Below are 57671 nucleotides of genomic sequence, written 5' to 3' on the forward strand. Positions count from 1 at the left end.
TACGAGTTCCCGGCCGCCAATCAGCCGATCGTCGCCGCTGCACGCTTGCCCGGCGAATACCTGATCACCCCGGATGGCCTGGAAACGCCGGCCTTGTTGCGCGGTATCCAGAAAGCCATCGCTGGTGGCATCAAGCTGATTCAGTTGCGTGCGCCCAACGGCTACGACCCGCAATACCGCGATCTGGCGGTGGACGCGGCGGGGCTGTGTGCCGGCAAGGCACAGTTGATGATCAAGGGGCCGTTTGAATGGCTGGGGGACTTCCCGTCCGCCGGTTGGCACATTACTGCGGCGCAGCTGCGCAAATACGCGGCGGCCGGGCGACCGCTACCGGCGTCGCGCTGGTTGGCGGCGTCTTGTCACAACGCTGAAGAACTGGCACTGGCCGAGCAGATGGGCGTGGACTTTGTGACCCTGTCGCCGGTGCAGCCGACCCAGACGCACCCGGATGCTCAGCCATTGGGTTGGGAGCAGGCTTCGACTTTGATCGAGGGCTTCAGCAAACCGGTGTTTTTGCTTGGCGGGGTTGGCCCGGCGGAGCGGCAGAAAGCCTGGGAGGCGGGGGCGCAGGGTGTGGCGGGGATTCGGGCGTTTTGGCCTGAGGTTTGATTCTGCGGTGTAGCCACTAGCCTCATCGCGAGCAGGCTCGCTCCCACATTGGATTTGTGTACACCTCGATCCACTGTGGGAGCGAGCCTGCTCGCGATGGCATCTTCGGACGCGCCGACTAAACCCCAGGTTTCGCCGCCGGCTTCCAAAGAATCTCTGCAATCCCCTGACGCTTGGCAATCAACCTTGCCGCCACAAACAACAAATCCGACAACCGATTGATATACGCCAGGCCAACCCCGGCCAGCGGCTCGATCGCATTCAACTGCTGACAGCGCCGCTCGGCACTGCGCGCCAGACAGCGGCATACGTGGGCCTGGGCAATCAGTGCCGAACCGCCGGGCAGGATGAAATTCTCCAGGGGGCCCAACTCTTCATTCCACACATCGATCGCCGTTTCCAGCCGCTCGATTTCTGCCGTATTCAGTGCCTGATACACCGGCATCGCCAGTTCGCCACCGAGGTCGAACAACCGATGCTGGCAGGGCGCCAAAACCTCAATCACCTCGTTCAATCCAGGATACGTGCCGCTTTCCGCTGCCAACCCGGCCAACAGCACACCCACCTGGCTGTTCAGCGTATCGACTTCGCCAATGGCCTCGATTCGCGGATGGTCCTTGGGCACCCGGCGGCCATCGCCGAGCCCTGTTTCGCCTTTGTCGCCAGTGCGGGTGTAAATCTTCGACAAGCGAAAGCCCATGGTTACCTCGACAGCTGATTGAGTTCTTGAGAGACCACCGGAGCGCCCGACAACGGCAGGCGCAAGGTGAAGCAAGTGCCTTGGCCCAGTGTCGATTGCACTTCCATCTGGCCCTTGTGGTTGTTGGTGATGATGAAATACGAGACCGAGAGCCCTAGGCCGGTGCCCTGACCGATTTCCTTGGTGGTGAAGAACGGCTCAAACGTGCGTTTGCGCACGTTCTCGCTCATGCCGATGCCGTTGTCCTCGACCTGAATTTCCGCCCACGGCGGATTCAGCTTTGTACGCAGAATGATCCGCCCCGGTTCGCGGTCGTCTGCACGCTGGTGAATGGCTTGCGCGGCGTTTTTCAGCAGGTTGAGCAGCACCTGTTCCAGTTCGTTGGCGGTGCCGGGCACCGGGCCCAGCGCCGGATCGAACTGCCGAATGATCGCCTGGCCCTTGAAGTCGAAGCCGATGGCCAGGTCGAAGTCGTTACCGGCGATTTCCACCGCTTGATCGATCAGCGCCGGTAAATCGCACGGGGCCATTTGCCGGGTACTGCGGCGGCTGAAGCTGAGCATGTGCGTCACGATCTTCGCTGCCCGGGCGCCCGCCTGCTGAATGCCGTCAAGCAGCTGCGGCACTTCACGTGCTTGCAGGTACTTATTGACCGTTTCCAGTTCGATGCCGAGGTGCTCGGCCTGTTCGAGGTTTTTCGGCAGCTCGGCTGACAGGCGCCGGCGAATGTTCTGCACGTTATGCAGGATTGCGCCCAGCGGATTGTTGATCTCGTGGGCCATGCCGGCGGCGAGGCCACCGACCGAGAGCATTTTTTCCGACTGCACCATCATTTCTTCCAGGGACAGACGCTGGGTGATGTCGTCGATCCGGATCACCACGCCGCGCCCGGCACCCCCCATCAATGGATAGAACGTCAGGGCGTAATGCTTGGGTTCATCATCCTTGAGCCAGGTGACGCGTTCGATTTTGGCCACTGTGTGCTGCTCGACGGTTTGCTTGAGCTGCGGCAGGAACGGTTTGAGCGGTTCGAAGGCGAGGAAGATCGGCTGGTTCAAGGCTTCGTCCAGGCGCGTGCCGGACAGGGCGCTGGCCTCCTGATTCCATTGGGTCACGTAGAGCTGCTCGTCCAGGGCGATCAGTGCCGAGGGCATGGAGTCGATGATGCTGTTGAGGTAGTTCTGGAAACCGGTGAGTTTTTTCTCGATTTTGCTCCGCACCTGAACTTCCAGCTCCAGTTTGCGGTTGGTGTGACGGGTTTCTTCGGCCAGCCCCTGGGCCTGGTCGTAAGCCGCCTGGGAATCGTCGCGGGCGCGCTTGAGTTGCTGCTCCCGAGCCTCGATGCGCGAGAGCATGGTATTGAACGCTTCGGCGAGGCTGCCGATTTCGTCGTGGTTGCCGCGAGAGGCGCGCAGGGCGTAGTTCTCTTCCCGGGTCACTTGCCGGGACAACTCTTCGAGCTGATGGATGGGGCGGGTAATCAAGCGTTTGATCTGCCGGGCGATCACCAGCCACAACAGCACGCTGAAGATCAGAATCCCCAGGCTGGCGGTCAGGGTCCCGGTGTAGAACGCCATCGGCAGTTCGCTGCTGGCGACCAACAGCAGATGGCCGGGCTCGGTGTTGGGGCGGGGCAGGGTGATCACTTGATTGCTGCGAAACTCGGTGGCTTGCCAGGCTTCAAGGCGCCGGTAATGCTCTGGAAGGCTCAACGTGTCGCCGTGTTGCAGCTGCGCCAGACGCTCACCCTTACCGTCGTAAAGAGCGGCCGCACGCAACGGTGAATAGCTGTTGAGTTCGTTGAGCAGGCGTTCGGCGTTTTGCGGCGACTTCAGGGCGTCAGACACCAGGCTCGGGTTGGACACCAGTCGGCCGATGGTCTGCAAGGCCTGGGGCGCCATGCTTTCCTGGGAGATGTAATAGGCGGCGCTGATAAAGGTCAGGTTGGCGACCAGCAAAACGGTGGTCAACAGCACCAGCAGGGCGGCCAGCAGCTTCTGGCCGACTGGAAGGTTTTCAAGGCGCTGGCGCAATGGCATCAGGTTCATCGCTAAAAAGGAACAAGTGGCCAGCGTAGCCGCTGCTCAGTCGCTGGGCAATCCAAGGCTGTGCAGATGGGCGATCAAGCGCTGTTGCAATTGCTTGAGGTGTGGCAGGTTCAACCGATGCCGCGACGCGACTTTGCAGGCATGGCCCAACAGGTAGCTGATTTCGGTGCGGCGCTGATTCGCGACGTCCTGGTACATCGAGGAGAAATTGGCCGCGGTGGCCTTGATCACCCGTTCGACTTCCTCCTGAAGGTTCTCCGCCGCTGCCGGCTGACCGCAGCGCTCCAGCAGTTCGGTGAGCTCGGCGCACAGGGTGGCGACTTCGCAATGATGTTGCTGCAAACCGCCGTTGCGGCACTCGTGTAGCACGGTCAGTGGGTTGATCGCACAATTGAGCGCCAGTTTTCGCCACAGCCTGGTGAGGATGTCGGTGCTCCACTCATGGGGAATGCCGGCGTCGCTCAAGTCCTCCAGCCAGAAGGGTGCCACCGGATGGCCAGCGTCTCCCAGCCAAGTGTAACCATGACCGGCAAACACCACGCGCCAGTCGCCATCGCGAAACGCGCCTTCGGTACTGGAGGCGAAGATGCAGCGGGCATGCGGGACTTGCGTGGCGACGGCATCCTGACTGCCGAGGCCGTTTTGCAACAGGATCAGTTCGGCGTCGGGTGTCAGACGGTGGGCGAGCCGGGCCACGGCTGTGACGGCGTCGTAGGCTTTGCAGGCCACCAGCAGACGGCTGATCGGCCCGTCGCTGTCGGCTGTTTCGCCGGGCACCGGGTACAGTTGCGCTTCGCCGTGTTCCACCAGCGTCAGCCCGCCCGCCGCCTGATAGGCCTGCAAGCGAGCCGCGTCCCGCACGATCAGCCTGACTGGCACTGAGGCCCGTGCCAGACGGGTGGCCCACAACGTGCCGAGACTGCCGGCGCCCAGAATATGCCAAGGGGTGGACATCAGCTTTTTGCTCGGTTTGATGCTGGCATGTGAGGCTCGCAGTATCGGTTGGAAAAGACCCGTTATAATGAGCCCGATTTTAACCGCAAGCCAAGCGCGCTCCATCGTTATCGAGCGCGCCTTTTTATTGGAGAGATTACATGCCGTCGTTCGACGTGGTATCCGAACTGGACAAACACGAAGTCACCAACGCGGTCGAGAACGCCGTCAAGGAACTCGATCGTCGTTATGACCTGAAAGGCAAGGGCAGCTTCGAGTTCAAGGAAAAGGACCTGACCGTCAACCTGACCGCGGAAGCCGATTTCCAGCTCGAAGCGATGATCGAGATCCTCAAGCTGGCCCTGGTCAAGCGCAAGATCGACGTGCAGTGCCTTGAAGTCAAGGATGCCTTTGCGTCGGGCAAGCTGATGAAGCAGGAAGCGGTCCTCAAGGAAGGCATCGACAAAGAGCTGGCGAAGAAAATCGTCGCTCACGTCAAAGACGCCAAGCTCAAGGTCCAGGCCGCCATCCAGGGCGAGCAGGTTCGCATCACCGGCAAGAAGCGTGACGATTTGCAGGAAGCCATAGCCGCCCTGCGCGCCAAGGAATTCGGCATGCCGCTGCAGTTCAATAACTTCCGCGACTGACCTTTCAAGCGGGAACCTTGTGGGAGCGGGCTTGCTCGCGAAAGCGGTGTGTCATTCAACAGTGATGTCGACTGATACGTCCTTTTCGCGAGCAAGCTCGCTCCCACCTGATGGTGCTCACCCCGGCGGGCCTGTTCTGCCGCTTATTTTTCGCGTGCCGGATGGCCGTAAATCAGGAGAAAGTAGATGGATTTGAATACTGAAGTGGACAACCTGGTCAAGGCGTCTCAAGCCTGGGTTCCGATGATCATGGAATACGGCAGCCGCGTGTTGCTGGCCGTGATCACCCTGGCCATCGGCTGGTGGCTGATCAACAAGGTAACGCAAAAACTCGGCGGCCTGCTGGCATTGCGTAACGCCGACCTGGCGCTGCAAGGTTTCATCAGCAGCCTGGCGAATATCATCCTCAAGATTCTGCTGATCGTTAGCGTGGCGTCGATGATCGGTGTGGAAACCACGTCCTTCGTCGCGGCTATCGGTGCGGCCGGCCTGGCCATTGGTCTGGCCTTGCAGGGCAGCCTGGCGAACTTCGCCGGCGGCGTGCTGATTCTGTTGTTCCGTCCGTTCCGCATCGGTGACTGGATCGAAGCCCAAGGTGTTGCCGGTACTGTCGACAGCATTCAGATCTTCCACACCGTGCTGCGCACCGGCGATAACAAAACCATCATCGTGCCTAACGGTAATCTGTCGAACGGCATCATCACCAACACCAACCGTCAGCCGACCCGCAAAGTAGTATTTGATGTAGGTGTGGATTACGAGGCGGACTTGCAGAAGGCCCGTCAAGTGTTGCTGGACCTGGCCAAGGATCCGCGAGTATTGACTGAGCCGGCACCGGAAGCGGTGATTTCGACATTGGGCGACAGTTCGATCACTGTTTCCCTGCGCGTGTGGGTGAAAACCGCTGACTATTGGAATGTGATGTTCATGTTTAACGAGCAATCCCGTGATCGTCTGAAAACGGCGGGTATCGATATTCCATTTCCACAGCGGGTTATTCGCGTGGTGCAGGAATCGGCAGCGGTATAAGGATCAGTCTTTCAACTAATGTCTGACCTTTTGGTCAGATATGTCACAAGACCCTGATCCTCTAAGCACAATGCTGTAGCCAATAAAAAAGGCCCATCCGAAGATGGGCCTTTTTTTGATTACCGCGAACTGACTTTCGGCAATTACAGAACCGAAATCGGGTAGTCGACGATCAGGCGGAACTCTTTGATATCGCCTTCACCTTCGTCGGCGTTAGCGTAGTGCCATGCTTGACGAATGCGGAAGGAAAGATCTTTTGCCGGGCCAGACTGAACAACGTACTTGGCTTCGAGGTTGGTTTCGTTGTGCTTGCCATCTTCGCCGTACAGGCCAGCGTAAGGGCTACCCGCTGGAGTGTGGGTGCCGTCGATGTCCCAACCTTTCACGTAACGGGTCATGAAGCTCAGACCTGGAACGCCGTACTCGGCCATTTTGATGTCATAACGGACTTGGGCCGACTTCTCGCCAGGGGCGTTGAAGTCAGAGTACTGGATGGAGTTGGCGAGGAAGATCGAGTCGCCGCCACGGTTGTTCTTGCCCACACCGATGTAGTCGAACGGAGTGTCACCGTTGACCTTCTGGAAGGCGACGGTAATGGTATGTGCTTTCAGGAACGAGAAAGCGGCTGCCAGGGAGTACGCGGTGTTGCTGATTTCACCAGCCTTGGCGCTACCGGTGTCGGTGGTGCGGTAGATGTTACCGTCCAGGTTCAGCGACTCGGTGCCACCCAGTGGGATGGTGTAGTTCAGGTTGGCGTAGTACTGGTTCCAGATGTCTTCCAGTTTTGCGCCGTACAGCGATGCAGTCAGGTTGTCGCTGATGCCGTACTTGCCACCGAAATAGTCGATGGAGTTGGCTTTCACGCCAGCGTAAGTTGCCCACAGGTCGCCATCACGGGCATTTCGGTCCTGGCTGGTCGACGAGTAGAAGTGACCGGCTTCGAGGTCAAGGTCTTTGACTTCGCTGCTCTGCAGTTGGAAACCGCTAGCAGTTTGAGGCAGGACGCGGGAACCGCCAACAGCGAACACTGGAGCAGTGCTTGGCTGCATGTCGCCGACTTTCAGCTCGGTTTTGGATACGCGGAATTTAACCGCTGCACCGGCTTTGCCCTGGCTGTCGTTGACGTGGCCATCGGCGTCGCGGCTCATGTTGCCGGTGCCGCCGGTGCCGTCGCCACCGTCCAGTTTGATTGCCAGGTAACCGAACGCATCAACGCCGACGCCTACGGTACCTTGGGTGTAACCGGAGCTGAAGTTGCCCCAGATGCCCTGTGTCCAGTCTTTCTGATCGGTTGCGCCATCTTTCCGATCACGGTTGAAGTAATAGTTGCGAAGCAGCAAGTCGAACTTGGCGTCTTCAACAAAACCTTTGGCTTCAGCCTGGTCACTTACGAAAGGTGCGGCCGTAGCCATTTGAGTACTGGCTGCTGCTGCAACTGCCAGTGCGATCATGCTCCACTTCATCACGCGCATCGTGATTTGCTCCTTTGGTTTTTAGAAGAGTACTGCCGTCCCACCTGTTTTATTATCTGGGCGGCTCTTTCTTTTTGTGTCGGCGCAAACTTATATCACGCCGACCCTATTGGCGATACTTGCGCATCTAACCTTTCAGCTTCTTTACGACCCTGTCGCAAATGGCTTGGTCAATGTCGCAAATTCACAATCCCGATACAATCGGACTGACAACTTCAGCGCTGTTTTCCAGGGCTTGAGCATCGGTAAAAAAAGAGTCCCTTATCCTGCACTTGAATCTCCATTGGGCAATCCTGCCACTGTTTTTATTGGCCTTAAGGCTTCCACTTCCAGCGGACGCCTTATAGACGATATGGGTGTGAATGCAACAAGCGTGCACAAACCGGAATTTTGTTGCTGTTTTTTTCCGAAGGCCTGCCTGTTGCTGTAAAAACCTCATAAAACCGGGGGGTTCAAGCTCGTTTTCTGTGGGCTTGACGCCATGCTTTGCAACGTGTTTACCACATCGAACCCGTGACGCGACAATCAAAAACGTTACCGGTTCACCCCGTCAGTGAGTAGTTAGCGGATGCTGACGCACTGAGCGTAGACGCGTTGTGCGGTTTTGGTGCAAAAAATTTCAATTGCTGTACCGAATTCACACAATGTCGCGTTGCGGTGGATCTGAACGGCGCGTTGTTTATCGGTCATTTCAGGGTTTTTTGTGTGTCTGCCGGTGCTGTGGTGGTGCGGCCTGGATCAAAATGTCTCATGTCGGGGCGTCGCCCAGGAGGGGGATGGCCGCGGTTCGTCGTGAAGCGCGTGACATTCGCAGGTATGCTGCCGTCCTGTCGCTTGGTGCGCAGCCTGTCCGGATGAGCGCTAAGCTGAAAAATGATGACCAGGCGGGAGTACACACAGTGTTCGTTTTAGATTCACGACTTCAACAAGACACGTTACCGATCGGCGATTTCCCACTCTGCCGGTTGCTGTTGTCCAATGATTCGAACTATCCCTGGTTCATCCTCGTGCCACGCCGCGAGGATATCAGTGAGATATTTCAGCTGGATGTCGCAGATCAACAGCAGCTGTGGCAGGAAACGACCGCGCTGGCGGAAATGCTCAAGGACTCGTTCGACGCGGACAAGTTGAACGTTGCGGCCCTGGGTAACGTCGTCAGTCAGTTGCACATGCATGTGATTGTGCGCAAGCGTGAGGACGCCGCCTGGCCAGCTCCGGTCTGGGGCAAGCATCCCGCCAAACCCTACAGTCCAGAGCAGATCGCGACGATTCGTGAACGACTGCGTCTGGTGTTGACCGATGATTTCACGTTTCTGGAGGGTTGAGTCATGAGCCTGGAAGAGCGCGTTACCGATCTGGAAAGCCAGTTGGCGTTTCAGGATGACACCATCCAGGCATTGAGTGATGTGCTGGCGACGCAGCAGCGCGCAGTGGAGCGCCTGCAGCTGCAAATGGCCGCATTGCTCAAGCGGCAAGAGGAAATGGCCGGTCAGTTCGAGTCCTTCGAAGAAGAGGCGCCACCGCCGCATTACTGAGTGTGACCAACAGACGGGCAATAAAAAACCGCGAACAGCCTGGGCTGTTCGCGGTTTTTTTTAGCCTTGAGTCAGCGACGCGGCAGTGCGGCGATCACATCTTCGGCTTGCAGGCCTTTGTCACGATTCATGACAGAGAACTCCACGCGCTGGCCTTCGACCAGAACGCGGTGGCCTTCACCGCGAATCGCCCGGAAGTGCACGAAAATATCATCGCCGGAGTCACGGGAAATAAAGCCGAAGCCTTTGGAGGTGTTAAACCATTTGACGGTGCCAGTATCGCGGTTGCTCATGTCATAGCTTGGCGAGGCGGCGGCCGGTGAAGATTTGTAGAAGCTGATGGCCAGGTGCAGAAGAACGGCGATCAGGGCAGCGACCAGGCTGAACAGAACGGCGGGTTGACCGGCGATGACAGGCATCGGTGCGATCAGCGTCAGGGTTTGCAGCACCACAGCCAGAACCAGCAAGGCGCTGACCAGGTTTTGCAGTTGATGACGCGGGCCTTTGTTCCAGTAAGGGATAACAGGCGCGAGGGTGAGGTTGAGCAGGCCGAAAAAGGCCAGGTACAGCGCATCGGGTTGTTGCAGGTAAGGTACCGCTTCGGATCGCAGGCTAGGGATGAAGGACAGCAGCAGGGCTGCTGCGCCCATTAGCAGGTGGACGATTTTCAACATTTTGATTAACTCACGTTAAGACGGATCACAAGGAAGAGCTGATTGAGCACGGTTCGCTTCAGAACAATAAGAGGCGTTGGACACGTACCTGCTATCAGCCTATGCGCAGCCCCCGAAAAATAGGCGGTAGCGACACACTGCCTATTTAACAGCAAAGCCTGCGGCTACTCAAATCAGGCAGTCCAGTGGTGCTTTCACTGGCCAATGTGCGGATGGCGCCTGCTGAGTGTTGTTCGCGCGCTGTGCTTTTCGGATCTTTGCCTTTTCGTTGAGTGATGTTGCGCCAGTTTTCGTGGGAAATTGTCCGGCCTAGGACGTGCTCAATGATCGCTCCACTGTTGTTGGCTTATCCTACGTTGATGGTCATAAAGTCATCTGGATATGCCTGAGCGCCTGCGCTTTTATAAGGAAACGGAATAGGGCCCTTATCAAGCAGCAAGGATGGCAAAGGAGTGTCAACGGTATGGTTCATGAAGACAGGCGAAACGAGGGGAGGATCGGTCCACTCAAGGAGGTAAGGATTGATTCATTTGTCAGCGAGTTCGATATGGGGCTGGCCCAGCCATTATCCCGATCAGTGCGTTTGAATGGCTTTGCGACCTGTTTGCGGCTTGAACAGGTCTATTGGGATATTTTGGGCGACATGGCCAAGGTCAATTGCTGCTCGGTCAGTGCACTGCTATCCCATGTGGATCGCGAAGTGCATTTGCGCCATGGCGGGGTGAAGAACTTCACCGGGCTGGTGCGGGTTGTCTGCGTCGTGCACAGCCTGAAGGAGGGCGGTTGCCTCGTCATGGCTTAGCGATGGCGATGAAAGGTGTCGAGTGTCGGTCTGTGCAGTCTAACGGCTGCACAGGCTGCATTTAATGGATATAATCCCGCCCTTTGCCGCAAAGCCCAGCATGCGCGGTAGCAATCTGATCGCCGAGACAACCCCCATGCCGATGTACGACTATCAATGTGCTTCCTGTGGTCATCAGTTGGAAGCCATTCAAAAGATCAGCGCAGCACCGCTGGTCGACTGCCCTGCCTGCCAGGCGCCAGAGCTTAAAAAGATGCTGTCCATGCCGGGCTTCCGCCTCAGCGGCACCGGCTGGTACGAAACCGACTTCAAGACCGGTTCCAAGAAAAATCTGGCCGGTGGCGACAAAGCTGACTAGGGTCTAGCGCCCGGGCTGAACGACACGCGCGAGCTCTTGCATCATCTGGCACCTTATTCAAGTGTGGGGGTGCGGCAAGACCTCCAACCGAATTTCGAATTACGAGAAGTGAAACCACTACCATGATGCGCAGCCATTATTGCGGCCAACTGAACGAAAGCCTGGAAGGCCAGGAAATTACCCTTTGCGGATGGGTTCACCGTCGCCGTGACCACGGTGGGGTGATTTTCCTCGATATCCGTGATCGTGACGGTCTGGCCCAGGTGGTGTTCGACCCGGACCGCGCTGAGTCCTTCGCCGCCGCCGACCGCGTGCGCAGCGAATACGTGGTCAAGATCACCGGCAAGGTGCGCCTGCGTCCGGCCGGTGCCACCAACGCCAACATGGCGTCGGGCATGATCGAAGTGCTGGGCTACGAGCTGGAAGTATTGAACGAAGCGGAAACCCCGCCGTTCCCGCTCAACGAGTTCTCCGACGTCGGCGAAGAAACCCGCCTGCGTTATCGCTTCCTCGACCTGCGTCGCCCGGAAATGCTCGAGAAGCTGCGTTTGCGTTCGCGCATGACCACCAGCATCCGTCGCTTCCTGGACGAGAACGGTTTCCTCGATGTCGAGACGCCGATTCTGACCCGCGCCACGCCAGAAGGCGCACGCGACTACCTGGTGCCGAGCCGTACTCACGCAGGTAGCTTCTTCGCCTTGCCGCAATCGCCACAGCTGTTCAAGCAGCTGCTGATGGTCGCCGGCTTCGACCGTTACTACCAGATCGCCAAGTGCTTCCGCGACGAAGATCTGCGCGCCGACCGTCAGCCGGAATTCACCCAGATCGACATCGAGACCAGCTTCCTCGATGAAAAAGAGATCATGGGCATCACCGAACAAATGATCCGCAACCTGTTCAAGGAAGTGCTGGACCTGGAGTTCGGCGACTTCCCGCACATGACCTTCGAAGAGGCCATGCGTCGTTACGGTTCCGACAAGCCGGACCTGCGTAACCCGCTGGAACTGGTTGACGTTGCCGATCAACTGAAAGAAGTCGACTTCAAGGTGTTCAGCGGCCCTGCCAACGACCCGAAATGCCGCGTTGCCGCTCTGCGCGTTCCAGGCGCGGCGAGCATGCCGCGCAAGCAGATCGACGACTACACCAAGTTCGTCGGCATCTACGGTGCCAAGGGCCTGGCGTACATCAAGGTCAACGAGCGCGCCAAAGGCGTCGAAGGTCTGCAGTCGCCAATCGTCAAGAACATCCCTGAGGCTAACCTCAACGTGATCCTCGATCGCGTCGGTGCAGTTGATGGCGACATCGTGTTCTTCGGTGCCGACAAGGCCAAGATCGTCAGCGAAGCCCTGGGCGCGCTGCGGATCAAGGTCGGTCACGATCTGAACCTGCTGACCTGCGAGTGGGCACCGATGTGGGTCGTCGACTTCCCGATGTTCGAAGAGAACGACGACGGCAGCTTCACCGCGTTGCACCACCCGTTCACCGCGCCGAAGTGCACCCCGCAAGAACTGGAAGCCAGCCCGGCGACCGCGCTGTCCCGTGCCTACGACATGGTATTGAACGGTACCGAGCTGGGTGGCGGTTCGATCCGTATCCACCGCAAGGAAATGCAACAGTCGGTGTTCCGTCTGCTGGGTATCAGCGAAGCGGAACAGGAAGAGAAGTTCGGCTTCCTGCTCGACGCCCTGAAATACGGCGCGCCGCCGCACGGTGGTCTGGCCTTCGGTCTGGACCGTCTGGTGATGCTGATGACCGGCGCCCAGTCGATCCGTGAAGTGATCGCCTTCCCGAAAACCCAGAGCGCTGCCTGCGTCATGACTCAGGCACCGGGGCTGGTGGATGCCAAGGCATTGCGCGAACTGCACATTCGTCTGCGCGAAACGCCTAAAGCTGAGTAAGGCTGACCTTGCGGGCGCATCTTCGGATGCGCCCTTTCTTTATAGACAGGTCGAGATTTTTATTTGCCGGCTGGCGCATCATGGCGTGGCGGGCAATGTGTCAAAGATAATTCGGAGCGAGTTATGGCGGGTCATTCCAAGTGGGCGAACATCAAGCACCGCAAAGAACGTCAGGATGCCAAGAAGGGCAAGATTTTCACCAAGTGGATTCGTGAGCTGACGGTTGCTGCCCGTCAGGGCGGCGGCGATCCAGGCTCCAATCCGCGTTTGCGTCTGGCGCTGGATAAAGCGCTGGGCGCGAACATGAGTCGCGACATCATCGACCGCGCGGTGGCCCGTGGTGCCGGCGCTGCCGATACCGATGACATGGTCGAGCTGACCTACGAAGGCTATGGCCCGGGCGGCGTGGCGGTGATGGTCGAATGCATGACCGACAACCGTAACCGCACCGCAGCCGCTGTTCGTCACGCGTTCAGTAAATGCGGCGGCAACCTTGGCACCGACGGTTCGGTGGCTTATCTGTTTGAGCGCAAAGGGCAGATTTCCTTCGCGCCTGGGGTTGATGAGGACGCGCTGATGGAAGCGGCCATGGAAGCCGACGCCGATGACGTGGTGACCAACGAAGACGGCTCAATCGACGTGTTCACCTCGTTCGCCGGCTTCTATTCCGTGCGCAACGCCTTGGAGGCCGCAGGCTTCAAGGGCAGCGATGCGGAAATCGTCATGCTGCCGACCACCAGTGCCGAACTGGACCTGGAAGGCGCCGAGAAGGTCCTGAAGCTGATCGACATGCTTGAAGACCTGGATGACGTGCAAAACGTGTATTCCAACGCCGACATTCCAGAGTCGGTGGCCGCACAGCTCGGATAAGGGCGACTAAGATTCAGTGTGGGAGCTGGCTTGCCTGCGATGGCGGCGTGTCAGGCTACATCATTGTTTGATGTGCCTACGCCATCGCAGGCAAGCCAGCTCCCACATTTGTTATTCGCTGTATTGAATATCGTGCTCTTACCTAACCCGCAGGCGTTATGACTTTAATTCTTGGAATCGACCCCGGTTCGCGTATCACCGGTTATGGCGTGGTTCGTGATACCGGGCGTGGCTGCGTGTACGTGGCGTCGGGCTGTATTCGCACCGGCTCCGGCGAGTTGCACGAGCGCCTGCAAATCGTCTATCGCGGCGTGCGTGAAGTCATTCAGACCTACGGCCCGGTAACCATGGGCATCGAAAAAGTCTTCATGGCCCGCAACGCCGACTCGGCCCTCAAGCTGGGTCAGGCCCGTGGCGCAGCCATCGTGGCCGGTGCCGAGGAAAGCCTGGAAATTGCCGAATACACCGCCACCCAAGTCAAGCAAGCCGTGACCGGTACTGGCTCGGCAAACAAAGAACAGGTGCAGATGATGGTCATGCACATGCTGAAACTGACGAGCAAGCCGCAAATCGATGCCTCGGATGCCCTCGCCATCGCGATTTGCCACGCTCACACCCGCTCCAGTCTGTTGCCTCATGGTCTGGGCACGGCACGCAGTCGTGGCGGGCGCCTGCGTCTCTGATAGCATCAGCAATCATTTTTTCTGGAATGAGGGTTTTGCGCCTGTGTTGTCGGCGCAAAACCCTTGTTCTGTCAGTCGCCAGCACTGATCTGGCCAACGCTCAAGGATCTGAAACGTGATTGGACGCTTGCGCGGCACTTTGGCTGAGAAACAGCCGCCGCACCTGATTCTGGATGTAAACGGTCTGGGATATGAGCTGGAAGTGCCCATGACCACCCTTTATCGCTTGCCGTCGGTCGGTGAGCCGCTGACCTTGCACACCCATTTGGTCGTACGCGAAGACGCGCAGTTACTCTATGGCTTCTTCGGCAAGCGTGAGCGAGACTTTTTTCGCGAACTGATCCGTCTCAATGGTGTGGGGCCGAAACTGGCACTGGCCTTGATGTCGAGCCTGGAAGTCGACGAGCTGGTTCGTTGCGTGCAGTCCCAGGACACTTCGGCGTTGACCAAAGTACCTGGAGTGGGCAAGAAGACCGCCGAGCGTTTGCTGGTGGAACTCAAAGACCGCTTCAAGGCGTGGGAAACCGTGCCGGCGATGTTCGCATTGGTGCCAAACCAGCCGGGTGGGCCAGATGCGCCTCCAGTTGCCACCGCCGAAAATGACGCAGTCAGCGCGCTGATTTCCCTGGGCTACAAGCCGCAGGAGGCCAGCAAGGCGATTTCCGCGATCAAGGAGAAAGGTTTGAGCAGTGAAGACATGATTCGTCGCGCCCTTAAGGGAATGATCTAAGTGATTGAAGCTGATCGTCTGATCGCCGCTACGGGTGGCCCCCGTGAGCGCGAAGAAGTCCAGGACCGGGCGATTCGTCCCGTCAGCCTGGCCGAATACATTGGCCAGCCGACCGTTCGCGAGCAAATGGAGTTGTTCATCCAGGCCGCGCGTGGGCGCAATGAATCGCTGGATCACACCCTGATTTTCGGGCCGCCGGGTCTGGGTAAAACCACCCTGGCCAACATCATTGCCCAGGAAATGGGCGTGTCGATCAAAAGCACCTCGGGGCCGGTCCTCGAGCGTCCTGGTGATCTGGCTGCGTTGCTGACCAATCTTGAGCCCCATGACGTGCTGTTCATCGACGAGATCCATCGGTTGTCGCCGATTGTCGAAGAGGTGCTGTACCCGGCCATGGAAGATTTCCAGCTCGACATCATGATCGGCGAAGGGCCGGCCGCGCGCTCGATCAAGCTCGATCTGCCGCCATTTACGCTGGTCGGCGCTACCACCCGTGCCGGTATGCTGACCAACCCGTTGCGCGACCGTTTCGGGATTGTTCAGCGCCTGGAGTTCTACAGTACCGCCGACCTGGCGACGATTGTCAGCCGTTCGGCGAACATTCTCGGTTTGCCGCTGGACCCGGAAGGCTCCTTTGAAATCGCCCGCCGTGCCCGTGGCACGCCGCGGATTGCCAACCGCTTGCTACGCCGGGTCCGGGATTTCGCCGAGGTCCGTGCCAAAGGCCACATCACCAAACCGATCGCCGACCTGGCCTTGAATTTGCTGGATGTCGACGAGCGTGGCTTCGATCATCAGGACCGACGCCTGCTGTTGACCATGATCGAGAAGTTCGACGGTGGGCCGGTGGGGGTGGACAGTCTGGCCGCTGCGATCAGCGAAGAACGCCACACCATTGAAGACGTGCTGGAGCCGTACCTGATCCAGCAGGGCTACATCATGCGCACACCGCGGGGGCGGGTGGTGACCCGGTATGCGTATCTGCATTTCGGTTTAAACATCCCGTCACGATTAGGCGAGATGCCCGTAGTAGACGAGTTCCTCGATGCCGTGGACGATTAATCACCTTTGCGTGCAGATTTTTTCAGGCAATGTGCGGTCACAGGACCGTTCTTTCGCCAGAAAGCCGCGATTCAATGAAAAACAGTTGCCTGGCCGGATTGGCAACCTGAGGAGTAAGCACTAGAGTATGCGCGCGCAAAACGGGCTTGAGCCGTTCGCACATCGTTGTCGCGTTTATTACGAGGACACCGATGCCGGCGGCATCGTGTATTACGTCAATTACCTCAAGTTTATGGAACGGGCTCGAACCGAGCGGCTCCGGGAGCTGGGCTTTGCCCAGTCGGCGCTGGCAGGGGAGGACCTGTTGTTCGTCGTGCATTCCAGCGAAGCGCGTTACCACGCGCCGGCGCGACTGGACGACGAGCTGCTGGTAAGCGCTGAGGTAATTGAGTTGAACCGGGTCAGCCTGCGCTTTAAACAGCAGGTCAGGCGGGCTACGGATAATGTGCTGCTCTGCGAAGGGCAGTTTCTGGTGGCCTGTGTGCGCACTAACAGTTTGAAACCCCGGGCCATTCCCGAAGCTCTACGTGCGGCCTTTGCCGACGTGAGCGGCGCGGGTACACACTCAAAGCAGGAGATAAAGCGTGGAAGCTAACGTCGTCGACCATTCCTCCATGTGGAGCCTGGTCAGCAATGCCAGTATCGTGGTGCAACTGGTAATGCTGATCCTGGTAGCCGCATCGGTGACCTCATGGATCATGATCTTTCAGCGCAGCAACTTGCTGCGCGCCGGTCGACGTGCCCTGGAGAGCTTTGAAGAGCGCTTCTGGTCGGGTATCGACCTGTCCAAACTCTACCGTCAGGCCGGCAGCAATCCTGATCCGGATTCCGGCGTCGAGCAGATCTTCCGTGCCGGCTTCAAGGAATTCTCCCGTCTGCGTCAGCAGTCAGGCGTTGACCCGGAAGCGGTCATGGAAGGCGTGGCGCGTGCCATGCGCGTGGCGATCTCCCGCGAGGAAGAAAAGCTCGAGCAGAGCCTGCCGTTCCTCGCCACCGTCGGTTCCGTCAGCCCGTACATCGGTCTGTTCGGTACGGTCTGGGGCATCATGAACTCCTTCCGCGGTCTGGCGACCGCCCAGCAAGCGACCCTGGCCACTGTGGCCCCTGGTATTGCCGAAGCACTGATTGCTACCGCGATCGGTCTGTTCGCCGCGATCCCGGCCGTTATCGCGTACAACCGTTTTGCTGCCCGCAGCGAAACCCTGCTGGGCCGTTACTACACCTTCGCCGATGAATTCCAGGCGATCCTGCACCGCAAAGTGCACACCAGCGAAGAATAAGCAGGTAATTTCCAATGGCTTTAATCGCTCGAGCTCGCAAAAAGCGCAAGCCGGTTGCCGAGATGAACGTGGTGCCTTACATCGACGTGATGTTGGTACTGCTGGTCATCTTCATGGTGACCGCGCCGATGCTCAATCAGGGCGTGAAAGTTGATCTGCCCAAGGTTTCCAGCGAAGCCTTGCCGCAGGACAACAACACTCAGGTCCTGACCATTTCGATCAAGGCTGACAAGACCTACTACTGGAACCTTGGCAGCGAAGTCGACACCGATAAGCAGCAGGACAAGGCCATGACCTTGCCGCAAATGACCGAAGCCGTGAAAAAGATCATCGACGCCGGCAATGGTAACGGTAAGCGCACGCAGGTGTTCATTCGCGGTGACAAGACCGTCGACTATGGCTCCGTCATGGGCGCCATGGGCGGGTTGCAGAAAGCCGGGGTCGGTAATGTTGGCTTGATTACCGAGGCACCCTGATGCAGCAAATGCGAGAGCCGTCCGCCTCGGAAAGCTACTTCTGGCCTAGTGTCTGGGCGATTGTCTTGCACGTGCTGGTTTTCGGCATGCTGTTCGTCAGTTTCGCCTTCACACCGGAATTGCCGCCGGCCAAGCCGATTGTCCAGGCAACCCTGTACCAGCTGAAATCGAAAAGTCGGGCGACCACCCAGACCAATCAGAAGATTGCGGGTGAGGCGCAGAAATCTGCTGCGCGCCAGACCGAAGTCGAACAGATGGAACAGAAGAAGGTCGAGCAGGAAGCGGTGAAGGCTGCGGAACAAAAGAAAGAAGAAGCGGCTCAAAAGGCCGAGGAAGCCAAGAAGGCCGACGAGTCGAAGAAAGCGGAAGAGGCGAAAAAGGCTGATGAAGCCAAGAAAGCCGACGAAGCGAAGAAGACCGCCGAAGCCAAAAAGGCCGAAGAGAAACAATTGGCTGATATAGCCAAGAAGAAAGCCGAAGAAGAAGCCAAGAAAGCCGCTGAAGAAGAGGCCAAGAAAGCGGCCGCTGAAGAAGCGAAGAAAAAGATCGTCGAAGACGCGAAGAAGAAAGCCGCGGAAGACGCCAAGAAGAAAGCTGAAGCTGAAGAGGCGAAGAAGAAAATCGCCGACGAAGCGAAGAAGAAAGCTGCTGCCGATGCCGCGAAGAAAAAATCGCAGGAAGCGGCACGTAAATCCGCCGAAGACAAAAAGGCCCAGGCCCTGGCAGATTTGCTTTCCGACACGCCGCAGCGCCAGCAGGCCTTGGCCGATGAGCAGGGTGACGAAGTCGCCGGCAGTTTCGATGATCTGATTCGTGCTCGTGCGGCGGAAGGCTGGGCTCGTCCACCTTCGGCACGCAAAGGCATGACGGTCGTGTTGCAAATCGGCATGTTGCCGGACGGTACGGTGACTTCGGTCGGCGTGGCCAAGTCCAGTGGCGATGGTCCGTTTGACGCTTCCGCTGTAGCGGCGGTCAAGAACATTGGACGTTTGACAGAAATGCAGGGAATGAAGCCGAGTGATTTCGCTCCGTATCGTTCATTCAAGATGACATTCACACCTGAGGATCTAGCCTTGTGAGAAACCTTCTTCGAGGAATGCTTGTCGTTATCTGCTGCCTGGCAGGGATAGCGGCAGCCGATGAAAAAAACATTCTGGTCACCAGCGGCAGTGATCGGGCCACTCCGATCGCAGTAGTGCCGTTCGGCTTCCAGGGCGGCAGCGTGCTGCCGGACGACATGGCTGAAATTATCGGTAACGACCTGCGCAACTCGGGTTACTACTCGCCGATTCCGAAACAGAACATGATCAGCCAGCCAAGCCAGGCCAGCGAAATCATCTTCCGTGACTTCAAGGCGGTGGGTGCCCAGTACGTCATGGTCGGCAGCATTGTTCCGGCGGGCGGACGCCTGCAGGTGCAATACTCGCTGTTCAACGTCGCGACCGAACAGAAAGTAGCGGACGGCAGTGTCTCGGGTAGCGTCGAGCAACTGCGCGACATGGCGCACTACATCTCCGACCAGTCGTTCGAAAAGCTCACCGGTATCAAAGGTGCGTTCTCGACACGTCTGCTGTACGTGACGGCCGAGCGTTTCTCCGAGAAGAACACTCGCTACACACTGCAACGTTCGGACTATGACGGTGCCCGTGCCGTGACGCTGCTGCAATCGCGTGAGCCGATCCTGTCGCCGCGTTTTGCACCGGATGGCAAGCGCATTGCCTACGTGTCGTTCGAGCAGAAGCGTCCGCGCATTTTCATGCAGAACATCGACACCGGTCGCCGTGAGCAGATCACCAACTTCGAAGGCCTGAACGGTGCGCCAGCCTGGTCGCCGGATGGCAATCGTCTGGCATTCGTGTTGTCGAAAGACGGCAACCCGGACATCTACGTGATGAACTTGGGTTCGCGTCAGATCACCCGCGTCACCAATGGTCCTGGCATCAACACCGAACCGTTCTGGGGCAAGGATGGTTCAACCATCTACTTCACCTCCGACCGAGGCGGCAAGCCACAGATCTACAAAACCAGCGCAGGCGGTGGTGGTGCGGAGCGTGTGACCTTCATCGGTAACTACAACGCCAACCCTAAACTGTCGGCCGATGAAAAGACCCTGGTGATGATTCACCGCCAGGATGGTTTCACCAATTTCAAGGTGGCGGCCCAGGATTTGCAGCGAGGTAGTGTAAAGATCCTCACTGATAGCACTCTGGACGAGTCACCTACTGTTGCGCCCAACGGCACCATGGTAATCTACGCCACCCGCCAGCAGGGCCGGGGAGTCTTGATGCTCGTGTCCATTAATGGACGCGTGAGGCTCCCGCTTCCTACCGCACAAGGCGAAGTCAGAGAACCGTCCTGGTCCCCTTACCTGAACTGACGCGGCGCTACACGTTGTACTTAACACACTGGGGTTCATTAGGAGTTTCACGATGGAAATGCTGAAGTTTGGTAAATTTGCTGCGCTGGCTCTGGCCATGGCTGTAGCTGTAGGTTGCTCGTCCAAAGGCGGCGACAACGCCGGTGAAGGCGCTGTTGATCCAAACGCTGGTTACGGCGCTAACACTGGTGCTGTTGACGGCTCCCTGAGCGAAGAAGCTGCTCTGCGCGCAATCACCACCTTCTACTTCGAATACGACAGCTCGGACCTGAAGCCAGAAGCCATGCGCGCTCTGGACGTTCACGCCAAAGACCTGAAAGCAAACGGCGCTCGCGTTGTTCTGGAAGGCAACACCGACGAACGTGGTACTCGTGAGTACAACATGGCACTGGGCGAGCGTCGTGCGAAAGCCGTTCAGCGCTACCTGGTACTGCAAGGTGTATCCCCAGCTCAGCTGGAACTGGTTTCCTACGGCGAAGAGCGTCCAGTTGCTACCGGCAACGACGAGCAGTCCTGGGCTCAAAACCGTCGCGTCGAACTGCGTAAGTAATTCGTCATGCGAACGTGCCGTCGTGCTGTAACTGTTCTGGCTCTCAGCCTCGCACCGCTTGCGGTGTGGGCTGCGGTTCCTGTGGTCGAGGACAACTCCGGTTATAACAATAGCGGGAGCAGTTATCCGCCTGCAGGTTACGGTACGAACGGCGCCTATGCCGGGGGAGGGGTTTCGGCCCCTGTCTCGGCACAGGGCGAGCTGTTCAACCAACTGCAATCGATGCAGGAGCAGATCTCGCGCCAACAAGGCATCATCGAAGTTCTGCAAAATGATGTAGCGCGCATGAAGCAAGAGAACCTGGAGCGATATCAGGATCTTGATCGGCGCATAGGAACCGGCGTTGCACCAGCCGCGACTCCTGATAATTCTTCCGCCGGTGGCAATTTGAATGCCCCCGGTGCGGCAGCCGGCGCAGGTGCGGGAGCGGTAGCCGCTCAAGCCCCAGCTCCGGCCGCAGGTGGTGAGCCGGCTGACCCTGCGAAGGAAAAACTGTATTACGATGCAGCCTTCGACCTGATCAAAGCCAAGGATTTCGACAAGGCCAGCCAGGCTTTCTCCGCATTCCTGCGCAAATACCCCAACAGCCAATACGCGGGCAATGCCCAGTACTGGTTGGGTGAAGTGAACCTGGCCAAAGGCGATCTGCAAGGTGCAGGTCAGGCATTCGCCAAGGTTTCGCAGCTGTACCCCAAGCACCCCAAAGTGCCTGATTCGCTGTACAAGCTCGCTGATGTAGAGCGCCGTCTCGGTCATACCGACCGGGTCAAAGGTATTCTGCAACAGGTCGTGTCCCAATATCCGGGCACTTCCGCCGCTCAGCTGGCGCAACGCGACTTGCAGCGTATGTAAGCCTGTTTGACCGTTTTGAAGAAACCCGCGCTTGTCGCGGGTTTTTTCGTTAGAATTCATGCCCTTTTTATGAAACACGCTTTTTGGGATCTGCGCGTTGGCGGGGTTCCTTGAAGTGCCTGACGGAGGCGGACAGCCTGTTTAGCTGTTACGCCCGTGGCGACTATGCAAGACACATTGAGAATCACCGAAGTTTTCTACTCGTTGCAGGGTGAAACGCGGACTGCCGGGCTGCCCACTGTTTTTGTGCGCCTGACCGGTTGCCCATTGCGTTGCCAATACTGCGACAGCGCCTACGCGTTCACTGGCGGCACTATCCGCACTCTCGACGATATCCTCGAGCAAGTGGCTGGTTTTCGCCCACGTTACGTCTGTGTCACGGGTGGCGAACCTCTGGCGCAACCGAATGCCATCCCCTTGCTCAAGCAGTTGTGTGACGCCGGCTACGAAGTGTCGCTGGAAACCAGTGGCGCCCTGGATATCTCGGCGGTCGATCCACGGGTCAGTCGCGTCGTCGACCTGAAAACCCCTGGCTCGAAAGAAGCACATCGTAACCGTTACGAGAACATTGAACTGCTCACGCCCAACGATCAGGTGAAGTTTGTCATCTGCTCGCGGGAAGACTACGACTGGGCTGTGTCCAAGCTGATCCAGTACGGTCTTGACCGGCGTGCCGGCGAAGTCCTGTTCTCGCCGAGCCACCATGACCTGAATGCGCGTGATCTGGCAGACTGGGTGGTGGCGGACAATCTGCCAGTGCGTCTGCAATTGCAGCTGCATAAATATCTTTGGAATGACGAGCCGGGGCGCTGAAATGACTGAGCAAACGAACACTGCAGAAAAACGCGCGGTCATCTTGCTGTCCGGTGGTCTCGACTCCGCGACAGTCGTGGCCATGGCCCGCGCCGAAGGCTATAGCTGCTACACCATGAGTTTCGATTATGGTCAGCGGTCTCATGCCGAATTGCATGCCGCGGCACGTGTCGCCCAAGACTTGGGCGTGGTCGAGCACAAGGTGATCGGCCTGAACCTGAACGGTATCGGCGGTTCGGCCCTGACCGACACTAGTATCGATGTGCCGGAAACGCCGAGCGAAGGCATTCCGGTGACTTACGTGCCGGCGCGCAATACTGTGTTTCTGTCCCTGGCGCTGGGCTGGGCCGAAGTGCTGGGCGCGCGTGACATCTTTATCGGTGTAAACGCGGTGGATTACTCCGGGTATCCGGATTGCCGTCCCGAGTTCATCGAAGCTTTCGAACGCATGGCCAATTTGGCGACCAAGGCCGGAGTCGAAGGGCAGGGCTTCCGTATTCAGGCGCCACTGCAGAACCTGAGCAAGGCGCAGATCGTTCAGGCGGGCGTGAAACTTGGCGTCGATTACGGGCTGACCGTTTCCTGCTATCAGGCGGACGATAACGGCCGTGCCTGCGGTAAATGCGACAGCTGCCGTCTGCGTGCAGAAGGCTTCGCTGCGGCCGGCGTTACGGACCCAACCCCTTATTTCTGATTTATTTCAAATTAGGTGTTGAATAACCTTTAAAAATCAGTATTATACGCGCCACCACACAGCGGGTCGTTAGCTCAGTTGGTAGAGCAGTTGGCTTTTAACCAATTGGTCGTAGGTTCGAATCCCACACGACCCACCATTTTTTGCTGTTTTAAAAGTCTGGAAGGCCCACGCAAGTGAGGATTTCCGGATTTTTTTTTGCCCGCGATTTGGGGTCGTCTCAGTCCGGGTGACGCAGGTCAGAATCATCTTTTGCATCAACGGGATATTCTGTAGCCTTGCACAGCTTCAACGCTGTCCACGCCTGATGAATACTCACTTTCCCGGCGGTACCCTGAAGGGTCCGGAGCCGGGTGTATACTCGACTTTCGCGCGAAAGCGCCTGCAGGTCTTGCGAACATGACGCAGATTTCCGAACGCCTTCTGGTTCAAGCCCATCTCGATGCCAAGCAGCCCAAGCCGCTGACGGCCGAGGAGGAGGCTTATTACCGCACTGCCATTGCTGCCGAGCTCAAGGCTCAGGACGCGGTGCTGGTTGCCCACTTCTATTGCGATCCGGTCATTCAGGCCCTGGCCGAAGAAACCGGTGGCTGTGTCTCCGACTCGCTGGAGATGGCTCGCTTCGGCAATGCCCACCCGGCCAAGACCGTGGTGGTCGCCGGTGTGAAATTCATGGGCGAGACCGCGAAAATCCTCAACCCTGAAAAACGCGTGCTGATGCCGACCTTGGAAGCGACCTGCTCGCTGGACCTCGGTTGCCCGGTGGACGAGTTTTCGGCGTTCTGCGATCAGCACCCGGAACGCACGGTGGTGGTGTATGCCAACACCTCGGCGGCGGTCAAAGCCCGGGCGGATTGGGTGGTGACTTCCAGCTGCGCGCTGGAAATTGTCGAAAGCCTGATGGATAACGGCGAAACCATCATCTGGGGGCCGGACAAGCACCTGGGCACTTACATCCAGCGCAAGACCGGCGCCGACATGCTGCTGTGGGACGGTGCCTGCATCGTCCACGAAGAGTTCAAGGCCAAGCAACTCGAGGACATGAAGGCGCTGTACCCGGATGCGGCCATTCTGGTGCATCCGGAGTCGCCGACTGCAGTCATCGAGTTGGCCGACGCGGTGGGCTCCACCAGTCAGCTGATCGCTGCTGCGCAAAGCCTGCCGAACAAGACCCTGATCGTCGCGACCGACCGTGGCATCTTCTACAAGATGCAGCAGCTGTGCCCGGACAAGGTCTTTATCGAAGCGCCAACGGCCGGTAACGGGGCGGCTTGTCGCAGTTGCGCGCATTGCCCGTGGATGGCGATGAATACGCTTGAGCGCACGCTGAAGAGCTTGCGTGAAGGCACCAACGAGATCTTCGTTGATCCGGCGTTGGTTCCTCAGGCGATTCGGCCGTTGAAGCGGATGCTTGATTTCACTCAGGCGGCGCGGATGAAGTTGGCCGGCAACGCCTAACACTTACTGTGGCGAGAGCTGTTGTGGCGAGGGAGCTTGCTCCCGTTCGGTTGCGCAGCAGCCGCATTTGGGGGCGCTTCGCACCCCAGCGGGAGCAAGCTCCCTCGCCACAGTTACTTGGTTTTCTTTGGAATGCGTACGAGCTGGGTGTTGGAATAGATGTCATGCCAGCTGCGCTTCTGCTTGTCGAGCAGCGACCAGAAGAACCCCAGCCCGAGGCATAGCCAGGACGCGATCGACACCACAAAGCGCAACAGTGCCTGCCACAGACTGATGGATGAACCGTCGGCGTTTTGCACACGAATGCACCACACCTGCATGCCCAGGGTCTGGCCCGACCAGGTCCAGAACTTGGCGAAGAAGCCGAACAGCACGAACAGCAGCACCGTCGACAGCAGTGGATCACCGTCCAGCGCGCCGGCTTCGGTCAGGGTGCGCATCTGGTCTTCGCCGATAATCGCCATCTGGATCATCTTGTAGATGCCGCTGGTGACGATCAGCAGGGCGGTGCACAACAGGAAGTCGTAGAACATCGCTGCCAGGCGACGGCCCAGGCCGACGGCGGGAAAGTCGCCCTGTGGGTTGAGCAGGTGTTTCGACATGGCGGCCTCTGAGCGGAAAAAGAAGCCATTTTACGGATTTACGCGCACAAAAAAGCCCCTGATGTCAGCCATCAGGGGCTTTTTCGTTACAGAAGGATCAGGCTTCTGCTTGTACTTCGTCAGCCTGCATGCCTTTCTGGCCTTGCACAGCAACGAAAGTCACTTTCTGGCCTTCTTTCAGGCTCTTGAAGCCGTTGCCCTGAATAGCGCGGAAATGTACGAACAGATCCGGACCGCTTTCTGGAGTGATAAAACCAAAACCTTTCTCGTCGTTAAACCACTTGACGGTACCGCTCTGACGTTGGGACATTTCTTATTTCCTTTGACGCAAAATTGAATGACAGTCTCCTTCTCGTGAAAGAGTACTGGGGCTGGTTGCAGGAAAGTAAGAAGACGTCGAACGGGATGTAGCTAACTTGTAGGCTACTGCCCAGGTCACGATTCCAAGCGACCCATGCAAACACAGTGAACAAACTCTACGCCAACTACGGGAGAAAAAACAAGCCCTGCGAAGGCCCGGATTTGCTCAGGTTGATGGCAGTTAGAGAGCACACTAGTGCAGGCTTATTCGATAGCGTTGCCCAATTGTTTTCGATCGTTATAAGTAACGTTCATAAACGAAGCGCACGCACTATTTTATGGCGGTTGCGTTACAGATTAGTGCACTGTTAACGCAACCGCGTTACTTATAGAAACAGTCAATCAACCGCGATAGTAGCGTTGTGGAACAAATGGCATTTTGCTTACAAGCAAAGGCACCTTTTTCCCACGCACAATGGCCCAAACCGGCGTATCCAAAACGATATAAGCACTGTCGAGATAACCCATGGCCAACGGACCGCCTAGGGTGGGGCCGAAGCCGCCGCTGCACACGCTGCCGATGATGTCGCCGGCTTCGTTGACGATCTCTGCGCCTTCGCGCACGGGAGTGCGTTCTTGCGGTAGCAGGCCCACGCGCTTGCGGCTGACACCGGCCTGCTGTTGCGCAAACACGGTTTCGGCGCCTGGGAAGCCGCCGGCCCGCGCGCCATCGGCCCGTCGAGGCTTGGAGATGGCCCACAGCAGGCTTGCTTCGATCGGCGTGGTGTCGGTGTTCATGTCATGGCCGTAGAGGCACAGGCCGGCTTCAAGGCGCAGGGAGTCGCGAGCGCCGAGGCCGATGGCCGCCACTTCCGGTTCGGCCAGCAGGGCGCGAGCGAGCGCTTCGGCATTGGCCGCCGGCACGGAAATTTCGAAGCCGTCTTCACCGGTGTAGCCCGAACGGCTGACAAAGCAGTCCACGCCCAGCAGTTTCACGCGGGTGAACTGCATGAAGGTCATCTTCGCAACTTCCGGCGCCAGGCGGGCGAGCACGGTGACGGCGGCCGGGCCTTGCAGAGCGAGCAGGGCACGCTCTTCGAACAGCGGTTCGATGCTGCACTGGCCGCCGATGTGCTGGCGCAAGTGAGCCAGGTCCTGATCCTTGCAGGCCGCATTGACCACCAGGAACAGCTCGTCGTTACCCAGGTTGGCGACCATCAAGTCGTCGAGGATGCCACCGGCCTCGTTGGTGAACATAGCGTAGCGCTGCATGCCCACCGGCAGGTCGATGATGTCCACCGGCACCAGGGTTTCCAGGGCTTTGGCGGCGTTGGCGCCGGTCAGGCGGATCTGGCCCATGTGCGACACATCGAACAGCCCGGCCTGGTCACGGGTGTGCTGGTGTTCTTTCATCACGCCCAACGGGTATTGCACTGGCATGTCATAGCCGGCGAACGGCACCATGCGGGCGCCGAGTTCGAGGTGCAGTGCGTGCAGCGGGGTTTTCAACAGTTGTTCGGTGGACATATACAGCTCCTGAAAAAGTATGCAGATGCGCGTGAGCATCAGCACTCGATAATGTTGACCGCCAAACCGCCACGGGCGGTTTCCTTGTATTTGCTTTTCATGTCGGCGCCGGTCTGGCGCATGGTGCGGATGACCTTGTCGAGGGAGACGAAGTGTTGACCGTCGCCACGCAGGGCCATGCGCACCGCATTGATGGCCTTGACCGAACCCATGGCGTTGCGCTCGATGCAAGGCACTTGCACCAGCCCGCCAATCGGGTCGCAGGTCAGGCCGAGGTTGTGTTCCATGCCGATTTCGGCCGCGTTTTCCACTTGCTGCACCGTGCCACCCAGCACTTCGCACAAGGCGCCGGCGGCCATGGAGCAGGCGACGCCGACCTCGCCCTGGCAGCCGACTTCGGCGCCGGAGATCGAGGCGTTTTCCTTGTACAGAATGCCGATCGCGGCGGCCGTCAGCAGAAAACGCACCACGCCGTCTTCGTTGGCGCCGGGGATGAAGCGCATGTAGTAATGCAGCACCGCCGGGATGATTCCGGCTGCACCGTTGGTAGGTGCGGTGACCACGCGTCCGCCGTTGGCGTTTTCCTCGTTGACCGCCAGGGCGTACAGGTTGACCCAGTCCAGCACCGACAGCGGATCGCGCAGCGACGATTCCGGGTTGTTGCACAGTTGCCGATGCAGCGCCGCAGCCCGACGTTTGACCTTCAGTCCACCGGGAAGGATGCCTTCGTTGCGGCAACCGGCGGCGACGCAGTCTTGCATCACTTGCCAGATCTTCAGCAAACCGGCACGAGTCTCCGCTTCCGGACGCCAGGCACTTTCGTTGGTCAGCATCACCTGACTGATCGACAGGCCGTAGGTGCCGCAGTGACCGAGCAGGTCCTTGGCGCTTTTGAACGGGAAGGTCAGCGGTGTGGCGTCTTCTACGATGCGGTCGGCGCCGGCGGCATCTTCATCGACCACGAACCCGCCACCGACCGAGTAATACTCACGGCTGCGCACCTGCAGACCCGCCGCGTCGAACGCGCGAAAGATCATGCCATTGGGGTGATAGGCCAACGGTTTGCGGATCATCGCCAGGTGTTCTTTCTCGTTGAACGCAATGCTGTGTTCGCCGAGCAGGTTCAGGCGACCGTTGCCGCGAATCTCTTGCAGGCGGGCGGCGATGGTTTCGGTGTCTACGGTGTCCGGGTGTTCACCTTCCAGGCCCAGCAATACGGCCTTGTCGCTGCCGTGGCCTTTGCCGGTGGCGCCGAGCGAGCCGTAAAGCTCGACTTTGACGCAGGTGGTTGCCGCCAGCAGCCCTTCACGGCGCAGACCTTCGGCGAAACGTGCAGCCGCACGCATCGGGCCGACGGTGTGGGAGCTGGAGGGGCCGATGCCAATCTTGAACAGGTCGAACACGCTTAACGACATGGTTGTTCTCCGGTTTCTTGTTATAGGAATTGGCGGAAATCTTTTGACTAAATACGATCCTGTGGGAGCTGGCTTGCCTGCGATGACGGTAGGACAGTCAGCATCTCAGTCGCCTGATACTCCGCCATCGCAGGCAAGCCAGCTCCCACAAGTGTTGTGGTGTTCTTGAAAACGGGGGCGAGCGAACCCGCCCCCTATAGATCAAGCGTAGCTTTCGATCGACGGGCAGGCGCAGACCAGGTTGCGATCGCCAAACACGTTGTCGACGCGACCGACCGGTGGCCAGTACTTGCCTTCGATCAGCGACGCTACCGGGTAAACCGCTTGCTCACGGCTGTACGGGTGAGTCCACTCGCCGACGATTTCCGCGGCAGTGTGCGGAGCGTTTTTCAGCGGGTTGTCGTCCTTGTCGAGCGTGCCGTTTTCCACCGCGCGGATTTCTTCGCGGATGCGGATCATGGCGTCACAGAAGCGGTCCAGTTCTTCCTTGGATTCGCTTTCGGTCGGTTCGATCATCAACGTGCCGGCCACCGGGAACGACATGGTCGGGGCATGGAAGCCGAAGTCGATCAGGCGCTTGGCCACGTCATCGACGCTGATGCCGCTGCTGTCTTTCAACGGACGCAGGTCGAGGATGCATTCGTGCGCCACCAGACCGTTGCTGCCGGTGTACAGCACGGGGTAGTGCTCTTCGAGGCGACGGGAAATGTAGTTGGCATTGAGGATCGCCAGTTGCGAAGCACGCTTGAGACCCGCGCCACCCATCATTCGAATGTACATCCAGGTGATCGGCAGAATGCTCGCGCTGCCGAACGGTGCTGCGCAGACTGCGCCTTCCTTGCGTTCCATCTGGGCGTGGCCCGGCAGGAACGGCGTCAGGTGGGACTTGACGCCAATCGGGCCGACGCCCGGGCCGCCACCGCCGTGGGGGATGCAGAAGGTTTTGTGCAGGTTCAGGTGGGACACGTCGCCGCCGAACTTGCCCGGTGCGCAGAGGCCGACCATGGCGTTCATGTTCGCGCCGTCGATGTACACCTGGCCGCCGTTGTCGTGAATGATGCCGCAGATTTCGCGGATGCCTTCTTCGAACACACCGTGGGTCGACGGGTAGGTGATCATCAGCGCGGCGAGGTGTTCGCGGTGCTCGATGGCCTTGGCGCGCAGGTCTTCGATGTCGACGTTGCCGCGGGCATCGCAGGCGGTCACGACCACACGCATGCCAGCCATGTTGGCGGTGGCCGGGTTGGTGCCGTGGGCGGACGAGGGGATCAGGCAGATGTCGCGACGGTCTTCGCCACGGCTCTGGTGGTAGGCACGGATCGCCAACAGACCGGCGTACTCGCCTTGCGAGCCGGCGTTCGGTTGCAGGGAGATCGAGTCGTAACCGGTGGCGGCGCAGAGCATCGCTTCCAGCTCATCGGTCAGCTGCTGATAGCCGGCGCTTTGCTCGGCCGGGGCGAACGGGTGCAGGGCGCCGAATTCAGCCCAGGTCACCGGGATCATTTCGCTGGCGGCGTTGAGTTTCATGGTGCAGGAACCCAGCGGGATCATGGTGCGATCCAGGGCCAGGTCCTTGTCGGCGAGTTTGCGCAAGTAGCGCATCAGCTCGGTTTCCGAGTGATAACGGTTGAACACCGGGTGGCTGAGGATCGGCGATTGGCGAACCAGCGCTGCCGGGATGCGGCTTTCGACCGAGGCGGCGAGAGCTGCGAAGTCCGGCAGTGCCTTGCCGTCGGCCAGCACGCTCCACAGGGTTTCGACGTCGGCCTGGCTGGTGGTTTCGTCCAGGGACAGACCCAGACGTTCGCCATCGACCACGCGCAGGTTGATCTTCTGAGCACGAGCCTTGTCGTGCAGAGCAGCAGTTTGCGCGCCGGTTTTAATCGTCAACGTGTCGAAGAAGTTTGCTTGCTCGACGCCGAGGCCCAATGCGCTCAAGCCTTTGGCGAGGATCGCGGTCAGGTGATGAATGCGCTTGGCAATCTGCGTCAGGCCTTTCGGGCCGTGGTACACGGCGTACATGCTGGCGATGTTGGCCAGCAGCACCTGGGCGGTGCAAATGTTGCTGGTGGCTTTCTCGCGGCGGATATGTTGTTCGCGGGTCTGCATGGCCAGGCGCAGGGCCGGCTTGCCGAAACGGTCCACGGAAACGCCGACCAGACGGCCCGGCATGTCGCGCTTGAACGCATCCTTGGTGGAGAAGTAAGCCGCGTGCGGACCACCGAAGCCCAGCGGCACGCCGAAACGTTGGGCGCTGCCGATGGCCACGTCGGCGCCGAATTCGCCCGGCGGGGTCAGCACGGTCAGGGCCAGCAGGTCAGCGGCAACCGCGACCAGCGCATTAGCTGCGTGGAGGCGCTCGGTCAGTTCGCGGTAGTCGAACACGTCCCCGTTGCTGGCCGGGTATTGCAGCAGGGCGCCGAAGAATGCGCTGACGTCGGTCAGTTCGCGCTCATCGCCCACCACCACGTCGATGCCCAACGGCTCGGCACGGGTGCGCAGGACGTCGAGGGTCTGTGGGTGGCAGTGAACCGACGCGAAGAACGCGTGGCTGCCTTTGTTCTTGCTCAGACGTTTGCAGAAAGTCATGGCTTCGGCAGCGGCGGTGGCTTCGTCGAGCAGGGAGGCGTTGGCGATCGGCAGGCCAGTCAGGTCGCTGATCAGGGTCTGGAAGTTCAGCAGCGCTTCGAGACGGCCCTGGGAAATTTCCGGCTGGTACGGGGTGTAAGCGGTGTACCAGGCCGGGTTTTCCAACAGATTGCGCAGGATCGGCGACGGCGTATGGCAGTTGTAGTAGCCCTGGCCGATGTAGGTCTTGAACAGTTGGTTCTTGGCGGCGATGGCTTTGATAGACGCCAGTGCATCGGCTTCGCTCAGGCCGTCTTCCAGACCCAGAACGCTGGTGCCCTTGATGCTGTCGGGAATGACGCTGGCGCTCAGGGCTTCCAGGGAGTCAAAGCCCAGGCTGTTGAGCATGGCTTGCTCGTCGCCTGCACGCGGGCCGATGTGGCGCGCGATGAATTCGTTGGCAGTGTCGAGATTAATTTGAGTCATGTCGCGCTCCTCAGGCTTCGGCGTTGGCTTTGATCAGACGGTCGTAAGCGTCTTGATCCAGCAGTTGGCCGACAGCCGAGGCGTCGGTTGGCTGGAAGCGGAAGAACCAGCCTTCGCCCAGCGGATCTTCGTTGACCAGTTCAGGGCTGCTGTCCAGCGCCGGGTTCACTTCCAGCACTTCACCGTTCAATGGCATGTACACACCGCTGGCGGCTTTTACCGATTCCACGGTGGCGGCTTCAGCGCCTTTGTCGTAGGACTGCAGCTCAGGCAGTTGTACGAAAACCACGTCGCCCAGTGCGTTCTGCGCGAAAGCGGTGATGCCGACCGTGACGCTGCCGTCAGCTTCGGTGCGCAGCCATTCGTGATCTTCAGTAAAACGCAACTCGCTCATGAAAACTCCTAAGGGGGCCAGACTCGTCTGGTGGACGCGATTGAATGCTTGGGCAATGCCCTGATTTATGAGGGGTTACTTAGCAAAATCGCGGCCAATGTTATTTATTCTTTATAAATCAATGAGTTATTTTGTTTTGCGAAAAGCTGAAATGGACTGGCTGTAGCGAAATCGATACAGCCAAGACTGAAGAAAAAAGCTGAGGTGGATCAAAGCCTTGCACAGCGGTGATCAGAAGAGGGTGTAGCGATATCATTCCACTGTAGCGCTTTCAGTACAGATGGAGGTCGTTTTTGAGGAGATTTTCAGGCCGCGCACAAACCTGTGGGAGCGAGCCTGCTCGCGAAGAGGGTATGTCAGTCGACATCCATAGTGAATGTCAGTCCGCCTTCGCGAGCAGGCTCGCTCCCACAGTGGTTTTGTGTCGGTAACGAGATCGTATTTTCAGCCTTACGGCTTATTGGGAATACCGTACTTGCGCAACCGATGGGCAATCGCGGTGTGGGAGGTTTGCAGGCGGCTGGCCAGTTGGCGGGTCGAGGGGTAGCTGACGTAGAGTTTTTCCAGCAAGGTTTTCTCGAAATCTTCCATGGCCTGTTCGAGGCTGTCGACCTCGCTGTCGCTCTGGCGCGCCACGGAGGTGCCGGCAATGTCGAGGTCGCCGATGTCCACCAGGCTGCTTTCGCAAATCGCCGCGGCGCGGAAGATCACGTTCTGCAATTGCCGCACGTTGCCAGGCCAGCGGTTGCCCAGCAGCGCCGGATAAGTGCCGGGAGCCAGGCGACAGACCGGGCGCTGGATCTGCGCGCAAGCCTGCTGCATGAAGTAACGCGCCAGCAGCAGAATGTCCTGACCGCGCTCGCGCAACGGCGGAACTTCGACATTCAGCACGTTGAGGCGATAGAACAAGTCTTCGCGGAAGGTGCCTTCGCTGACCATTTTTTCCAAATCGCGGTGAGTCGCGCTGAGGATCCGCACGTTGACCTTCACTTCGCGATCGCCACCGACCCGACGAAAGCTGCCGTCGTTGAGAAATCGCAGCAATTTCGCCTGCAAATATGGCGACATTTCACCGATCTCGTCGAGAAATACCGTGCCCTGGTTGGCCAGTTCCATCAGCCCCGGTTTGCCGCCCCGTTGCGCGCCGGTGAAGGCGCCGGGGGCGTAGCCGAACAGTTCGCTTTCAGCGAGGTTTTCCGGCAGTGCCGCGCAGTTCAAGGCCAGGAATGGCGAACTGTGGCGGGCACTGATGGCGTGGCAGGCACGGGCCACCAGTTCTTTGCCAGTGCCGGTTTCGCCCTGGATCAGCAACGGTGCATCAAGGGCTGCGACTCGTTGAGCGCGCGCCTTGAGTGTACGAATGGCCGGGGATTCGCCAAGCAATGCATCGAAACCTTCAGCGTGATCGTGGTGTAGCGCCGAGAGGCGCTCACCGATGCGGTTCGGTTGATACAGGGTCAGCAGTGCTCCGGCGTCGGTGATCGGCGTGGCGTCCAGCAGCAGGGTTTGACCGTTGACGGTGATCTCCCGCAGCGGCAGGCGGAAGCCGGTTTCCAGCAATGCGTCGAGCAGCGCCGGGTCGGCAAACAGCTCGCTGATGCTTTCGCCCGCTGGTTCGCGACCGTACAGGGCAATCAGGGCCGGGTTGGCCAGCAGGACTTTGCCGGCGCTGTCGAGGGCCAGCACCGGGTCGGTCATGGCGGCGAGCAACGCATCGAGCTGCAAGTGACGGCGCTGGCCGGGAAGGATGTCGACCACCGTCACCGCTTGCACGCCGCGCACGCTGAACAGCGCGTCGCGCAGCTCTTCGAGCACTGCCGGGCTCAAGGTCGGGGCGTCGATGTAGACGTTCGGCGGCACCATTTCCACCGCATCCAGATTGAGATTGCGCCCACCGAGCAAGGCCAGGACTTCCTGGGTGATACCGACGCGGTCGATGAAACTGACGTGGATGCGCATGGGGCTGCTTGGTTCTGGAATGCGGAGGGTGGCAAGTATGCCTTGGGGCGGGCCAATGGTGAAATCTTGCGCAGGACTTTACGGGCTACACCGAACCAATGCGGGAGCGGGCTTGCTCGCGAAGGCGGAGTGTCAGTCACTGTCGATGTTGGCTGACAGACCGCCTTCGCGAGCAAGCCCGCTCCCACAGGTTCAGCTTTTACTGAAGAATTGGGTCATACCAGATGTTCAGGCTTGACCGGGTCGCCGGATTTTACGTCGAGCTGTACTCGCACGTTTTCAAACATCTCATCGTAGTATTTGTGCAGGGTGCCAATGCTGGCGGTCTTGGGCATGCCGTACTTCTGCGCGATGCGCGTGGCATGGCGAGCGAAGTCGAAGGCCTGGTCCTTGGGCAGATAAAACTCTTCATTCAGGTCCTTGCCCTCGACCGAGCCATGCAGCTTGAACAGCATGCCTTGGCCTTCCTTGGGGTCCTGAGCAATTTCGTATTCGATGTGCAGGTTGTAGCTGTAATCGTCCTTGTTCAGCGCGTGGCGCTCGATGTGCAGGTGTCCGGGTTCGAACGTGGCCATTGGCGTCTCTCCTTCAAAAAGCATTGAATCAGGGCAGACCTCACGCCTGCCCCCGGAGTTCTTTCTATCGATAGGTAATACCAGTCGTCGCCGTACTGATACGGGTGCCGGCCTTGCCCTGGACGATCGCTTCGATCTCCGAGAGTGAACCGATCACCGCGACTTTGCCAGTATGGCGGGCGAACTCGCAGGCCGCCTGGACCTTTGGTCCCATGGAGCCGGCCGCGAAACCGAGCTTTTCCAGTTCATCCGGATGGGCCTGGGCGATGGCTTTCTGGGTGGGTTTGCCGAAGTCGATGAACGCCGCGCTGACGTCGGTGGCAATTACCAAGAGCTCGCTTTCAAGTTGTTCGGCCAGCAACGCCGAGCACAGGTCTTTGTCGATCACCGCTTCCACACCCTGCAATTTACCGTCGGCGCCGTACATGGTCGGGATGCCGCCACCGCCAGCGCAAATCACGATGCTGCCTTTGTCCAGCAGCCACTTGATCGGGCGGATTTCGAAGATGCGTTTGGGTTTCGGGCTGGCCACCACGCGCCGGAATTTGTCGCCATCCGGGGCGATCGCCCAGCCTTTTTCGGCGGCGAGTTTCTCTGCGTCGGCCTTGGTATAGACCGGGCCGATGGGTTTGCTGGGGTTCTGGAACGCCGGGTCGTTGGGGTCGACTTCGACCTGGGTCAGCAGGGTGGCGAGCGGGACTTCGAAGTCCAGCAGGTTGCCCAGTTCCTGCTCGATGATGTAGCCGATCATGCCTTCGGTTTCGGCACCGAGCACGTCCAGCGGGTAAGCGGAAACCTGGGTGTAGGCCGCCGCCTGCAACGACAGCAGCCCGACCTGCGGACCATTGCCGTGAGCGATCACCAGTTGGTTGCCGGGATGGACCTTGGCGATCTGTTCGGCGGCGACGCGGATGTTGGCGCGCTGGTTGTCCGCGGTCAGGGGTTCACCCCGGCGGAGCAGGGCGTTACCGCCCAGAGCAACGACGATACGCATAATGCAGTCCTTCTAAGCAGAGGTTGCGGGCGATTTGGCCCCGGTTGGAACTCGGTCAATGTGGGCGCTGGCTTGTCGGATCGCCGCACCGCTGCGATCCGACAAGCCAGCTCCCACAGGGACTTTGTTCCTGCAGGAGGAACCGGATCGATCCTTAGAGATCCGCCAGCGCCGCCACCAGGATCGCCTTGATGGTGTGCATGCGGTTTTCCGCTTGCTCGAAGGCGATGTTGGCCGGCGATTCGAAGACTTCTTCAGTCACTTCAACCCCGTTGGCCAGGTGCGGATAGCGCGTGGCGATGTCTTTGCCGACCTTGGTTTCACTGTTGTGGAACGCCGGCAAACAGTGCATGAATTTCACGCGTGGGTTGCCCGATGCCTTCATCATGTTGGCGTTGACCTGATACGGCAGCAGTTGCTCGATGCGTTCGTCCCATGCTTCCACCGGCTCGCCCATCGAGACCCAGATGTCGGTATGGATGAAGTCCACGCCCTTGACCGCTGCTTTCGGGTCTTCGGTGATGGTGATGCGCGCGCCGCTCTCTTCGGCGAAGGCTTTGCACTGATCGATGAAGTCCTGATGCGGCCACAGCGCTTTCGGCGCGGCGATGCGCACATCCATGCCGAGTTTGGCGCCGATCATCAACAGCGAATTGCCCATGTTGTAACGGGCATCGCCCAAATAAGCGTAGCTGATGTCGTGCAGCGGTTTGTCGCTGTGTTCGCGCATGGTCAGGGTGTCGGCGATCATTTGCGTCGGGTGGAATTCAGCGGTCAGGCCGTTGAACACCGGCACGCCAGCGAACTTGGCCAGCTCTTCGACGATTTCCTGTTCAAAGCCGCGGTACTCGATGGCGTCGAACATCCGCCCCAGCACGCGGGCGGTGTCTTTCATGCTTTCCTTGTGGCCGATTTGCGACGACACCGGGTCGATGTAAGTGACGTGGGCACCCTGGTCGTGGGCCGCGACTTCGAAGGCGCACCGGGTGCGGGTCGAGGTTTTTTCGAAGATCAGCGCGATGTTCTTGCCTTGCAGGTGCGGACGCTCGGTGCCGGTGTATTTGGCGCGCTTGAGGTCGCGGGACAGGTCCAGCAGATAGTGCAGCTCGCGAGTGGTGTGGTGCATCAGCGAGAGCAGGCTGCGGTTGCGCATGTTGAAAGCCATGATTGGATCTCCTTGGGTTTCGGTTATCCCCTCGGCCGTGCAGGGTAAGCATCGGCCAAGGCTCGAAAGTTAATAATCGATAGGGTCGCGAATGATCGGGCAGGTCATGCAATGACCGCCGCCGCGTCCTCGGCCCAGCTCACTGGCGCTGATGGTGATGACTTCCACCCCGGCCTTGCGTAGCAAGGTGTTGGTGTAGGTGTTGCGGTCATAGCCGATGACCACGCCCGGCTCCAGGGCCACCACGTTGTTGCCGTCGTCCCATTGCTCGCGTTCGGCGGCGAAGCTGTTGCCGCCGGTTTCGACAACGCGCAGCGCTTTGAGGTTGAGGGCCTTGGCCACGGTGTCGAGGAAGCTGGTTTCTTCACGGCGAACGTCGATGCCGCCCGGTTTGCTTTCGTCAGGGCGCAGGCTGAAGGCGACGATCTGCTTCACCACTTCCGGGAAGATGGTCACCAGGTCGCGGTCGCAGAAACTGAACACGGTGTCCAGGTGCATCGCTGCACGGGATTTCGGCAGGCCGGCGACGATGACTCGTTCCACCGCTTTGTTCTTGAACAGGTTGACCGCCAATTGGCCGATGGCCTGGCGGGACGAGCGCTCGCCCATGCCGATCAACACCACACCGTTGCCGATCGGCATCACATCGCCGCCCTCAAGGGTGGCGCTGCCGTGATCCTGGTCGGGGTCGCCGTACCAGATCTGAAAGTCGGCGTTGGTGAACTGCGGGTGGAATGTGTAGATGGCGGTGGCCAGCAGGGTTTCCTGGCGGCGCGCCGGCCAGTACATCGGATTCAGGGTCACGCCGCCGTAGATCCAGCAGGTGGTGTCGCGGGTGAACTGAGTGTTGGGCAGCGGCGGCAGAATGAAGCTGGAGTGGCCGAGGAAGTCGCGGAACATTTGAATGGTCTTGCCGCCAAAACTGTCCGGCAGGTCATCGGCGGAAACGCCGCCGATGAGGAATTCGGCGATCTTGCGTGGCTCCAGGCTACGCAGCCAGGAGCCCACTTCATGGACCAGGCCGAGGCCGACCGAATTGGCGGTGATCTTGCGTTCCAGTATCCAGTCCAGCGCTTCGGGGATGGAGACGATGTCGGTCAACAGATTGTGCATTTCCAGCACGTCGACATTGCGTTCGCGCATTTTGGTGACGAAGTCGAAGTGGTCGCGTTTGGCCTGGGCGACCCACAGCACATCGTCGAAAAGCAGCTCATCACAGTTGTTCGGGGTCAGCCGCTGGTGGGCCAGGCCGGGGGAGCAAACCATGACTTTGCGCAGTTTGCCGGCTTCGGAATGGACGCCGTACTTAACTTTTTCCGTGGTCATTACGTGTTCCTCCAGATGAAAACAATCGGGTGCTTACAGAGTCAGGAAGCCGGCATACAGCCCATAGGCCGCCACCAGGGCGCCCGCGATGACGGCGGCGAAAATCAGCTTCTCGACGTTGGTGAAAACCGGTTTGTTGACTTCAAGCCTGGCCTTGGCGAACAGGATCGCGCCGGGGGCATACAGCAGGGCGGAGAGCAGCAGGTATTTGACGCCGCCGGCGTACAGCAGCCAGATCGCATAGATCAGCGCGATGCCGCCGATGATCAGGTCTTTGCTGCGCTCGGCCGCGGCGTTTTCATAGCTCTCGCCGCGTACCGCCAGCAGCAGGGCATAGGCCGCCGACCACAGGTACGGCACCAGAATCATCGAGGTGGCGAGGTAGATCAGCGACAGGTAAGTGCTGGCCGAGAACAGTGTGATGATCAGGAACAGCTGCACCATCGCATTGGTCAGCCACAGTGCGTTGACCGGCACATGGTTGGCGTTTTCGCGCCGCAAAAAGGCCGGCATGGTGTGGTCCTTGGCGGCGGCGAACATGATCTCCGCGCATAGCAGCACCCACGACAGCAGCGCACCGAGCAAGGAAATGATCAGGCCGACGCTGATCAACACCGCACCCCAATGGCCGACCACGTGTTCCAGCACTGCGGCCATGGACGGGTTCTGCAGTTTCGCAAGTGCAGGTTGGGTCATGATGCCCAGGGACAGCACGTTCACCAGCACCAGGAACAGCAGCACGGTGATGAAACCAATCACCGTGGCTTTACCCACGTCGCTGCGTTTTTCCGCTCGTGCCGAGAAAATGCTCGCGCCTTCGATGCCGATGAACACCCACACGGTGACCAGCATCATGTTGCGCACCTGGTTCATCACACTGCCCAGGTCCGGGTTTTTCACGCCCCAGATGTCGGCGGTGAAGATCTCCAGTTTGAAGGCGAACACGGCGATCAAGACGAACAGCAGCAGCGGCACGACCTTGGCCACGGTGGTCACCAGGTTGATGAACGCCGCTTCCTTGATCCCCCGTAAAACCAGAAAGTGCACCGCCCAGAGCAGCACCGAAGCGCCGATCACCGCGGCAGGAGTATTCCCCTCTCCAAATAGCGGGAAGAAGTAACCGAGGGTGCTGAACAACAGAACGAAGTAACCCACATTGCCCAACCAGGCGCTGATCCAGTATCCCCAGGCGGACGAGAAACCCATGTAGTCGCCGAAACCTGCCTTGGCGTAGGCATAGACGCCGCCATCCAGATCAGGTTTGCGGTTGGCCAGGGTTTGAAACACGAAGGCGAGGGTCAGCATGCCCACCGCAGTAATTGCCCAACCGATAAGAACCGCCCCGACGTCTGCACTGGCGGCCATGTTCTGGGGCAAAGAGAAGATTCCGCCACCAATCATTGAACCAACCACTAAAGCCACGAGCGCGCCGAGTTTCAGTTTTTCGGGGGATTCAGACATTGCATGACTCCAGCGCAGGAGAAGAGAGACAACAGAATAATTCTGCTCGCCATTCAATCAGCTGACATAGATCAGTGCATGGGCACATTCCATTGTTAATGAAAGACTTATGAATTTTTCTCGGGCATAACAGTATGGCTGGAAAAGCCCTGTTTGCCGGTCTTTTCCAGAGCAGGCAGGCGTAATAGATATTGCATGAGTTTTGAAATTAGTTAGTTTCTGTGGTTTCGCAAATATTTTGATAGATCGAAGCTATAGATTGTTCGGCTATAAATAACAGGCGTGATGGGCGTTAATTAATAAACGTTATTTCGTTTTATCTATTTAGTTAAAAACAACTACGTGATGATTTCACGGTGCTGGTCGCATCGGCCGCATTTGAGAAAAAGGGACTCGATGATTGGCGGCGGGATTTTCTCTTTACCGCAGCTACTGTCGTTGTGATGCGGTATCTGCGGTGGTTGTTCGGGCCGATTCGCGAGCAAGCCCGCTCCCACAGGTGACCGAGTTCTCTTGGACGAACGCGATCAAATGTGGGAGCGGGCTTGCTCGCGAAAGCTATCTGACAGTCACCACCATTGTGCGCGATGGGAACCCAATTCCCCGGCCGGCAGCGCCCACTGCAGCGGTGTCCCGGTGATCTTCAACGGCACCTGCAACCGATGGGCCGGGCCCCAGGGTGTCTGCTCAACCAACATGCCTTGATCGTTGTCATCCTCTGCCCGCAACGGCTCATTTGTTCCGGCGCCATGCTCGATCAATAGCTTCGCCGTGCGTGCCAGCGACAAGCGCGCAGAGCCACCGAGCCCCAATAGCTTGATCGCACTGGCTGCCATCAAATACCCGGTGGCGTGATCAAGGGCCTGAACCGGCAGCGGGGTCGGTTTATCCGCCTTTTTCCATTGCATGCCCGCCTCAGCAATCCCGCTGCTCATCTGCACCAGGCTGTCGAAGCCGCGGCGGTTCTGCCATGGGCCGCTCCAGCCGTAAGCATTGAGGCAAACATCGATCAGGCCGGGGGCCAGTGCCTGGCGTTGGGCGATGCCGTAACCCAGGCGTTCCAGTGCATCGGCGCGGTAGCCGTGGAGCAGAATGTCGGCGTCCTTGAGCAGGCTTTCGAACACCGCTCGATCAGCGTTGTCGTGCAGATCCAGGCGCGCACAGCGTTTACCCAGGGTGACTTCCGGCACCACGCCCGGTTCGTTCCAGGTCGGTGGATCGATGCGCAGCACATCGGCGCCGAGCCCTGCGAGGAAGCGGCTGGCGATCGGGCCGGCGAGCACTCGCGTGAGGTCCAGTACCTTGATTCCGGCCAGCGGTTGCGCCACCGAACCTTGCCACGGTTTGGCGTTTTGGTTGCCGTCGACGCTGAACTGAACCAGCGGTTCGGCGTTCACGGCCCGACCTTGGGGGTGTGCCTGCCATTGCTGCCAGCTGCGCATCTCGGCGGCGCAACCACCGGCCTCGATCACGGCTTGTTCCAGATCGCTTTTGGCCCACTGAGCCACCTTGCTCGCCATCGCCGCGCGGTCGGCACAGGCGCCAAGGACTGATTCGGCAGCAGCACGGTGATGGGGCGCGTTGGTGTGCAGGCGGATCCAGCCGTCCTTGGTCGCGTAGTCGCCAGCGACTGGGTCCCACAACGGCGGGACGCTCCAGCCCATGGGGCGGATCGAGGTGGCGAACCAGAACGACGCCAGGCGGCGGTCGACTTCAAGGCTGGGCAAACGAGTGGTTTGCCGATGCAGCAGTTCGCTGGCCGCCTGGCCGGCAGCGGCAATGCTGGCGCAGGCCAGATCAGTCACGGCAAACGCCGAGGGCAGGGCGCCGTTCGAGGAGAATGGAATTGGTGTGTGAGGCAAGCCGAGTGCGGCTTGAATGGACGTGAGTAAATCAGTCATCGAAGGCCCTCCGGAGCGAGAGCCCGAGCATAGTTCAAAAAACTGGCGGACTGGATGAAATCCTGTGGGAGCGAGCCTGCTCGCGATAGCGGTCTTTCAGTCGACATCCATGGTGAATGTCAGTCCGTCATCGCGAGCAGGCTCGCTCCCACAAGGGAGTTGTGTCAGGAGGGTATCGAGCGTGATTCCGGGCGCTTCATCCACGCCCCAGCAAATAGGTCGCGTAATCCGGGATGCGGTGTTCGTGAGCCTGATCCATCAACGGACTGCTGAGCAGGTAGTCGGCGCTGCATTCATTGCAGGCCACCGGGATGTTCCACACCGCCGCGACCCGTAGCAGCGCCTTGATATCCGGGTCGTGGGGTTGCGGTTCGAACGGGTCCCAGAAGAACACCAGCATGTCGACCCGCTGCTCGGCGATTCGCGCGCCGAGTTGCTGATCGCCGCCCAGCGGACCGCTGATCATGCTCTCCACGGGCAGGTCGAGGCGTTGTTGCAACAACAATCCCGTGGTGCCGGTGGCGACCAGTTCATGCTGCGCGAGTTTGTCTTTCTGCCGCTCGGCCCAGTCCAGCAAAAACACTTTGCAATGGTCATGGGCGACCAGGGCGATACGCTTGCGCGCCGCCAGGGTCTTTTGCGTAAAGCTGATACCGATCATCGCTTGCTGCTCCAGACGAAAATGCGCCTGCGACGACGCATTTTTTGACGTTGCCAATACCCGTAGGAGCTGCCGCAGGCTGCGATCTTGTGATTTTGATCTTCTCGGAATAGCTGAAAATCAAGATCAAAAGATCGCAGCCTTCGGCAGCTCCTACGGGGCCGCGTCCAACAAAGAATGAGGCGTCGTGCGCCCCATCATTTATTCGGCGTTGCAGAGCGCCAGGCAGTTATCGAGCATGCGGTTGGAGAAGCCCCACTCGTTGTCGTACCAGGCCAGCACTTTGAGCAGCTTGCCGCTGGACTTGGTGTGGTTGGCGTCGAAGATCGACGACAGCGGGTTGTGGTTGAAGTCGCTGGAAACCAGCGGCAGGGCGTTATAGCCGAGAATCTTCGAGTGCTGGCTGGCTTGTTTGAGCAGCGCGTTGACTTCATCGGCCGACGCTTCGCGCTTGAGCTGCACGGTCAGGTCCACCAGCGACACGTTGATCACCGGAACACGCACCGCCATGCCGGTCAGTTTGCCCGCCAGTTCCGGCAGCACCAGGCCCACCGCTTCAGCGGCGCCGGTCTTGCTCGGGATCATGTTCTGGGTGGCGGAACGGGCGCGGTACGGGTCGGTATGGTAGACGTCGGTCAGGTTCTGGTCGTTGGTGTAGGCGTGAATGGTGGTCATCAGACCGCTTTCGATGCCCAGTTCGCGGTGCAGCACCTGGGCCACCGGGGCCAGGCAGTTGGTGGTGCACGAGGCGTTGGAAATGATTTGGTGGGATTGACGCAGAACGTCGTGGTTAACCCCATAAACCACAGTGGCGTCGGCGCCTTTGGCCGGGGCCGAGATAATCACTTTGCGCGCGCCGGCCGTAATATGCGCGGCGGCTTTGGCACGGTCGGTGAACAGACCGGTGCATTCGAACACGACGTCGACCTTCTCCGCGGCCCAGGGCAGTTCGGCCGGGTTGCGAATGGCGCTGACCGAAATGCGATCGCCGTTGACGGTCAGGCTTTCCTGATCGTGCTGGACATCGGCATCGAATGTGCCGTGAACGGTGTCGTACTTGAGCAGGTGAGCATTCATGGAGCTGTCGCCCAGATCGTTGATCGCTACGATCTGCAGATCCTGACGATAGCCTTGGGTATACAGTGCGCGCAGGACATTACGGCCGATACGGCCAAAACCATTGATTGCGATTCGAAGAGTCATTTACAGCGCCGCCGTCGATTTGTTGTTGGAATTACAAGATTATTCGCAAAAAAATAGAAAACAAGCCTTTTTAGTGGCAATATTTTGTTTTATCTACAACGAGTGACCTGAATCAACTGGTCCGAATGATCAAGAAAACCGTCTGTCGTCCCAATCACAGCGGTGTTTGATCAGCATAGACAATCAGGTCGCCACATCCGTTAGCCTGGAGTTCTACACATGCATCCCCGCGTCCTTGAGGTCACCGAACGGCTTATCGCCCGCAGCCGCGCCACGCGTGAGGCTTACCTTGCATTGATTCGCGGCGCGGCCAGCGACGGCCCGATGCGCGGCAAGCTGCAATGCGCCAACTTCGCCCATGGCGTGGCCGGGTGTGGCAGCGACGACAAGCACAGCCTGCGGATGATGAACTCCGCCAACATCGCGATTGTTTCGTCATATAACGACATGCTCTCGGCGCACCAGCCGTACGAAGTCTTTCCTGAACAGATCAAAAAAGCCCTGCGCGAAATCGGCTCCGTCGGCCAGTTCGCCGGTGGCACCCCGGCGATGTGCGATGGCGTGACCCAGGGCGAACCGGGCATGGAACTGAGCCTGCCGAGCCGTGAAGTGATCGCGTTGTCCACCGCCGTGGCGCTGTCCCACAACATGTTCGATGGCGCGCTGATGCTCGGCATCTGCGACAAGATCGTGCCGGGCCTGATGATGGGCGCGTTGCGCTTTGGTCATCTGCCGATGATCTTCGTACCGGGCGGGCCGATGGTGTCGGGCATCTCCAACAAGCAGAAAGCCGATGTGCGCCAGCGCTACGCCGAAGGCAAGGCGACCCGCGAAGAGTTGCTGGAATCGGAGATGAAGTCCTACCACAGCCCCGGCACCTGCACTTTCTACGGCACCGCCAACACCAACCAGTTGCTGATGGAAGTCATGGGCCTGCACTTGCCGGGCGCCTCGTTCGTCAACCCGAACACCCCGTTGCGCGATGCCCTGACCCGTGAAGCAGCGCACCAGGTCACCCGCCTGACCAAGCAGAATGGCAACTTCCTGCCGATCGGCGAAATCGTCGACGAGCGTTCGCTGGTCAACTCCATCGTGGCCCTGCACGCCACCGGCGGCTCGACCAACCACACCCTGCACATGCCGGCCATCGCCATGGCGGCGGGCATCCAGTTGACCTGGCAGGACATGGCCGACCTCTCCGAGGTGGTGCCGACCCTGAGCCACGTGTACCCGAACGGCAAAGCCGACATCAACCACTTCCAGGCAGCGGGCGGCATGTCGTTCCTGATCCGCGAACTGCTGGAAGCCGGCCTGCTCCACGAAAACGTCAACACCGTGCTCGGCCATGGCCTGAGCCGCTATACCCAGGAACCGTTCCTCGAAAACGGCGAGCTGGTCTGGCGCGAAGGCCCGATCGAAAGCCTCGACGAAAACATCCTGCGTCCGGTGGCTCGCGCCTTCTCGGCAGAGGGCGGTTTGCGCGTGATGGAAGGCAACCTCGGCCGTGGCGTGATGAAAGTCTCGGCGGTCGCGCTGGAAAACCAGGTCGTCGAAGCACCGGCCATGGTGTTCCAGGATCAACAGGACCTGGCCGATGCGTTCAAGGCCGGTTTGCTGGAGAAGGATTTTGTCGCCGTGATGCGCTTCCAGGGCCCGCGCTCCAATGGCATGCCGGAACTGCACAAGATGACACCGTTCCTCGGTGTGCTGCAGGATCGTGGCTTCAAAGTCGCACTGGTGACTGACGGGCGCATGTCCGGCGCCTCGGGGAAAATCCCGGCGGCGATCCATGTCAGCCCCGAAGCTTATGTGGGTGGCGCTTTGGCGCGGGTGCGTGAGGGCGATATCATCCGCGTCGATGGCGTCAAAGGCACCCTGGAGCTTAAGGTGGACGCCGAAGAATTCGCAGCGCGCGAACCGGCCAAAGGCCTGTTGGGCAACAACATCGGCACCGGTCGCGAACTGTTTGGTTTCATGCGCATGGCCTTCAGCTCCGCAGAGCAAGGCGCCAGCGCCTTTACTTCTGCCCTGGAGACGCTTAATTGAAACTGGCTTTGGTCGGTGACATCGGTGGGACCAACGCACGTTTCGCGTTGTGGAAAAACCAGCAGCTGGAATCGGTCCGGGTGCTGGCGACGGCAGACCACGCCAGCCCGGAGGAAGCGATTGCGCTTTACCTGAGCGGGCTGGGCCTGGCGCCGGGTTCGATCGGTTCGGTGTGCCTGTCGGTGGCAGGCCCTGTGAGCGGCGATGAATTCAAGTTCACCAACAACCATTGGCGGCTCAGTCGCAAGGGTTTCTGCACGACCTTGCAGGTGGATCAACTGCTGTTGGTCAACGATTTCTCGGCGATGGCCCTGGGCATGACCCGCTTGCAGCCGGGCGAATTTCGGGTGGTCTGCGAAGGCAAGCCCGAGCCGTTGCGGCCGGCGGTGGTGATCGGTCCGGGCACGGGCCTGGGCGTCGGCACCTTGCTCGATCTGGGCGAGGGCCGTTTTGCCCCGCTGCCGGGGGAGGGCGGTCACGTCGATCTGCCGCTGAGCAGTCCGCGGGAAACCCAGTTGTGGCAGCACATCTTCAATGAAATCGGCCATGTCAGCGCTGAAACAGCGTTGAGCGGCAGTGGTTTGCCACGAGTCTACCGGGCGATCTGCGCGGTGGACGGTCACACGCCTGTGCTCGACACGCCTGAGGCCATTACGGCTGCCGGGCTGGCGGGTGATCCGATTGCCCTGGAAGTGCTCGAGCAGTTCTGCTGCTGGCTCGGGCGCGTGGCCGGCAATAATGTGCTGACCACCGGTGCACGGGGTGGTGTGTACATCGTGGGTGGGGTGATTCCACGGTTTGCCGATTTCTTCATCGAAAGCGGTTTCGCCCGCTGTTTCGCCGACAAGGGTTGTATGAGCGATTATTTCAAAGGCATTCCGGTGTGGCTGGTGACAGCGCCATATTCCGGGTTGGTGGGCGCGGGTGTGGCGCTGGAGCAATCCTTTCCAGCCTGAAATGCAATCAAAAATGTGGGAGCGAGCCTGCTCGCGAAAGCGGTTTCACATTCAACATATTCGTTGACTGACACACCGCTTTCGCGAGCAGGCTCGCTCCCACATTGGTTTTCCCACTGTTGTTTCTGCAGTGTTTGTAGATTCGGTGCTTAAGGCATAATCCACCCAATTCAAATAACAAGGACGCCTTCCCGTGAGCTCAGTCAACAAGTCGATTTTGTTGGTCGATGACGATCAAGAGATACGCGAGTTGCTGGACACCTACCTGACCCGTGCCGGTTTCCAGGTCCGCACCACGCCCGATGGCGCAGGCTTTCGTCATGCCCTGAACGAGGCGCCGAGCGATCTGGTGATCCTCGACGTGATGCTGCCGGACGAAGACGGTTTCAGCCTCTGCCGCTGGATCCGCCAGCACCCGCGCCAGGCCCATGTACCGATCATCATGCTCACTGCCAGTTCCGACGAGGCCGACCGCGTCATCGGCCTGGAACTGGGTGCCGACGACTACCTCGGCAAACCCTTCAGCCCCCGTGAATTGCAGGCGCGCATCAAAGCCTTGTTGCGCCGCGCACAGTTCGGTCAGGAGCGTTCCGGCGGTGAAGTGCTGGCCTTCGACGACTGGCGGCTGGACATGGTCAGCCATCGGCTGTTCCACACCGACGGCGAGGAAGTGATTCTCTCCGGCGCCGATTTCGCACTGCTGAAACTGTTCCTCGACCACCCGCAGGAAATCCTCGATCGCGACACCATCGGCAACGCCACCCGTGGCCGCGATTTGATGCCGCTCGATCGTATCGTCGACATGGCGGTCAGCCGTTTGCGTCAGCGCCTGCGCGACACCGAAAAGCCGCCACGGCTGATCCGGACCGTGCGTGGCAGTGGCTACCAACTGGCAGCCAGCGTGGTTGCCGGCAATGGTCACTGAGTTCCTGCGCAAGCTCGCCGGGCGCGTGCCGGTGCCGCGCTCGCTGCTCGGGCGCATGTTACTGCTGACCCTGCTGGCGGTGCTGTTCGCTCAGACGCTGTCGAGTGTGATCTGGGTCTCGCAACTGCGCGCCACCCAGCTCGAGGGCCTGGTTACCAGCGCCCGCAGCCTGGCCCATTCGATGACGGCCAGCGTCAGTTATTTCCGCTCATTGCCGGTGGCGTTCAGGCCGTTGGTGCTCGACCAGTTGCGCAGCATGGGCGGCACCCGTTTCGTGGTGACCCTCAACGATAAACCCTTGGGGATGGAAGTGCTGCCGATCACGCCGCGCAAAGAAGCGGTGCTCAAGGCGGTGGACGAAGTACTGCGCCAGTCGCTGGGCCAGGACGCGGATATTTCGGTGACGTTCGTCAGCCCCGAAGATTTGCGGATCTTCAACGGCGGTTTGAAGCTCGATGAATTGCCGCGCTCCTGGGCGCATTACGCGTTGACTCTGGAGCCGGTGAACCCGCCGGTGCTGGTCACGCAAATCCAGATGGCGCCGGGCGAATGGCTGTACATCGCCTCGCTGTTGCCCGAGCCCTACACCAGTCTTGAAGAGCAAGGCCTGCCGGCGCAGCAGGTCTGGTTCATCGTGCTCACCAGCGGTTTCTTGCTGCTGTTCATCGGCCTCCTCGTGCACTGGCAGAGCCGACCACTCAAGCGATTGGCGCGGGCGGCACGGGACATGTCTCTTGGTGCCGAGGTCGAACCGGTGGCCGAGGGCGGCGGCAGTGAAGTGGTGGAAGTGGGCCGCGCCTTCAACGCGATGCGCGAGCGTATCAGCCGTTACCTGACCGAACGCAGCCAGTTGTTCAGCGCGATTTCCCATGACTTGCGCACACCGATTACCCGGTTGCGATTGCGGGTGGAATTGCTTGAAGACGAAAAGCTGCAGGCCAAGTTCGGTCGTGACCTGGATGAGTTGGAGTTGCTGGTCAAAGGCGCGCTGCAATGCGTGAAAGACACCGACATCCACGAGAATATCGAGCCGGTGGACCTCAATCATGTGCTCGACTGTCTGGTGGAACCGTATCTGGCGCCCAACGGCAATGGCCGCGTGACCCAGCAGGGGCGGGCGCTGGCGCCGTATCCGGGCAAGCCACTGGCGCTCAAGCGCTGTATCGGTAACCTGATCGACAACGCCTTGAAGTACGGGCAGAACGCGCATCTACACATCGATGATGACGAGAGCGCGTTTGTCCTGCATGTCGACGATGAAGGGCCGGGCGTACCGGAGCAACGGCTGGAACAGGTGTTCGAGCCGCACTTTCGCTTGGCCGGGCAGCAACAGGGTTATGGCTTGGGGCTGGGGATCGCGCGCAATATTGCCCACAGCCATGGCGGTGAAGTCAGCCTGCAAAACCTGCGTGAAGGCGGGTTGCGGGTGACGTTGCAGTTGCCGCGCAGTGTTGATTAGCGGCACCGCGTTATCGTTCATCGCGAGCAGGCTCGCTCCCACAGGGATTCTAAGTCGTACACAAATCCACTGTGGGAGCGAGCCTGCTCGCGATGGCGTCAGAAGACCCAACACATCCCTCAAGGAAAATGTCACAACCCGGTGACATAACTCGCCCCCTTCGTTACCTGCCTGCCACCACCCGTTGTTTAGACTGCCCCCAGTCATAACAACAAAAAAGGTATTCCCATGGACACCTTCCAACCCGCCTTCAGCAGTTGGCTGAACGCGCCTGCCCATCAGCAATGGCTCGCCGCCGAAGGTCTGCGCCTGCTGGCATTTGCCAAGGCTTCAAAGCTTGCCGAAGGCTTCGGCAACCTTGATGAAAAGGGTCGCCTGCCGGCCAATGCACAAGCCGAAACCATGAACACCGCGCGCATGACCCACAGCTTCGCCATGGCCCACATCCAGGGCCTGCCGGGTTTTGCCGAGCTGGTGGATCACGGCATCAAAGCCCTCAGTGGGCCGCTACGTGACGCCGAACACGGTGGCTGGTTCGCCACGCCCGAACACCGCGACGGCAATGCCGGCAAAGCCGCTTATCTGCATGCCTTCGTGGCGTTGGCCGCGAGTTCTGCGGTGGTCGCTCAGCGCCCCGGTGCACAAGCCTTGCTCGACGATGCGATCCATATCATCGACACGCATTTCTGGTGCGAGGAGGAGGGCGCCATGCGCGAATCCTTCAACCGCGACTGGAGCGTCGTGGAAGCCTATCGCGGTGCCAACAGCAACATGCACGCCACCGAAGCCTTCCTCGCTCTGGCCGATGTCACTGAGGACAACCGCTGGCTGATTCGCGCCCAGCGCATTGTCGAACGTGTCATTCACGATCACGCCGCGGCCAACGATTACCTGGTGGTCGAGCATTTTGACCGCGACTGGCAGCCGCTGCGCGACTACAACCGCGACAATCCGGCCGACGGTTTCCGCCCTTACGGCACCACGCCGGGTCATGGTTTCGAATGGGCGCGGCTGTTGCTGCACCTTGAAGCCGCGCGGGTACAGGCCGGGATGCTCACGCCGGGCTGGCTCGCCACCGATGCGCAAAAACTCTTCGAGCACAATTGCCGTCACGGTTGGGACGTCGACGGTGCTCCGGGCATCGTCTACACCCTCGACTGGGACAATCGCGCGGTGGTTCGCCATCGTTTGCACTGGACTCATTGCGAAGCCAGCGCCGCCGCCAGTGCGCTGCTCAAACGCACCGGTGACGAGCAATACGAGCACTGGTACCGACTGTTCTGGGAATTTTGTGACAGTCATTTTATCGACCGCTGCGATGGCAGCTGGCATCACGAGCTCGACCCGCTGAACCGTCCGAGTGCTGATATCTGGGCCGGAAAACCCGACCTGTATCACGCCTGGCAAGCTGTATTGATCCCGCGCCTGCCGCTGGCGCCAAGCATGGCCACTGCGCTGGCGCAATTGTCCCAGAGCGTTGCTGTGTAACCAGCCATGTAACCATATGGTGACATTCGCGCGTCCCTTCGTTACCTGCGAAGGGGTATCTCCTGTTTAGAATCGTATGCAGCGCAAGCACCAGACTTGCATGCATAACAACAAGAAAGGTACTACTAGATGAATGCGATTTCTCGCCTCGCTACTGTCATTTCTCTCGCTTCGCTGCTTCCCGTTGCTGCATTCCCGCTCAGTGCCCTTGCCGCCGATGCCAAAGGTTCGGTGGAGGTCGTTCACTGGTGGACGTCTGGTGGTGAAAAAGCAGCGGTCGATGTGCTCAAGGCTCAAGTCGAAAAAGACGGCTTCACCTGGAAAGACGGCGCAGTCGCCGGCGGTGGCGGTTCCACGGCCATGACCGTACTCAAAAGCCGCGCCGTGGCCGGTAACCCGCCAGGCGTTGCCCAGATCAAGGGGCCGGACATCCAGGAGTGGGGCAGCACTGGCCTGCTCAGCACCGATGCCCTGAAAGACGTTTCCAAATCGGAAAACTGGGACAGCCTGCTGATCAAGAAAGTCTCCGACACCGTGAAATATGAAGGCGATTACGTCGCCGTGCCGGTGAACATTCACCGCGTCAACTGGCTGTGGATCAACCCGGAAGTCTTCAAGAAAGCCGGGATCGACAAAGCGCCGACCACCCTCGCAGAATTCTATGCCGCTGGCGACAAGCTCAAGGCTGCCGGCTTCATCGCGCTCGCTCACGGCGGCCAGCCTTGGCAGGACAGCACCGTGTTCGAAGACGTGGTGCTCTCGGTCATGGGGGCTGACGGTTACAAGAAAGCCCTGGTCGACCTGGACCAGAAAACCCTCTCCGGGCCAGAGATGGCCAAGGCCTTCACCGAGCTGAAAAAAGTCACCGGCTACATGGACCCGAACCGCGCCGGTCGTGACTGGAACATCGCTGCCGCCGACGTCATCAGCGGCAAGGCCGGGATGCAGATGATGGGCGACTGGGCCAAGAGCGAATGGACCGCCGCGAAGAAAGTAGCGGGCAAGGACTACCAGTGCGTGCCGTTCCCGGGCACCGAAAAAGCCTTCACCTACAACATCGACTCGCTGGCCGTGTTCAAGCTCAAAGCCGATCGCAAAGGCGACATCGCCGCCCAGCAAGACCTGGCCAAGGTCGCTCTGGGCAAAGACTTCCAGAAAGTCTTCAGCATCAACAAAGGCTCGATCCCGGTGCGTACCGACATGCTTAACGACATGAGCGCGCTGGGCTTCGATTCTTGCGCTCAAGCGTCCGCCAAGGATTTCCTGGCTGACGAGAAGACCGGCGGCCTGCAACCGAGCATGGCGCACAACATGGCCACTTCCCTGGCCGTGCAGGGCGCAATTTTCGATGTGGTCACCAACTTCATGAACGACAAGAACGCTGACCCGGCCAAGGCCAGCGCGCAACTGGCATCGGCCGTCAAAGCCGCCCAGTAATCCCTGACGCCGCTTGACCCCTGTGGGAGCGAGCCTGCTCGCGATAGCTGACTGACATTCAACATCGATGTCGACTGATACACCGCTATCGCGAGCAGGCTCGCTCCCACAAGGGATCGCCGTGCCGATTTCTTTCCTCTTCACCTGGATTATCCCGATGAGCTCTGTGGCGGTTTTCAGCAAAGCCTCACCGTTCGACGCACTGCAGCGCTGGCTCCCCAAGCTGGTTTTGGCGCCAAGCATGCTGATCGTCCTGGTTGGTTTTTACGGTTACATCATCTGGACATTCGTACTGTCCTTCACCAACTCCAGCTTCATGCCGAGCTACAAGTGGGTCGGCCTGCAGCAATACATTCGGCTGATGGACAACGATCGCTGGTGGGTCGCGAGCAAAAACCTCGCGGTGTTCGGCGGCATGTTCATCGGTATCAGCCTGGTGCTGGGCGTTTTCCTCGCCGTGCTGCTGGATCAGCGCATTCGCAAGGAAGGCTTCATCCGTACCGTTTACCTGTACCCGATGGCGCTCTCGATGATCGTCACCGGTACCGCGTGGAAATGGCTGCTCAACCCTGGGCTCGGTCTGGACAAGATGCTGCGTGACTGGGGCTGGGAAGGCTTCCGTCTCGACTGGCTGGTGGATCAGGATCGCGTGGTGTATTGCCTGGTGATCGCCGCTGTGTGGCAAGCCTCCGGGTTTGTGATGGCGATGTTCCTGGCCGGCCTGCGTGGCGTCGATCAGTCGATCATCCGCGCGGCGCAAGTCGACGGTGCGAGCCTGCCGACCATCTACCTGAAGATCGTGTTGCCGAGCCTGCGCCCGGTGTTCTTCAGCGCCTTCATGATCCTCGCGCACATCGCGATCAAGAGCTTCGACCTGGTGGCGGCGATGACCGCGGGCGGTCCCGGTTACTCATCCGACCTGCCGGCGATGTTCATGTACTCCTTCACTTTCAGCCGTGGCCAGATGGGCATTGGTTCGGCGAGCGCCATGATGATGCTCGGCGCGATCCTGGCGATTCTGGTGCCGTACCTGTACTCCGAATTGCGAGGCAAACGCCATGAGTAATCAACTTGGCAAACCAGGTATCAGCTTCAGCCGCATCGCCATTTATGCAACCCTGTTGCTGGCCGCGGCGATCTATCTGGTCCCGCTGGTGGTGATGTTGCTGACCAGTTTCAAATCCCCGGAAGACATCCGCACCGGCAACCTGTTGAGCTGGCCGCAAGTGATTGACGGCATCGGCTGGATCAAGGCCTGGGATGTGGTCGGCGGCTACTTCTGGAACTCGGTGAAAATCACCGTACCGGCGGTGTTGATCTCCACCTTCATCGGGGCCATGAACGGCTACGTGCTGTCGATGTGGCGCTTCCGCGGTTCGCAACTGTTCTTCGGTCTGTTGCTGTTCGGTTGCTTCCTGCCGTTCCAGACCGTGCTGCTGCCGGCCTCGTTCACCGTCGGCAAACTCGGCCTGGCCAACACCACCACGGGCCTGGTGCTGGTGCACATCGTCTACGGACTGGCGTTCACCACGCTGTTCTTCCGCAACTACTACGTGAGCATTCCGGATGCGCTGGTCAAGGCGGCGCGGCTGGATGGCGCGGGCTTCTTCACGATTTTCTGGAAGATCCTGCTGCCGATGTCGATCCCGATCGTGATGGTCTGCCTGATCTGGCAGTTCACTCAAATCTGGAATGACTTCCTGTTCGGCGTGGTCTTCGCCAGTGGCGATGCCCAGCCGATTACCGTGGCCCTGAACAACCTGGTCAACACCAGCACCGGGGCCAAGGAATACAACGTTGATATGGCCGCCGCGATGATCGCCGGGCTGCCGACACTGCTGGTCTACATATTCGCTGGCAAGTATTTCCTGCGTGGGCTGACGTCCGGCGCGGTCAAGGGGTAGAACATGGCAACTCTCGAATTACGCAATGTCAACAAGACCTACGGCAGCGGTTTGCCGGACACCCTGAAAAACATCGAACTGAAGATCGATGACGGTGAATTCCTGATCCTGGTCGGCCCATCGGGCTGCGGCAAATCCACGTTGATGAATTGCATCGCCGGGCTTGAAAACATCAGCGGCGGGGCGATCCTGGTGGACGACGCCGACATCAGCGGCATGAGCCCGAAAGATCGCGACATCGCCATGGTATTCCAGTCCTACGCGCTGTACCCGACCATGAGCGTGCGCGACAACATCGCGTTCGGCCTGAAGATTCGTAAAATGCCGGCCGCCGAAATCGACGAAGAAGTCGCACGTGTGGCCAAGCTGCTGCAGATCGAACACCTGCTCAGCCGCAAGCCGGGTCAGCTTTCCGGTGGTCAGCAACAGCGCGTGGCCATGGGTCGGGCACTGGCGCGGCGGCCGAAGATTTACCTGTTCGACGAACCGCTGTCCAACCTCGACGCCAAGCTGCGGGTCGAGATGCGCACCGAAATGAAACTGATGCACCAGCGGCTGAAAACCACCACGGTCTACGTGACCCACGACCAGATCGAAGCCATGACCCTGGGCGACAAGGTTGCGGTGATGAAGGACGGGATCATTCAGCAGTTCGGTACGCCGAAAGACATCTATAACAACCCGGCCAACCTGTTCGTGGCGAGCTTCATCGGTTCGCCGCCGATGAACTTCATTCCCCTGCGTTTGCAACGCAAGGACGGCCGGCTGGTGGCGTTGCTCGACAGCGGCCAGGCGCGCTGCGAATTGCCGCTGGGCATGCAGGACGCCGGGCTCGAAGACCGCGAAGTGATCCTCGGCATGCGCCCGGAGCAGATCGTGCTGGCGAACGGCGAGCCGAACGGATTGCCGACCATTCGCGCCGAAGTGCAGGTCACCGAGCCGACCGGCCCCGACACCCTGGTGTTCGTCAACCTCAACGACACCAAGGTCTGCTGCCGTCTGGCACCGGACGTCGCGCCAGCCGTGGGTGAGACCCTGACTCTGCAATTCGATCCATCGAAAGTGCTGCTGTTCGATGCCAAGACCGGTGAGCGCCTGGGTGTAGCGGGCCTGCCAAAGACCGAGGCCCACGGCGCCAACGTGGCGCAGTTCAAAGGCCGCTGAAGATCAAAAAATGTGGGAGCGAGCCTGCTCGCGATGACGGACTGACATTCAACATCGATGTCGACCGATACACCGCTATCGCGAGCAGGCTCGCTCCCACAGGGGGAATCCGTGGCGTCCGGACTGTCGTGCGTCGCAATCGATGTAAACCGCGTTAGATAAAAACAGTTAATAACAATAAAGACGAGGATGTAGGGATGAAGAAGAAGAACAACGCTCAGCTTATCTGCCAATTGTCGGCTGTTGCGGCGATGATGCTGGCCGGCAGCGTGCACGCGGCTGACGCGTTCAGCGCCGATTCCAAGTGGATGACGGGGGACTGGGGTGGCGAGCGGACCAAGCTGATCGAGCAAGGTATCGACATCAAGGCCGACTATGTCGGTGAAGTGGGCGGCAACCTGCATGGCGGCTACAACGACGACAAGACGGCACGTTACGCCGACCAGTTTGGCTTGGGCGTGGCGCTGGACCTGCAAAAGCTGTGGGGCTGGGATAACACCCAGGCCAAGATCCAGTTCACCAACCGTAACGGTCAGAACATCTCCAATGACCGCGTCGGCGACCCGCGTGCTGGCACCTTGAGTTCCTCGCAGGAAGTCTACGGCCGTGGCCACATGGTCCGTCTGACCCAGTTGTGGGTCCAGCATCAGTTCCTCGACGGTAAACTGGACGTCAAAGCCGGTTACTTCGGCGAAGGCGAAGACTTCAACACCTTCCCTTGCGAGTTCCAGAACCTGGCATTCTGTGGTTCCCAGGCGGGTAACTGGGCGACCGGTATCTGGTACAATTGGCCGGTCATGCAGGCGGCGCTTCGCGTGAAGTACAACATCACGCCCGAGTTCTATGCGCAGATCGGCGCATACAACCAGAACCCGTCGCAACTTGAGCACGGTAACGGCTTCAAGCTCAGCGGCAGTGGTACCAAGGGCACCGTCTTGCCGGTTGAACTGGTCTGGTCACCGAAGGTCAACAACCTGCCGGGCGAATACCGTGTCGGTTACTACAAGAGCACTGCCGACGCCAATGATGTCCGTGAAGACGACAACGGCAACGATGCAGCGACCACCGGCAACGCCTATCGCAGCCACAACAGCAAGCACGGCTACTGGTTCGTGGCGCAGCAACAACTCACCAGCCACAACGGTGATGCTTCACGCGGTCTGAACATCGCGGCCAACGCTACCTTCCACGACAAGGACACCAACTTCGTCGACAACTACCAGTCGCTGATGTTTGTTTACAAGGGCCCGTTTGATGCTCGTCCAAAAGACGACGTCGGGATCGGTTTCTCTCGTATCCATGTCAACGATGACGTGAAGAAAAACGCCGAGTTGGTCAACGCCGCCAATGGTGTCACCGACTACAACGATCCGCTGTTCGCGCCACTGCGCAGCACCGAGTACAACTACGAGATCAACTACGGTTTCCACGTTACCAACTGGTTGACGGTACGTCCTAACCTGCAATACATCACTCACCCAGGTGGTGTGGATGAAGTTGATAACGCGCTGGTGGCCGGCCTGAAAATTCAGTCGGTGTTCTAACGCTGTTGCGATAAGCTCCTCTCTATGTGCGCATTTTTGCGGACGGCCATGGCTGTCCGCTTTTTTTTGGGGGGGGCGCACCCTCGGGTGACAGATGATTTTCAGGACCGTGGCACATGCTTGAGCATCCGCTACAACGCTTTTTCAAATCCTTGCGCGAACGTCCGGTGTTTGCGTGGGAGCGCTATCAGATGCGCGATGTGCTGGTGATCGACCATCCGCTGTGTCAGGCGGTGTTCAGTCGGCAGGGTGCGCAGTTGCTGCACTTCCAGCCAAAGGGGCAGAAACCCTGGCTGTGGTGCGCGGCGAAATGGCCTCATGTCGGTGCGATTCGCGGCGGCGTGCCGGTGTGCTGGCCTTGGTACGGCCGCCATCCAAGCGAAAACGCCTGGCCGTCCCATGGCTGGGCGCGCCTGCTCGACTGGAAACTGCTCGACAGCACCAGTGATGACGATGGCGTGCACCTGCACTGGCAGTTACAGCTGTGCGACTGGCAAGTGGACTTGCACGCGCACCTGGGCGAGCGCATGGATTTGCACCTGAGCACCGAGCATCAGGACGACATGCCGTGCCAGTTGAGTCAGGCGTTGCACGCCTATTGGCGTATTGGCGACGTGGGTGAGGTAGCGCTGTCTGGGCTCGACGGCGCGCAAGGCTACGACCAGTTGAACCGTCAGGTTTGCCTGCAGGAAGGTGAGTTGCGGGTCGATGGCGGGTGTCAGCGAGTGTTCCAGCATGACGGCGAATTACAGCTCAAGGACCACGCCTGGCAGCGGCAATTGTGCATCGACACCGGTGACCATGCGGACACGGTGGTCTGGCATCCCGGCTCGCGGCCGTTGCTGGGGGTAAGCTGGAACGAGATTTCAGAGTTCGTCTGTGTGGAAGCCGCGAGTGGCGGGACCGATAGCTTGAGCCTGGCACCGGGGGAGCGGGCGCATTTGAGTTTGCAGGCGCGGGTTGGGGTTTAGCACAAGATCCATGGTGTGGCGGGTATCGCTTTCGCGAGCAAGCCCGCTCCCACAATGGATCTGCTTTGAACACAAATGCTGTATCCATCGAAGATCTACTGTGGGAGCGGGCTTGCTCGCGAAGGCGGCTTGTCAGGCGACAAAGAACTCAGAGCGGATTAATTGAACTCATCCCCAATCGGATACCGACTGGCATTGAGGCTTTCCTTGATCTTGCGTAAATGCGGCTGGAAATCCACGCCCCGGCGCAGGGTCATGCCGGTGGCGAGCACATCGAGCACGGTCAGTTGAATGATCCGCGAGGTCATCGGCATGTAGATGTCGGTGTCTTCCGGCAGTGGAATGTTCAGGCTCAAGGTACTGGCCTTGGCCAGCGGCGAGCCCTCGGCCGTCAGGCCCAGTACCGAAGCGCCGTTTTCCCGGGCGATGCGCGCCACTTCCACCAGTTCGCGGGTGCGGCCGGTGTAGGAAATGATCACGAACAACTCACCGGTGTGGGCCACCGAGGCAATCATGCGTTGCATCAGCACATCGGCATGCGCAGTGACCGCGAGGTTGAAGCGGAAGAACTTGTGCTGCGCATCCAGCGCCACCGGGGCCGAGGCGCCGAGGCCGAAGAAGTGGATTTGTCGCGCCTGGATCAACAGGTCGACGGCGCGGCTGATCAGGTTCGGGTCCAGGGCCTGGCAG

54 protein-coding genes and 1 tRNA gene (2 of these 55 cut by a window edge) are annotated in these 57671 nt (G+C 59.4%); 34 read left to right on the forward strand and 21 right to left on the reverse strand.

Annotated elements, in window-relative coordinates:
* On the forward strand, positions 1-609 hold the 3' portion of the coding sequence (locus QMK51_RS06740; RefSeq protein WP_320393525.1) for a Nudix family hydrolase. The gene continues 336 nt to the left of window position 1, outside the view; the window shows 609 of its 945 coding nt (coding positions 337-945); the start codon falls outside the window, past its left edge; the stop codon is at positions 607-609.
* Between the two features lie 118 nt (positions 610-727).
* On the opposite strand, the gene QMK51_RS06745 is transcribed toward QMK51_RS06740, so the two are convergent.
* The 3 genes from QMK51_RS06745 to QMK51_RS06755 are packed head-to-tail and all read right to left on the reverse strand — an operon-like array spanning position 728 to position 4311.
* The gene (locus QMK51_RS06745; protein ID WP_320393526.1) at positions 728-1309 is read right to left on the reverse strand and encodes a cob(I)yrinic acid a,c-diamide adenosyltransferase; all 582 of its coding nucleotides are present in this window, start codon (positions 1307-1309) and stop codon (positions 728-730) included.
* Between the two features lie 2 nt (positions 1310-1311).
* Positions 1312-3348 (reverse strand): ATP-binding protein, encoded by a 2037-nt coding sequence (locus QMK51_RS06750; protein WP_320393527.1) that lies wholly within the window; start codon positions 3346-3348, stop codon positions 1312-1314.
* A 45-nt stretch (positions 3349-3393) separates the two neighbouring features.
* The gene (locus tag QMK51_RS06755) at positions 3394-4311 is read right to left on the reverse strand and encodes a putative 2-dehydropantoate 2-reductase (protein ID WP_320393528.1); all 918 of its coding nucleotides are present in this window, start codon (positions 4309-4311) and stop codon (positions 3394-3396) included.
* 140 nt (positions 4312-4451) lie between these two features.
* On the opposite strand from QMK51_RS06755, the gene QMK51_RS06760 reads away from it, so the two are divergent.
* Together QMK51_RS06760 and QMK51_RS06765 are read left to right on the forward strand one after the other, a co-directional pair.
* The gene (locus QMK51_RS06760) at positions 4452-4937 is read left to right on the forward strand and encodes a YajQ family cyclic di-GMP-binding protein (RefSeq protein WP_053155306.1); all 486 of its coding nucleotides are present in this window, start codon (positions 4452-4454) and stop codon (positions 4935-4937) included.
* A gap of 186 nt (positions 4938-5123) precedes the next feature.
* Positions 5124-5966, forward strand: a complete 843-nt coding sequence (locus QMK51_RS06765) for a mechanosensitive ion channel family protein (protein ID WP_258699400.1) — start codon at positions 5124-5126, stop codon at positions 5964-5966.
* A gap of 143 nt (positions 5967-6109) precedes the next feature.
* On the opposite strand, the gene QMK51_RS06770 is transcribed toward QMK51_RS06765, so the two are convergent.
* The gene (locus QMK51_RS06770; protein WP_320393529.1) at positions 6110-7438 is read right to left on the reverse strand and encodes an OprD family porin; all 1329 of its coding nucleotides are present in this window, start codon (positions 7436-7438) and stop codon (positions 6110-6112) included.
* 899 nt (positions 7439-8337) lie between these two features.
* Between QMK51_RS06770 and QMK51_RS06775 the strand changes: the two genes are divergently transcribed.
* Entirely contained in the window at positions 8338-8763 is a 426-nt protein-coding gene (locus QMK51_RS06775; RefSeq protein ID WP_320394487.1) for an HIT domain-containing protein, read from the forward strand.
* 3 nt (positions 8764-8766) lie between these two features.
* Entirely contained in the window at positions 8767-8973 is a 207-nt protein-coding gene (locus tag QMK51_RS06780) for a SlyX family protein (RefSeq protein WP_050683199.1), read from the forward strand.
* Positions 8974-9044: 71 nt separating this feature from the next.
* Here the strand turns inward: QMK51_RS06780 and QMK51_RS06785 are convergent, their stop codons facing one another.
* Positions 9045-9647, reverse strand: a complete 603-nt coding sequence (locus tag QMK51_RS06785) for a cold-shock protein (protein WP_111451443.1) — start codon at positions 9645-9647, stop codon at positions 9045-9047.
* Positions 9648-10110: 463 nt separating this feature from the next.
* Between QMK51_RS06785 and QMK51_RS06790 the strand changes: the two genes are divergently transcribed.
* The 18 genes from QMK51_RS06790 (at position 10111) to nadA (ending at position 24550) form a co-directional block, all read left to right on the forward strand.
* Positions 10111-10449 carry a ribbon-helix-helix domain-containing protein gene (locus QMK51_RS06790; RefSeq protein WP_320393530.1) on the forward strand — a complete coding sequence of 113 codons (339 nt, stop codon included), beginning with the start codon at positions 10111-10113 and terminating at the stop codon, positions 10447-10449.
* Positions 10450-10585: 136 nt separating this feature from the next.
* The gene (locus QMK51_RS06795; RefSeq protein WP_010457489.1) at positions 10586-10807 is read left to right on the forward strand and encodes an FmdB family zinc ribbon protein; all 222 of its coding nucleotides are present in this window, start codon (positions 10586-10588) and stop codon (positions 10805-10807) included.
* 122 nt (positions 10808-10929) lie between these two features.
* Positions 10930-12705 (forward strand): aspartate--tRNA ligase, encoded by a 1776-nt coding sequence (gene aspS, locus QMK51_RS06800; protein ID WP_258699403.1) that lies wholly within the window; start codon positions 10930-10932, stop codon positions 12703-12705.
* A gap of 123 nt (positions 12706-12828) precedes the next feature.
* Complete coding sequence (locus QMK51_RS06805; RefSeq protein ID WP_258699404.1) at positions 12829-13575, forward strand: YebC/PmpR family DNA-binding transcriptional regulator; 747 nt, start codon at positions 12829-12831, stop codon at positions 13573-13575.
* Between the two features lie 158 nt (positions 13576-13733).
* Positions 13734-14258 (forward strand): crossover junction endodeoxyribonuclease RuvC, encoded by a 525-nt coding sequence (gene ruvC / locus QMK51_RS06810; protein ID WP_258699405.1) that lies wholly within the window; start codon positions 13734-13736, stop codon positions 14256-14258.
* A 115-nt stretch (positions 14259-14373) separates the two neighbouring features.
* Positions 14374-14988: a Holliday junction branch migration protein RuvA gene (ruvA, locus tag QMK51_RS06815; protein ID WP_038981959.1), complete on the forward strand. Its 615-nt coding sequence runs from the start codon at positions 14374-14376 to the stop codon at positions 14986-14988.
* Complete coding sequence (ruvB, locus tag QMK51_RS06820; RefSeq protein WP_320393531.1) at positions 14989-16050, forward strand: Holliday junction branch migration DNA helicase RuvB; 1062 nt, start codon at positions 14989-14991, stop codon at positions 16048-16050.
* Positions 16051-16177: 127 nt separating this feature from the next.
* Positions 16178-16645, forward strand: a complete 468-nt coding sequence (gene ybgC, locus QMK51_RS06825) for a tol-pal system-associated acyl-CoA thioesterase (RefSeq protein WP_007933231.1) — start codon at positions 16178-16180, stop codon at positions 16643-16645.
* Complete coding sequence (gene tolQ / locus QMK51_RS06830; RefSeq protein WP_007897030.1) at positions 16635-17330, forward strand: protein TolQ; 696 nt, start codon at positions 16635-16637, stop codon at positions 17328-17330. The genes ybgC and tolQ overlap by 11 nt, the downstream gene beginning before the upstream one ends.
* Before the next feature lie 23 nt (positions 17331-17353).
* A complete protein-coding gene (gene tolR, locus QMK51_RS06835; protein ID WP_258700677.1) occupies positions 17354-17806 on the forward strand; it encodes a protein TolR in 453 nt (150 codons plus the stop codon).
* Positions 17806-18885, forward strand: a complete 1080-nt coding sequence (gene tolA / locus QMK51_RS06840; RefSeq protein WP_320393532.1) for a cell envelope integrity protein TolA — start codon at positions 17806-17808, stop codon at positions 18883-18885. The genes tolR and tolA overlap by 1 nt, the downstream gene beginning before the upstream one ends.
* Positions 18882-20183, forward strand: a complete 1302-nt coding sequence (tolB, locus tag QMK51_RS06845) for a Tol-Pal system beta propeller repeat protein TolB (protein WP_413817513.1) — start codon at positions 18882-18884, stop codon at positions 20181-20183. Before tolA ends, tolB begins: the two co-directional genes overlap by 4 nt.
* Before the next feature lie 52 nt (positions 20184-20235).
* Positions 20236-20733 carry a peptidoglycan-associated lipoprotein Pal gene (pal, locus tag QMK51_RS06850; protein ID WP_003178634.1) on the forward strand — a complete coding sequence of 166 codons (498 nt, stop codon included), beginning with the start codon at positions 20236-20238 and terminating at the stop codon, positions 20731-20733.
* 6 nt (positions 20734-20739) lie between these two features.
* A complete protein-coding gene (gene ybgF / locus QMK51_RS06855; RefSeq protein WP_258699408.1) occupies positions 20740-21585 on the forward strand; it encodes a tol-pal system protein YbgF in 846 nt (281 codons plus the stop codon).
* Positions 21586-21750: 165 nt separating this feature from the next.
* Positions 21751-22398: a 7-carboxy-7-deazaguanine synthase QueE gene (gene queE / locus QMK51_RS06860; protein ID WP_320393533.1), complete on the forward strand. Its 648-nt coding sequence runs from the start codon at positions 21751-21753 to the stop codon at positions 22396-22398.
* Position 22399: 1 nt separating this feature from the next.
* Positions 22400-23092 (forward strand): 7-cyano-7-deazaguanine synthase QueC, encoded by a 693-nt coding sequence (gene queC, locus QMK51_RS06865; RefSeq protein WP_320393534.1) that lies wholly within the window; start codon positions 22400-22402, stop codon positions 23090-23092.
* Between the two features lie 63 nt (positions 23093-23155).
* A tRNA-Lys gene (locus QMK51_RS06870) sits at positions 23156-23231 on the forward strand.
* 260 nt (positions 23232-23491) lie between these two features.
* The gene (gene nadA, locus QMK51_RS06875; protein WP_320393535.1) at positions 23492-24550 is read left to right on the forward strand and encodes a quinolinate synthase NadA; all 1059 of its coding nucleotides are present in this window, start codon (positions 23492-23494) and stop codon (positions 24548-24550) included.
* Positions 24551-24663: 113 nt separating this feature from the next.
* On the opposite strand, the gene QMK51_RS06880 is transcribed toward nadA, so the two are convergent.
* The 15 genes from QMK51_RS06880 to gap form a co-directional block, all read right to left on the reverse strand.
* Positions 24664-25152: an RDD family protein gene (locus tag QMK51_RS06880; RefSeq protein ID WP_320393536.1), complete on the reverse strand. Its 489-nt coding sequence runs from the start codon at positions 25150-25152 to the stop codon at positions 24664-24666.
* Positions 25153-25249: 97 nt separating this feature from the next.
* A complete protein-coding gene (locus QMK51_RS06885) occupies positions 25250-25462 on the reverse strand; it encodes a cold-shock protein (RefSeq protein WP_003175786.1) in 213 nt (70 codons plus the stop codon).
* A gap of 392 nt (positions 25463-25854) precedes the next feature.
* Positions 25855-26979 carry a glycine cleavage system aminomethyltransferase GcvT gene (gene gcvT, locus QMK51_RS06890; protein WP_258699412.1) on the reverse strand — a complete coding sequence of 375 codons (1125 nt, stop codon included), beginning with the start codon at positions 26977-26979 and terminating at the stop codon, positions 25855-25857.
* 38 nt (positions 26980-27017) lie between these two features.
* Positions 27018-28394 (reverse strand): L-serine ammonia-lyase, encoded by a 1377-nt coding sequence (locus QMK51_RS06895; protein WP_320393537.1) that lies wholly within the window; start codon positions 28392-28394, stop codon positions 27018-27020.
* Between the two features lie 201 nt (positions 28395-28595).
* A complete protein-coding gene (gene gcvP / locus QMK51_RS06900; RefSeq protein WP_320393538.1) occupies positions 28596-31448 on the reverse strand; it encodes an aminomethyl-transferring glycine dehydrogenase in 2853 nt (950 codons plus the stop codon).
* Positions 31449-31458: 10 nt separating this feature from the next.
* On the reverse strand, positions 31459-31842 hold the full coding sequence (gene gcvH, locus QMK51_RS06905) for a glycine cleavage system protein GcvH (protein WP_258699415.1): 384 nt from the start codon (positions 31840-31842) through the stop codon (positions 31459-31461).
* Positions 31843-32292: 450 nt separating this feature from the next.
* Positions 32293-33801 carry a sigma-54-dependent transcriptional regulator gene (locus tag QMK51_RS06910; RefSeq protein WP_320393539.1) on the reverse strand — a complete coding sequence of 503 codons (1509 nt, stop codon included), beginning with the start codon at positions 33799-33801 and terminating at the stop codon, positions 32293-32295.
* A 215-nt stretch (positions 33802-34016) separates the two neighbouring features.
* Positions 34017-34376, reverse strand: coding sequence for a DUF5064 family protein (locus QMK51_RS06915; RefSeq protein ID WP_320393540.1), 360 nt, complete (start codon positions 34374-34376; stop codon positions 34017-34019).
* Between the two features lie 64 nt (positions 34377-34440).
* Positions 34441-35370 carry a carbamate kinase gene (gene arcC, locus QMK51_RS06920; RefSeq protein WP_320393541.1) on the reverse strand — a complete coding sequence of 310 codons (930 nt, stop codon included), beginning with the start codon at positions 35368-35370 and terminating at the stop codon, positions 34441-34443.
* Between the two features lie 154 nt (positions 35371-35524).
* Positions 35525-36535: an ornithine carbamoyltransferase gene (locus QMK51_RS06925; RefSeq protein ID WP_320393542.1), complete on the reverse strand. Its 1011-nt coding sequence runs from the start codon at positions 36533-36535 to the stop codon at positions 35525-35527.
* A 69-nt stretch (positions 36536-36604) separates the two neighbouring features.
* Positions 36605-37861 carry an arginine deiminase gene (gene arcA / locus QMK51_RS06930; RefSeq protein ID WP_320393543.1) on the reverse strand — a complete coding sequence of 419 codons (1257 nt, stop codon included), beginning with the start codon at positions 37859-37861 and terminating at the stop codon, positions 36605-36607.
* 33 nt (positions 37862-37894) lie between these two features.
* Positions 37895-39322: an arginine-ornithine antiporter gene (arcD, locus tag QMK51_RS06935; protein ID WP_320393544.1), complete on the reverse strand. Its 1428-nt coding sequence runs from the start codon at positions 39320-39322 to the stop codon at positions 37895-37897.
* A gap of 569 nt (positions 39323-39891) precedes the next feature.
* Complete coding sequence (locus QMK51_RS06940) at positions 39892-41223, reverse strand: CoA transferase (protein WP_320393545.1); 1332 nt, start codon at positions 41221-41223, stop codon at positions 39892-39894.
* 196 nt (positions 41224-41419) lie between these two features.
* Positions 41420-41884 (reverse strand): methylglyoxal synthase, encoded by a 465-nt coding sequence (locus tag QMK51_RS06945; protein ID WP_007903352.1) that lies wholly within the window; start codon positions 41882-41884, stop codon positions 41420-41422.
* Between the two features lie 201 nt (positions 41885-42085).
* Entirely contained in the window at positions 42086-43087 is a 1002-nt protein-coding gene (gene gap, locus QMK51_RS06950) for a type I glyceraldehyde-3-phosphate dehydrogenase (protein WP_320393546.1), read from the reverse strand.
* 219 nt (positions 43088-43306) lie between these two features.
* On the opposite strand from gap, the gene edd reads away from it, so the two are divergent.
* The 11 genes from edd to QMK51_RS07005 all read left to right on the forward strand — a co-directional run bounded on the left by edd (position 43307) and on the right by QMK51_RS07005 (position 56981).
* Complete coding sequence (gene edd / locus QMK51_RS06955; protein ID WP_320393547.1) at positions 43307-45133, forward strand: phosphogluconate dehydratase; 1827 nt, start codon at positions 43307-43309, stop codon at positions 45131-45133.
* Positions 45130-46089 carry a glucokinase gene (locus QMK51_RS06960; protein ID WP_320393548.1) on the forward strand — a complete coding sequence of 320 codons (960 nt, stop codon included), beginning with the start codon at positions 45130-45132 and terminating at the stop codon, positions 46087-46089. Before edd ends, QMK51_RS06960 begins: the two co-directional genes overlap by 4 nt.
* Positions 46090-46282: 193 nt before the next feature.
* Complete coding sequence (locus QMK51_RS06965; RefSeq protein ID WP_258699425.1) at positions 46283-47014, forward strand: response regulator; 732 nt, start codon at positions 46283-46285, stop codon at positions 47012-47014.
* A 31-nt stretch (positions 47015-47045) separates the two neighbouring features.
* Positions 47046-48473 (forward strand): ATP-binding protein, encoded by a 1428-nt coding sequence (locus tag QMK51_RS06970; protein ID WP_408980618.1) that lies wholly within the window; start codon positions 47046-47048, stop codon positions 48471-48473.
* A gap of 228 nt (positions 48474-48701) precedes the next feature.
* Complete coding sequence (locus tag QMK51_RS06975; RefSeq protein ID WP_320393549.1) at positions 48702-49961, forward strand: AGE family epimerase/isomerase; 1260 nt, start codon at positions 48702-48704, stop codon at positions 49959-49961.
* A gap of 129 nt (positions 49962-50090) precedes the next feature.
* Positions 50091-51398: an ABC transporter substrate-binding protein gene (locus QMK51_RS06980; RefSeq protein ID WP_320393550.1), complete on the forward strand. Its 1308-nt coding sequence runs from the start codon at positions 50091-50093 to the stop codon at positions 51396-51398.
* A 157-nt stretch (positions 51399-51555) separates the two neighbouring features.
* Positions 51556-52464, forward strand: a complete 909-nt coding sequence (locus QMK51_RS06985; protein WP_007902369.1) for a carbohydrate ABC transporter permease — start codon at positions 51556-51558, stop codon at positions 52462-52464.
* Entirely contained in the window at positions 52457-53302 is an 846-nt protein-coding gene (locus tag QMK51_RS06990) for a carbohydrate ABC transporter permease (protein WP_258616721.1), read from the forward strand. Before QMK51_RS06985 ends, QMK51_RS06990 begins: the two co-directional genes overlap by 8 nt.
* A 3-nt stretch (positions 53303-53305) precedes the next feature.
* Positions 53306-54466: an ABC transporter ATP-binding protein gene (locus tag QMK51_RS06995; protein ID WP_320393551.1), complete on the forward strand. Its 1161-nt coding sequence runs from the start codon at positions 53306-53308 to the stop codon at positions 54464-54466.
* Positions 54467-54663: 197 nt separating this feature from the next.
* Positions 54664-56010 (forward strand): carbohydrate porin, encoded by a 1347-nt coding sequence (locus tag QMK51_RS07000; RefSeq protein WP_258699429.1) that lies wholly within the window; start codon positions 54664-54666, stop codon positions 56008-56010.
* 116 nt (positions 56011-56126) lie between these two features.
* Positions 56127-56981: a D-hexose-6-phosphate mutarotase gene (locus QMK51_RS07005; RefSeq protein ID WP_320393552.1), complete on the forward strand. Its 855-nt coding sequence runs from the start codon at positions 56127-56129 to the stop codon at positions 56979-56981.
* 158 nt (positions 56982-57139) lie between these two features.
* Here QMK51_RS07005 and QMK51_RS07010 read toward each other — a convergent pair whose 3' ends face one another.
* On the reverse strand, positions 57140-57671 hold the 3' portion of the coding sequence (locus QMK51_RS07010; RefSeq protein ID WP_258622787.1) for a MurR/RpiR family transcriptional regulator. It continues 329 nt past the right edge of the window; only the last 532 of its 861 coding nucleotides appear in the window; its start codon lies beyond the right edge, outside the window; its stop codon occupies positions 57140-57142.

Origin of the sequence: Pseudomonas sp. P9_31, from assembly GCF_034008235.1 — a bacterium.
Lineage (GTDB): Bacteria > Pseudomonadota > Gammaproteobacteria > Pseudomonadales > Pseudomonadaceae > Aquipseudomonas.

Coding starts and splice junctions, on each gene's coding strand:
- QMK51_RS06745 (WP_320393526.1), bottom strand. CDS start 1,309: ATGGGCTTTCGCTTGTCGAAGATTTACACCCGCACTGGCGACAAAGGC.
- QMK51_RS06750 (WP_320393527.1), bottom strand. CDS start 3,348: ATGCCATTGCGCCAGCGCCTTGAAAACCTTCCAGTCGGCCAGAAGCTG.
- QMK51_RS06755 (WP_320393528.1), bottom strand. CDS start 4,311: ATGTCCACCCCTTGGCATATTCTGGGCGCCGGCAGTCTCGGCACGTTG.
- QMK51_RS06760 (WP_053155306.1), top strand. CDS start 4,452: ATGCCGTCGTTCGACGTGGTATCCGAACTGGACAAACACGAAGTCACC.
- QMK51_RS06765 (WP_258699400.1), top strand. CDS start 5,124: ATGGATTTGAATACTGAAGTGGACAACCTGGTCAAGGCGTCTCAAGCC.
- QMK51_RS06770 (WP_320393529.1), bottom strand. CDS start 7,438: ATGCGCGTGATGAAGTGGAGCATGATCGCACTGGCAGTTGCAGCAGCA.
- QMK51_RS06780 (WP_050683199.1), top strand. CDS start 8,767: ATGAGCCTGGAAGAGCGCGTTACCGATCTGGAAAGCCAGTTGGCGTTT.
- QMK51_RS06785 (WP_111451443.1), bottom strand. CDS start 9,647: ATGTTGAAAATCGTCCACCTGCTAATGGGCGCAGCAGCCCTGCTGCTG.
- QMK51_RS06790 (WP_320393530.1), top strand. CDS start 10,111: ATGGTTCATGAAGACAGGCGAAACGAGGGGAGGATCGGTCCACTCAAG.
- QMK51_RS06795 (WP_010457489.1), top strand. CDS start 10,586: ATGCCGATGTACGACTATCAATGTGCTTCCTGTGGTCATCAGTTGGAA.
- aspS (WP_258699403.1), top strand. CDS start 10,930: ATGATGCGCAGCCATTATTGCGGCCAACTGAACGAAAGCCTGGAAGGC.
- QMK51_RS06805 (WP_258699404.1), top strand. CDS start 12,829: ATGGCGGGTCATTCCAAGTGGGCGAACATCAAGCACCGCAAAGAACGT.
- ruvC (WP_258699405.1), top strand. CDS start 13,734: ATGACTTTAATTCTTGGAATCGACCCCGGTTCGCGTATCACCGGTTAT.
- ybgC (WP_007933231.1), top strand. CDS start 16,178: ATGCGCGCGCAAAACGGGCTTGAGCCGTTCGCACATCGTTGTCGCGTT.
- tolA (WP_320393532.1), top strand. CDS start 17,806: ATGCAGCAAATGCGAGAGCCGTCCGCCTCGGAAAGCTACTTCTGGCCT.
- pal (WP_003178634.1), top strand. CDS start 20,236: ATGGAAATGCTGAAGTTTGGTAAATTTGCTGCGCTGGCTCTGGCCATG.
- ybgF (WP_258699408.1), top strand. CDS start 20,740: ATGCGAACGTGCCGTCGTGCTGTAACTGTTCTGGCTCTCAGCCTCGCA.
- queE (WP_320393533.1), top strand. CDS start 21,751: ATGCAAGACACATTGAGAATCACCGAAGTTTTCTACTCGTTGCAGGGT.
- queC (WP_320393534.1), top strand. CDS start 22,400: ATGACTGAGCAAACGAACACTGCAGAAAAACGCGCGGTCATCTTGCTG.
- nadA (WP_320393535.1), top strand. CDS start 23,492: ATGACGCAGATTTCCGAACGCCTTCTGGTTCAAGCCCATCTCGATGCC.
- QMK51_RS06880 (WP_320393536.1), bottom strand. CDS start 25,152: ATGTCGAAACACCTGCTCAACCCACAGGGCGACTTTCCCGCCGTCGGC.
- QMK51_RS06885 (WP_003175786.1), bottom strand. CDS start 25,462: ATGTCCCAACGTCAGAGCGGTACCGTCAAGTGGTTTAACGACGAGAAA.
- gcvT (WP_258699412.1), bottom strand. CDS start 26,979: ATGTCCACCGAACAACTGTTGAAAACCCCGCTGCACGCACTGCACCTC.
- QMK51_RS06895 (WP_320393537.1), bottom strand. CDS start 28,394: ATGTCGTTAAGCGTGTTCGACCTGTTCAAGATTGGCATCGGCCCCTCC.
- gcvP (WP_320393538.1), bottom strand. CDS start 31,448: ATGACTCAAATTAATCTCGACACTGCCAACGAATTCATCGCGCGCCAC.
- gcvH (WP_258699415.1), bottom strand. CDS start 31,842: ATGAGCGAGTTGCGTTTTACTGAAGATCACGAATGGCTGCGCACCGAA.
- QMK51_RS06910 (WP_320393539.1), bottom strand. CDS start 33,801: ATGCGCATCCACGTCAGTTTCATCGACCGCGTCGGTATCACCCAGGAA.
- QMK51_RS06915 (WP_320393540.1), bottom strand. CDS start 34,376: ATGGCCACGTTCGAACCCGGACACCTGCACATCGAGCGCCACGCGCTG.
- arcC (WP_320393541.1), bottom strand. CDS start 35,370: ATGCGTATCGTCGTTGCTCTGGGCGGTAACGCCCTGCTCCGCCGGGGT.
- QMK51_RS06925 (WP_320393542.1), bottom strand. CDS start 36,535: ATGGCTTTCAACATGCGCAACCGCAGCCTGCTCTCGCTGATGCACCAC.
- arcA (WP_320393543.1), bottom strand. CDS start 37,861: ATGACCACGGAAAAAGTTAAGTACGGCGTCCATTCCGAAGCCGGCAAA.
- arcD (WP_320393544.1), bottom strand. CDS start 39,322: ATGTCTGAATCCCCCGAAAAACTGAAACTCGGCGCGCTCGTGGCTTTA.
- QMK51_RS06940 (WP_320393545.1), bottom strand. CDS start 41,223: ATGACTGATTTACTCACGTCCATTCAAGCCGCACTCGGCTTGCCTCAC.
- QMK51_RS06945 (WP_007903352.1), bottom strand. CDS start 41,884: ATGATCGGTATCAGCTTTACGCAAAAGACCCTGGCGGCGCGCAAGCGT.
- gap (WP_320393546.1), bottom strand. CDS start 43,087: ATGACTCTTCGAATCGCAATCAATGGTTTTGGCCGTATCGGCCGTAAT.
- edd (WP_320393547.1), top strand. CDS start 43,307: ATGCATCCCCGCGTCCTTGAGGTCACCGAACGGCTTATCGCCCGCAGC.
- QMK51_RS06975 (WP_320393549.1), top strand. CDS start 48,702: ATGGACACCTTCCAACCCGCCTTCAGCAGTTGGCTGAACGCGCCTGCC.
- QMK51_RS06980 (WP_320393550.1), top strand. CDS start 50,091: ATGAATGCGATTTCTCGCCTCGCTACTGTCATTTCTCTCGCTTCGCTG.
- QMK51_RS06985 (WP_007902369.1), top strand. CDS start 51,556: ATGAGCTCTGTGGCGGTTTTCAGCAAAGCCTCACCGTTCGACGCACTG.
- QMK51_RS06990 (WP_258616721.1), top strand. CDS start 52,457: ATGAGTAATCAACTTGGCAAACCAGGTATCAGCTTCAGCCGCATCGCC.
- QMK51_RS06995 (WP_320393551.1), top strand. CDS start 53,306: ATGGCAACTCTCGAATTACGCAATGTCAACAAGACCTACGGCAGCGGT.
- QMK51_RS07000 (WP_258699429.1), top strand. CDS start 54,664: ATGAAGAAGAAGAACAACGCTCAGCTTATCTGCCAATTGTCGGCTGTT.
- QMK51_RS07005 (WP_320393552.1), top strand. CDS start 56,127: ATGCTTGAGCATCCGCTACAACGCTTTTTCAAATCCTTGCGCGAACGT.